The organism is Euzebyales bacterium (assembly GCA_036374135.1).
GTDB lineage: Bacteria > Actinomycetota > Nitriliruptoria > Euzebyales > JAHELV01 > JAHELV01.
Window position 1 is genome coordinate 55,828 of sequence record DASUUK010000112.1, and the last position, 41,452, is coordinate 97,279.

Here is a 41,452-nt window from a genome sequence, read left to right on the forward strand (position 1 = left end):
CGTGGCGCGCACGGGCGACGACGAGGTCACCGGCGAGCTGGTCGAGCTGATCTCCGCCGGGTGACCGGCGACCGCTGACGACCGTCCTGCGACGGCGGCCGCCACGTCGGCGGCCGCCGTCGATCCGCACCCGACCACGACGACGAGCGGGAGCACCCACGACCGACGACACCGTGAAGAAGGTCGACGCGAGCGCCGCACCGTCGACGCGGACGTGCTGCCAGGTGTTGGTGCGCACCCACGGCTGGCTGACGGGCGGAAGGTGGCAACCCTCGCACACCGGTCGTTCGCGCAGATGCGATCGGTGCTCCACCGCCTGGTCGTACAACACGCGCAGCCGGCACGCCATTGCGGTCCGATGCCGTGTGCTGCTGCACGTTGCCTGGTGGCCCGAAGGGTGTGGGTCTCAGACGGATGGTGGGCCAGCTGCGATGCGAGCGCGCAGCTGATCGATCGTGAAGGCGCCGACCTGGAGCCATGTGGCGCCGGCGGCCTGATAATCGCGCGCGAGCTGCTGCGCGCCGGCGGCGTCATCGGCCAGCACGCACGGGACGTTGACCTCGAAGGGTGTGGCTTCGCGTCGGTGTGTCAGGGTGAACGAGACCATTTCGCTCACCTCTGCTGGTGTCAGGAACATGTTCGTCTCGTGCATCGGCACCAGGCCATCCCAGCGCGCCGCGCGATGCAGCGGACGTCGATGTGGATACATGGTCGCCACCCAGACCGGAATGCGGGGCCGCTGGATCGGGGTGGGCAGGAAGCGCACACCAGACACCGAATAGTGCGCGCCGTCGAAGTCCAGCGTCTCGCCGCTCCAAAGGCCGGCGAGAATCTCGAGGCCCTCGTCGAGCTTGTCGGCCCGTCGGCTGCTGTCGGACTCCTCGCCGAACGCAGTGAATTCGAGATCAGGCGGGAAGCCCAGCCCTACGCCGAGGATCAACCGACCCCCACACAGCCGGTCGATGGTGACTGTCTCACGAGCGAGCTTCCACGGTCGCCGACGAGCGACTGGTGTGACCATCGTGCCGATGCGCACGCGACGCGTCGCGAGCGCGACGGCCGTGAGTAGCACCCACGGATCAGCCAGCGGGCTGTCCGGTTCCGAGGTGGCGTTGATGTGGTCCCACACGAAGAACCCGTCCCAGCCTGCCTCCTCGGCAGAGACAGCGAGTTCGACGGTGACCCTTGGATCGGCGTAGTCGCCGAAGTTCGGCACGTTGATCGCGAACCTCATCGACACCCCGCGAGCCACTCGTCCCGGTGCGGCTGGGCACGACGATCAGGGTACGCGGTCCACGGCGCCGTTGGAGGGTCGCGGCACCCGGTCGTCGGCCGCGGCAGCGCCGTCGTCTCCCGTCATTGCGATGATGTCGGGCGCTGACAGCCGTCCGGCGACGACGTCGGTCGCGACCTGGCGAAGGCAATGGCTGTGGTTGCGGCTGTACCGACGCAGGACCTCAAACGCCGCAGACATCTGCAGTCCCATCTGCTCGGCGAGCACGCCCTTGGCCTGCTCGATGACGATCCGGGTGTGCAGCGCCGTCTGCAGCTGGCTGGAAAGCTCGCGAGCTTCGTGGAGCTCCCGTTCCTGCAGGATCCCGATCGTCGCCATGTCCGCGAGCGCCTGCACGGCATCGATGTCGTCCAGCGCCGCGGGCGCGGACTCCCGCCAGAACACGCTCACGGTGCCGATCGTCTCACCACGCAGCCGCATGGGCAACGCCACGACCGAGGCGTATCCGGCCGTCGCTGCGATCGCGGCGAAGCGAGGCCACCGCGTAGATGCCGCGATGTCGTCGACGATCACTTGTCGGGCGCCTACGAGGCTGTCCACGCCCGGGCCCTCATGACGCACCTCGAACAGTTCATGGTCGCCAAGCTGTCTGCTGTACGAGGCGAGCAGCTGCGGTTCCATCGCCTCATCGCCCGTGCAGAGCATGACACTGCCGGCATCGGCGTCCAGCAATCCGAGCGACCGCTCGAGCAGCCTGTCGAGGTAGTCGGTCAGCTCGAAGTCGGACACCAGCGTGTCTGCCAGGTCGATCAACGCCGCCGCCAACGCCAACGCACGCGTACCCATGACGAGTCCACCTCCGCCACGCCTGCGCGTCGATGCCCGCGCTCAGGCCCACGGCGGACACGGGCAGCCCGTCTGAGACGCCTGGACGGCTCGGCATCGCGCTACTCGTAACGGCGGAAAGTATACCCATGAAGACGAGTTGCACGAGCGCGAGCCGGGACACTGGTGCAGTCAGCCGAACTCGGCTCGCGGCGTCCGTGTCGACGCACGGCCGCCGCTCTGTACTCGCCGTTTGTGCGAGGTGATCAGGGGTAGGCGCCGGGCATGTCGGCCCAGTCCCGCACCGGCCCGTCCCGGCCGCCCACGGCCAGCCCCCGGCGCGAACGCCGTGCCCGTGCGCTGATCGGCTGGGCGGCCGTGCTCGCCGTCGCCGGCGTGTTCGTCCTCTGGCATCCAGCGCAAGGTCAGCAGTCGCCCGAGTCCCAGCTGCCCAGTGGCCCGGACCTGTACCAGGCGAACTGCGCGAGCTGCCACGGCAACCAGGGCGAGGGCACCTTCCGCGGACCCACCCTGATCGGGGTGGGAGCGGCGAGCGCGGACTACTGGCTGCGCAGCGGACGGATGCCGCTCGAGGAACCCGACCAGGAGGCCGAGCGGGGTGAGCCCGCGTTCGATGACGCCGAAATCCGCGAGCTCGTGGGCTACGTTGCCCGTCTGGGTGAGGGACCGGAGATCCCCGAGCTGGAGCTCTCGGACGTCGATCTCGCCCGCGGAGGCGAGCTGTACCGGCTGAACTGCGCCTCGTGCCACAACTGGGACGGCAAGGGCGGAGCGCTGGTCAACCGGGGCAACGCCCCGCCGCTGCATCCGGTGCCCGATGTGCAACTGGCTGAGGCGGTGCGCATCGGCCCGGGGGCGATGCCACAGTTCAGCGAGCGTCAACTCGACGAAGAGGAGCTCAACGACGTGGTCGCCTATGCCGAGTATCTGCGCACACCCCAGGACGCCGGCGGCTACGGACTGGCCCACTGGGGCCCGTCGACCGAGACGATCGCCGGGTTCGTCGCGATGCTCGTGCTCGTCGCTGTGACCGCATGGCTGGGAGAGCGTGGCCGTGGCTGAGCGCCCAGGAGGCACGGTGCGAGTCGCGCTGGCGTTCCTCGTCAGCATGCTGGCCAGCGCGGGCTTCATCGCCGCCTACCAGCTCGACGCGGGCACACAGTGGCTGTCGCTCACCTTGGCCGCCGCCCTGGGCAGCCTGGGCGCCGGGCTGGCGTGGTGGTCGCGTCGCCTGATGCCGCACGAGTCCTCGGAGGAGGGGCGACCGATCCTGGTCCCGCCGGCGGAGGAGGGGCGCGAGACCGCCGAGACGTTCCAGGCCGGCCGCCGGGCCATCCGCCGTCGGGGGCTGTTGGGCGGCCTGCTGGCCGCGGCGCTGGGCGCGTTGGGACTGGGGACCGTGTGGCCCGCACGGTCGCTCGGGCCGGCACCGTCGTCCGGCCTGCGGCAGACGGGCTGGCGCGAGGGCGTCTACCTGGTCGACGAGCGCGGCAACCGGATCGCCTCCGACACGCTTGACTTCGGGGGCGTGGTGACCGTGTTCCCCGAGGGGCGCGACCCGCGGGCCGACGACCAGGTCGTCCTGATCCGCATCCCGTTGGAGGACCTCGACCTCCCCGAGGGCCGCGCCAACTGGACGCCGGAGGGCTACGTCGCCTACTCGAAGGTCTGCACCCACGCAGGCTGCCCGGTCGGGCTGTACCAGAACGTCGGCTACCTGCTGCTGTGCCCCTGCCACCAGGCCACCTTCGACGTCGTACGCGGCGCCATCCCGGTCTTCGGTCCGGCACCGCGCGAACTGCCGCAGCTGCCGCTCGCCGTCGACGACGCCGGACTCCTGCTGGCCGCCGGCGACTTCTCGGGACCAGTCGGGCCGGACCGCTGGCGACTGGGCGAGGCTGGTGACGCCGGCGTATGACCGATCACACGACGACGCCGCTCGGCCGGCTCGCCCAGTGGATCGACCAACGGGTGGGCGCCGCCAAGTTCACCCGCTCGACGCTGGACTACGTGTTCCCCAAGCACTTCACGTTCCTGTTCGGCGAGATCGCGCTGTACTCGTTCGTCGTGCTGGTGGGGACGGGCATCTTCCTGGCGCTCTTCTACACGCCCAGCGAGGCCGAGGTCATCTACGCCGGCACCTACGAGCCGTTGCGCGGCGTCGCGATGACCGAGGCCTACGAGTCGGTGGTCGACCTGTCGTTCTCGGTCCGGGCCGGCCTGCTGTTCCGCCAGACCCACCACTGGGCCGCCCTCGTCTTCCTCGGCGCGATCTTCATCCACCTGTGCCGGGTGTTCTTCACCGGCGCGTTCCGTCGCCCCCGCGAGCTGAACTGGATCACGGGCGTCACCCTGATGATCGTCGCGATCGCCGAGGGCTTCGCCGGCTACTCGCTGCTCGACGACCTGCTCAGCGGCACCGGCGTGCGCATCGGCTACTCGATCGCCGAGTCGATCCCCGTCGTCGGCACGTGGCTCGCGTACTGGGTCTGGGGCGGCGAGTATCCGGGCGAGGGGTTCCTGTCCCGGTTGTTCGCCGTGCACATCTTCCTCATGCCGGCGCTCATCGCCGCACTGATCGGCGTGCACCTGTTCCTCGTGGCGCGCCCCCACCACACGCAGTTCCCCGGCGGCGGCAGACGCGAGGACAACGTCGTTGGCCTGCGCCTGTGGCCGTCCTACGCCACCTTGTCGGTCGGGCTGTTCTTCCTCGTCGCGGCCGTGCTGCACCTCATGGGCGGCTTCCTGCAGATCAACCCCGTGTGGCTCTACGGCCCCTACGACGTGTTCGCGGTGTCGAGCGGGTCCCAGGCCGACTGGTACTTCCTGTGGCTGCAGGGCGCGCTGCGGCTGATGCCCGGCGTCAGCCTCGAGCTGGGGCCGTGGACCGTGGCCAACCAGTTCTTCCCCGCGGTGCTGTACCCCGGGGTGGTCTTCGCCGTCCTCTACCTGTGGCCGTTCCTGGAGGCCCGCGTCACGGGTGACCGCGGTGAGCACCACCTGCTGGACCGGCCGCGCGACCGGCCCGTGCGGACAGCACTGGGCGCCGCGGCGATCGCCGGCTTCGTGGTGCTGCTCGTGGCCGGCAGCGACGACGTGTTCGTCACCACCTTCGACTGGTCCATCGTGCCCGTGCGCAACATCGAGCGGGTCGCGTTCTTCGTCCTGCCGGCGCTGGTCGGACTGGCGGTGTGGAAGGCGGCACGCGACCTGTCCCGCGCCGCACCCCTCGACCGGACCGCACCGCCCACGCGCTCGCCCGAGCCCATGCCGGCGAACATCGCGCCCGCTGCGTCCGGCGCGGCAGCTGCCACTGTGCGCACGGCGCCGCGGCGCGACAGTCCGGGTGGGCACGATGTGGGCCGTCCGACGGCGATCGTGGGTGCCGTCGCCACCGTCGGCGCAGTGGTCGCCCTCGGATCCCTGGTGCGCCGGGCGCTACGCAGGCACTCGAGCTGACCAGGGGATCGGACGGCGCGGACGATCACTCCTGCGACAGCAGATACGCGGCGATGTTCGTGGCGTCCTGTTCGGAGACATCCAGGTCAGGCATGGCCGTGCCCGGCTCGACCGCCTGTGGGTCGACGATCCAGCGCACCAGGTTCTGCTGGTTGTTCGTCAAGGCGCCGGCGATGTAGGAGCGCTGTCCCCAGTGCTCGAGCGGTGGGCCCACATAGGCCGGTTCCTCAGCCGCGACGCCCGGCACGACGTGGCAGCTGACGCACCCGTAGTCGCTGATCAGCCGCCGACCGATCTCCGGCTCGCCGGCGCCGACCTGCTGACTGCGGGTCGCCGGCGCCGTGCACGCGGCCACGATGACCACCAGCAGTGCCCAGCCTGCGATCCCGCGTCCCGTCCGACGCGTTGCGTCCTGTCGGCTACGTCCGCCCACTGGGCCCTCCCGACCGCGGTTGGGTCCTACTTCTCCGACGGCCCCGCGCCATATGCATCCCGGGCGATCTGTCGGGAACCGTGGTGAACGAACGTACCGGCCGGATCGTGAGAGACGACGATGTAAACGAACTCGAAGATGACTCGGTCACATCGGCCGCTCCGAGCACATCGATCCCGAGCTGTTCGGGGAATTGGTCACCAACCGGTGAGCCGCGGCGCGCTGCCCGTACCACGTGTGTGCAGACGACGGCCGGGAACGCAGGACTTTCGAACTATGGAGGGCATGCACATGGCCGACAACACGACGACGGTCGTGATCACCGGAGGAACCGCGGGCGTCGGCCGCGCGACGGCACGGCGGTTCGCACAGGACGGCGCGCGCATCGCGCTGCTGGCCCGCGACAGCGGACGGCTCGAGGCCGCCCGAACGGAGCTCGAAGGCATGGGTGCGACCGTGTTGGCCCTGCCGACCGACGTCGCCGACGCCGACCGCGTCGACGCGGCGGCCAGTGCGGTCGAGGAGGGCCTCGGTCCGATCGACATCTGGATCAACGACGCGATGGTCACCATCTACGCCGAGTTCTGCGACATCGAGCCCGACGAGTTCCGGCGGGCGACCGACGTCACCTACCTCGGGACGGTGTGGGGTACGCAGGCCGCGCTGCGGCGCATGCTCCCACGCGACCGCGGCACGATCGTTCAGGTCGGCTCAGCCATGGCCTACCGCAGCATCCCACTGCAGTCGCCCTACTGCGGTGCCAAGCACGCCATCAAAGGGGTGACCGAGTCGGTGTTGACCGAGCTGCGTCATCGCGGCAGCAACGTGCACGTGACGATGGTCCAGCTGCCGGGGCTGAACACGCCCCAGTTCACATGGGGCCGCACCAAGCTCAAGCATCAAACCATGCCGGTGCCGCCGATCTATCAGCCCGAGGTCGCAGCCGACGCGATCCACTGGGCGGCCCACCACCGGCGCCGGCAGGTGTACGTCGGGTTGCCGACGGTCTACACGATCCTGGGAGAGAAGGTCGCACCCTGGCTCGTTGACCGGTATCTGGCGCGCACCGCCTACAGTGGCCAGCAGACCGACCAGCCGCTGGATCCTGATGGGCACGACAACCTGTTCGAGCCCGAGTCGGGTGACCGGGGCGCCCACGGTCCGTTCGATGACAGCGCCCACGCGAAGAGTCCGCAGCTGTGGCTGACGAAGCACCGGGGAGTCGTCGGCGCCGTCGCCGGCACGGTGGCCGCGCTGACGGCCGGCGCCCTCGCCATGCGGCGGTGAACGTCGGGTGAGCCGCCTCGTCGCGGTCGCGCTGATCGCGCTCGCCGTCGCCGCGTGCGGTGACGCATCGCCACCGCTGGCCGAGACGTCGACCGACCGCCTGCGCCTGGAACTGCGCGTCGACCCCGACCCGCTCGTCAGCGGCGCGCCCGCGACGTTCGAGCTGCTGGTCACCAACGTCAGCGACGAGCGCGCGCTGCTCGAGTTCGACACGACCCAGCGCGGCGACGTCCTGTTCGCGACGAACGAGGTCGATGTCTATCGCTGGGCCGAGCGCCGGGCGTTCGCCCAGCAGACCGAGCGCGTCCCGCTGGCCCCCGGCCAGACGGTGCTCTTCGAGCTGGACGAGGCGCCGCTACCGGTCGGGCCCGGGCAGTACGAGGTGCTGGCCTCCGTGACCGGCCTGCCCAAGCTGCAGACCGTGCGGGCATCGCTGTCGGTGACCGGCGACGAAGCCACGCCCTCTGGGCCGGCGTCCGAGGGTCCACAGGCGTCGCGGCCGCCGTCGGAACGCCCGACATCGCCGTCGGAGGGTTGACGGTGGGCGGGCCGACACCCGCGAGCGCCGCGCACCGCGATCAAGGTCGCAGGGATGCCGCCGGGTTCGCACCGATCGGCGCCTACGGCGTCATCGGTGACGGACGGACCGCGGCGCTCGTCGCGGCCGACGGTGCGATCGACTGGATGTGCCTGCCGGAGCTTTCCGGGCCGTCGATCTTCGCGGCGCTGCTCGACCCCGCGTGTGGAGGGGCGTTCGAGCTCGCTCCGCGCGGTCGGTTCACGACCGGCCAGCGCTACCTCCCCGACACCAACGTGCTGGAGACGACCTTCACCACCGCGGACGGCGTCGTGCGCGTCACCGACGCGCTGACGCTGCAGGAGGGCCGACTGCTGCCGTGGGTCGAGCTGGCCCGGCGGATCGAGGGCGTCGCCGGGCGCGTGACGCTCGACGTCCGCGTGCGCCCGACGTTCGACTACGCACGGCGGCCGGCACGTTGGCGCGCGGAGCGCGGCCGCGCGGTCGCGAGTGACAGCGCGGGCACGGTGGCAGTGCTGACCGACGGCGACGATCTGCAGATCGACGGCGACCGCGTGAGCGCGACACTGCCGATCGACGCTGGTGCGTCCCGCCTGCTGTGCCTCGTGGGAGTCGTCGACGAACCGCTCGTGTTCCCCCACCTCGATCAGGTGGTCACGCGGATCGGACGGACCGCCGAGTTCTGGCGGCAGCGCGCGAGCGCTATGCGGTACGACGGGCCGTACCGCGACGCCGTCGTGCGCAGCGGTCTGGCGCTGCAACTGCTGATCGCCCAGAGCTCGGGCGCGATCGCGGCCGCGGTGACCATGGGCCTGCCGGAGCGCCTCGGCGGCACTGCCAACTTCGACTACCGCTACCAGTGGGTGCGCGACGCCTCGTTCATCCTCGACGCGTTCATAGGCCTCGGCTTCCAGGCGCAGGCCCACGCCTCGTTCACCGCATTGCAGCGGGCCACGAACCACACCCACCCTCGGTTGCAGCCGATGTTCCGGCTGGACGGCAGCCCGCGCCTGCCCGACCGCACGCTGGACCTGCGCGGCTACCGCGACTCCCGGCCCGTCCTGGTCGGCAACGGCGCCGCCGGGCAGTTGCAGCTCGGCACCTTCGGTGATCTGCTCGACACGACCTGGCGCTACGTGCGCGACGGCCACCTGCTCGACGGTCGGACAGCTCGGCGTGTGGCCGACGTGGCCGATCTGGTGACGGCCTTGTGGACCTGCCACGACTCCGGCATCTGGGAGCTGCGGGGAGCGCAGCGCGCCTACACCAACTCGAAGATGGCCTGCTGGCTGGCACTGGACCGGGCCGTCACGCTCGCCGGGGAGCACCACGTGCCGCCCGCCCGCGCCGGTGTGTGGCGGGCCGAGCGCGAACGGATCCGCGCGTTCGTCGAGGACCGCTGCTGGTCCAGACGACGCAACAGCTACACCTTCCACGCCGACACCGATGAGCTGGACGCGAGCGTCCTGTTGTCGGCACGGATGGGTTATCCCAGCTCCACCGTCCGCGTGCGGGGTACGATCGACGCGGTGCGAGCCGAGCTGGGCAGTGGCCCGTTCGTGTACCGCTACGGCGGCGCACGCACCAAGGAGGGCGCGTTCCTCGCGTGCTCCTTCTGGCTCGTCGAGGCGCTCGCGCTCGCGGACCGCACCGACGAGGCGGTCGAGTTGATGGACGCGCTGGTCTCCGTCGGCAGCGACGTCGGGCTGCTGTCGGAGGAGATCGACCCGACGGACGGCACGTTGCTGGGCAACTACCCGCAGGGGCTGTCACACCTGGCGCTGATCAACGCCGCGTTGGTGCTCGAGCGCGCACGCGGGGCCGCATGAGCGCCGACCGCTCGTCCTGCCGCGCCATCCTTCTTGGCGACAGCGTGCGTATGGCCGGCACTCCTCGGGTACCGGGGCGAACGCATGACTGTGAGTCAGTCCAACACATGGTGACGCGACACCGTCGCAGCGCTGCACGCGTGGCCACCATGCTGGCCGCCGCGTCGGCGCTCGGTGGCTGCAGCTTCACCGGCACGCTCGCGCCGCGCGGTCCCGACGCGCAGATCGCCGCCAACCTCTGGTGGTACATGTTCTGGCTCGGCACGGCGATCTTCGTCGGGTGGCTGGTGTTGTTCATCGTGGCCATGCGTCGCCGGCAGCCCGCCGACGCCGATCCCGACGCCGAGCGTCGGTTGCACCGGCGCTTCATCATCGGCGGCGGCATCGTGCTGCCCTGCCTGGCGTTCGCCACGCTGTTCGCCCTCGACCTGTGGGGCATCAACGCGCTGCCGCAGGGCGATGACGTGGTCGTCGAGGCGACCGGCTACCAGTTCTGGTGGGAGTTCGCCTACCGTGACCCGCAGTTGGTGACCGCCAACGAGCTGTACATCCCCACGGGCACCGACGTCGAGGTCCGGCTGCACACCGAGGACGTGATCCACAGCTTCTGGGTGCCGCAGCTGTCGGGCAAGCGCGACATGATCCCAGGACGCACGAACACCCTGACGCTGCACGCGACGGAGCCCGGCCGCTACCTCGGCGAGTGCACCGAGTTCTGCGGCATCCAGCACGCCAACATGCGGTTCGAGGTGGTTGCGGTGCCGCCCGCCGAGTACGAGGCGTGGCACGAGCGGATGGCCCGGCCCGCCACCGAGCCGTCGACCGCGGCGCAGCAACGCGGCTACGAGGCGTTCATGAACGCCAGCTGCGCCGGCTGTCACGCCATCCGCGGGACATCCGCCGACGGTGAGATCGGCCCGCCACTGACCCACTTCGCGTCGCGGCGCTGGCTCGGGGCCGGTGCCGCGCCCAACGACCGCGGGCACCTCGCCGGGTGGATCGTCAACGCGCAGACGCTCAAGCCAGGCAACGCGATGCCCCCGATGGAGATCGACGCCGAGGACCTGTCCGCACTGCTCGACTACCTGCAGAGCCTGGAGTAGCGCATGTCGATCCTCGACCCGACGGCCGACTCGCCACAGCAGGTCAGACAGCGCCTGACCGAGACGTGGTCCGATCCGTACGGCACGCCGGGCTTCTTCTCCACCGTCGACCACAAGCGCGTCGGTCACCGCTACCTGGTGACGTCGTTCGTGTTCTTCCTGCTCGGCGGCGTCGAGGCGCTGCTGATGCGCACGCAACTGGCGACGCCCGATGCCGCCGTGCTGAACCCGGACCTGTACAACCGCATGCTGACCATGCACGGCACGACGATGTTCTTCCTGTTCCTCGGCACGATCATCGCCGCGTGGGGCAACTACATCATCCCGCTGGCCATCGGCGCCCGCGACATGGCCTATCCACGCATGAACGCCCTGAGCTACTGGGTGTTCCTGTTCGCCGGCATCTTCCTGTACGCCAGCTTCTTCGTCGGCGCAATCCCGGATGGCGGATGGTTCGCCTACGTGCCGCTGACCACGGACTACTCCGCGGGTCTGGCGATGGACTTCTGGGCGCTCGGAGTGGTGTTCGTGGGCATCTCGAGCACCGTCGGGGCGATCAACTTCATCGTCACGGTGTTCAAGATGCGCGCGCCCGGCATGACCATGAGCCGGCTGCCGCTGGTCGTGTGGTCGACACTGACGACGTCGTTCATGATCCTGCTGTCGTTCCCCGCGATCACCCTTGCGCCACTGCTGATGGCGTTCGACCGGATCGTCGGCACCCACTTCTTCGATGCGGCCCTGGGCGGCGACCCGCTGCTGTGGCAGCACCTGTTCTGGTTCTGGGGCCACCCGATCGTCTACGTCGTCTTCCTGCCACCGATCGGGTGGCTGTACATGATCATCCCGACGTTCACCGGACGCCCGATCGCCGGCTACAACTGGGCGGTCGCGGCCACCGTGGCCACCGGGTTCATCAGCTTCGGCGTGTGGGTGCACCACATGTTCGCCACCGGACTGCCCGACGTGACCGCCAGCTTCTTCTCGGTCGCGTCGCTGGGCGTGTCGTTCCCCACCGCGGTCGCGTTCTTCGTGTTCACCGCGACGCTGTGGACAGCGCGACGCATCCGCTGGACCGCGGCCATGCTGTGGGCGGTCGGCGCGTTGGTCAGCTTCGTCATCGGAGGCATCAGCGGCGTGATGGTCGCGATCATGCCGTTCGACTGGCAGGCACACGACACGTACTTCGTCGTCGCCCACCTGCACTACGTGCTGGTCGCCGGCAACGTGCTGCCGATGTTCGCCGCGTTCCACTACTGGCTGCCGAAGGTCACGGGCTGGATGCTCGACGAGCGGCTCGGCAAGACCAGCTTCTGGGTCACGACGATCGGCCTGCACGTGCTGTTCTTCCCACAGCACTGGCTGGGCCTGGTCGGCATGCCACGACGGGTCTACACCTACCCGGCCGGGCTCGGCTGGGACGTCGCCAACCTCGCATCGACCGTCGGCGGGTACATGTTCGCCGCAGGCGTGCTGATCGCCATGGGCAACTTCTTCGTGTCGTGGCGTCGGCGCGCACCGGCGGGCTCGAACCCGTGGGGCGCGGGAACGCTGGAGTGGGCGACGACGTCACCGGTGGCGCCCTACAACTTCGCCCAGATCCCCGAGGTTCACGACCGCTACCCACTGTGGACCCTCGACGGCGACGTCGTCGACGACCCTGTCGGCATCGCTCCGCAACCCGGTGGCGTCGTGCTGGCCGACGAACACCACGAGACGCTGGAGACAGTGGGGCTCGACGCACGTCTGGGCGGTGTGCTGGCGATGCCCGGCCCGTCCTACTGGCCGTTCTGGACGGCCGCCGCCACATTCCTGTGCTTCTTCGGCTTCCTCATCCAGAACCCAATCACACTGACACTCGGGCTCGTCGCCGTGGCCGCCACGCTGATCGGCTGGCACCACGGCCACCTCACCGGAGGCGAGCACTGATGCGTGCCTCAAGCAGCGACAGCGGTAGGCACACGTCACGTGCCTCAAGCAGCGACAGCGGTAGGCACACGTCATGAGTGCCGGGGCGATCCGGGCGCACGTCGACGTCCCCACGGGCACGGGGCGGACCACCGCGTGGTGGGGGATGGTGATGACCATCCTCACCGAGGGCACGTTGTTCGCGATGCTGCTGTTCGTGTACTTCTACCTGTTCAGCAGAGCACCCGAATGGCCCCTGGGCGACATCGAGCCGCCCGAGTTGCTGGTCGTGTCGGTGCGCACGGCCCTGCTGTTCGCCAGCAGCCTCACCATGAGCGTGACTGATCGCGCGATCCGCCGCGGCCGGACGGGCCTGGCCACCACGTTCCTGGCGGGCACGATCATGCTGGGCGCCGTGTTCCTCGTCGGTCACGTCGAGGAGATGCTGCGCATGCCCGAGGAGTTCACCTGGGCGACCAACGTCTACGGCTCGTTGTTCTACGTCGTCGTCAACTTCCACGGCGCCCACCTGCTGATCGGTCTGGTGATGCTGGCCTTCGCCCTGGTCGCGCTGCGCCGCGGCCGGTACACGCCCGAGCGGCACGAGGGCCTGAAGATCGTCGGCATGTACTGGCACTTCGTCGACGTGGTCTGGGTCTTCGTGTTCCCCACCCTGTACCTGCTGCCGCACGTGACCGCCCCATGACGGCCACCGGCACCTCCACCGACCGCCGGGAGCAACCGGGCGTCAACTACCTGCTGCTGACCTTCGCCGTGTTCGGCGGCGCCGCGGCCTGGCTGCTGCGCCTGATCGTCAACGCATCGCTGGTCGAGTACGCGTGCCTCATCGGGGGCACCTGGCCCGTGTGGCTCGCGACGCTCGTGACCACCGCGATCGCCGCAGCGGCGGCGTGGTACGCGTGGCGCTACCACCGCTTCGACGGTGCACCCGACGCCGAAGGCGCACGGTGGCTCGCCTGGCTCGGCCTGCTGTTCAATGCCCTGGCGATCGCCGGCATCGTGCTGGAAACCTCGCCGATCCTGTTCATCGACGTCTGCCGGTCGGTACCCCTGCCATGATGATGGCGGTCCTGGCGCACGGCGGCGAGCTGACGGGACGCCACGACGTGCTGTCGACGTGGGCCTGGGATCCACTCGTCCTGGCGGCCGTCATCGTGTCGTGCTGGTCGTACGCCGTCGGCGCACGCGCGCTCTGGCGGTCAGCCGGCCGCGGCGAGGTGGTCTCGCGGTCGCAGGTCGCCGCCTACGTGCTCGCGATGACAGCGGTGTTCATCGCGCTGGTGTCACCGCTCGATCCCGCGGCCGAGGCGCTGTTCAGCGCCCACATGACCCAGCACGTCCTCGTCACCCTGGTGGCGGCACCGCTGTTCGTCATCGCCGCGCCGCTCCAGGTGCTGGCGTGGGGCCTGCCACCGCGGCTGCGCCGGACGACCGCCCGCTGGCACGGACGGGTGCGCCGGCTGCTGCGACACCCCGCGCTGCCCGCCGTGGGACTGACGCTGTTCCTCGGCGTGTTCGTCGCATGGCACGTCCCCGCGCTGTACGACGCCGCGTTGGCCAGCGATGTCCTCCACGGCGTCGAACACGCCACCATGCTCGCCGCGGCGCTGGCGCTGTGGGCGCCGGTGGTGCACCCCCGGCGCACGGCGCCGGGGGTCGGCGTGCTGCTGCTGTTCATCTCGATGATCGCCACCGGCATCCTGTCGGCACTGCTGGTGTTCTCACCGGTCCCCTGGTACGCCCACGACCCGGCCGCCGGCTGGGGGGTGACGGCGCTGACCGATCAACAGGCGGCGGGCGCGATCATGTGGGTGCTCGGCGGCGGCATCCACATCGCCGCCGGCGCCGCCGCCGTACTGCGGTGGCTGAGCGCCGACGAACAGAGCGCACACCGCCTGGAGCGCCACGGGCGTGTGCCCGGGGCGGCCGCGGGCTGATCCCTGCGGCACGCGCCCCGACGGTCGGGTTGTGACCTGTCCGCCGATTCAGTCCTCGTCGTCGTCCCTGTCGCCGTGATCGTCAGCCGTCGCGCCAGGCGGGAGCGGCTTGTCCTGCGGCCGGCGCTCCTTGCGTGGCAGCTTCTCCTCCGGCACAGCCCGGACGTCATCGGATGACAGGGCCGTGCGGTGCCGGTCCTGGGGCGTGATCGGGAAGCGGGTCCGTTCCTGGCTCATCGCTGCTCCTGTCGCCTGGGTGGACCATCCTGCCCCTTCGACGATGCCAGACCCGCGGCGATTGCGCCGCGCGCGATGGCACGACGCGCCGGACTCACCGCATCCGCTCTTGACGCGCAAAGGGCCACAGGTCACTACTTGATGTGCACGGCGTGCGGGCCGTCGTCAGGAGCCGTCATGGAGCGACACGGCACGGAGCGGTACCACATCCTCGGCGAAGGCCTGTACGAGGATCCCAGCATCACAGGCGACAGCCCACTCGCGGAGACACTGTCAGAGGACGCGGACGCCACCGAGGACGCGCCCGAGGAGGTCACGATCGCCGACGTCGCAGCGGCGCGCGCGGCGTCGGATTCGGCGCCGTTCCGCTTCTCCCGGATGGGACCCAAGGGCACCGGCCATCAGCTGAGCGAGTCGAACCTGGCCAAGCTGGCCGTGGCGATGACCGCGACCGGCAGAGGGTTCGCGGGCATCCCCTCCGGCTTCACCTACCTCGGGCAGTTCATCGACCACGACCTCACGATGGACGTGACTGACGTCACCTTCGGTCAGAACGTGTCGCCGGCCACGCTCCTCCAGGCCCGCTCCCCCAGCCTCGATCTCGACTCGTTGTACGGCGCGGGGCCACAGGACCCCGTTTCGGCGAAGTTCTACGAGGACGACGGACTGCACCTGAAGGTGGGGCGGACCGTCGGCGACGGCGATCTCAAGGCGATGAACGGGTTCGACCTTCCGCGTCGGGGCGGTGACGGGGGTCCGCGTGCGCGGAGGCGGGCGCTGATCCCCGACCCGCGGAACGACGAGAACCTGGCGGTCGCCCAGACCCACCTGGCCATGATCCGCTTCCACAACCGCGTCGTCGACACGCTGCCCGACTCGATGCCGGCGGCGCAGCGCTTCACCGTCGCACGCGACCTCGTGACCAAGCACTACCAGTGGATGATCCGCACCGACTTCCTGCCTCGGATCTGCGCCGGGTCGACCGTCAACGACGTGTTCAGGAACGGGCGCAAGCTGTTCGAGGTCGACGCCGCACCGACCGACGTCCCGACGATGCCGGTGGAGTTCTCGGTCGCCGCGTACCGCCTCGGCCATTCGATGATCCGTGGCGCGTACAACTGGAACCGGATCTTCGACGGCGGCAGCGGCACGCTGGACCTGCTGTTCGAGTTCTCCGGGACGAGTGGGAACCTGGCCGGCGAGTCACGCCTGCTCAGCAGCTGGATCGCCGACTTCCGCCGGCTGTACGACTTCGGGGAGGCCGGCCGGGACGACCTCGTGGTGCCCAAGCGCAGGTTCAACCGTGCCCAGCGCATCGACACACGCCTCGCCAACCCGCTGCGCAACCTGCCGCCGCGGTCGTTCGGCGGGCCCAACGCGCCACGCCACGATCGCACGCGCAACCTGGCGTTCCGCAACCTGATGCGCGCACGGATGGTGCGCCTGGCCACGGGACAGCAGATGGCGGCGTTCTGCCGGTCGCGTGGCGTCGACGTCAGGACGCTGACCCGACAACAGCTGCGCGACGGACGGGGCGGCGCCGAACTCGATCGCATCCCGAAGGCGCAGCAGCAGGCGCTGCTGCGTGACACGCCGCTGTGGTTCTACGTGCTGCGCGAGTCGGAGGTTCGCCGCGGCGGTGGTCTGGCCGGCGTGGGCGCCCGCATCGTCGCCGAGACCTTCCACCGGGCCCTGGAGGGCAGCGCGTCGTCCATCGTCCGCGACACGGCGTTCCGCCCCACGCTCGGGCCCGACGACCAGACGTTCCGCATGGTCGACCTGCTGCTGTTCGCGTTCCGCGGACGCAAGTCGCTGCTGGCGCCATTGGAGTAGCGGACGCGTCGACGCGATCGAGGCGTCAGCTCACCGGCGGATCGATCTCGACGACGATCGCGCCCACGTGCGCCCGCGACATGAACACCTCCTGCGCCGTGGCGAGATCGGCCAGGTCGAACGTGCGCGCGACGACAGGCCGGATCTCCCCGCGCTCCACATAGCCGACCAGCGCGGCGAACACCTCGGGCGGGAGCACGGTGGCGCCGTGGAACGTCAGGTCGTGCAGGTACAGGATCCGCAGGTCCAGCGGGACGACCGGTCCGGCGACGGCGCCCGCCGTCGTGTAGTGGCCACCCCGGCGGATGGTCGGCAGCAACGACGCGAAGCCGTCCCCGCCGACGACGTCGGCGAACACGTCGACCCCACCGGTGGCGGCGACGACGGCCTCCGCCAGGTCGCCACGCGTGCGGGCGAGCACGACCTCGGCACCGAGCCCGCGCACGGCCTCCTGCTTGCCCTCGCTGGTGACCGCGACGACCTTCGCGCCACGGCGCCGCGCGAGCTGGACGAGGGCTCCGCCGACGCCTCCGGACGCGCCCGTGACCAGCACCCACTGGTCACGCACGACACCGGCGCGGTGCAGCATGTGCTCGGCCGTCGCGTACGAGCACGGGATGCTGGCCAGCTCGACGTCGGACCAGTCGCTGTCGACCCGGTGTGCGTTGCCGGACGGCACCGTGACGTACTGCGCGAACCCGCCGTCGACCTCCGACCCCAGGTAGCGGGCGCGTTCGAGCACGCCGTCGGGATCGCGCAGCCACCCGTCGACCAGCACACGCTCGCCGATCCGCTCCGCGGGCACGTCGGCGCCGACGGCGTCGATCCGGCCGACCGGATCGGCACCCTGGATGCGTGGGAACATCAGCGCTCCACCCCACGAGCCATCGACGTCGGACGCCGTGACCGCTTCCCCGGTGCCCGCGGTGACGCTCCGCGAGTACCAGCCGGTGCGGGTGTTGACGTCGGTGTTGTTGATGCCGCAGGCCGAGACGGCGATGCGCACCTCGTCGGCCGCCGGCACCGGTACGGGGACGTCATCGCGGTACTCGAGCTTGTCCAGGCCGCCGTGACCTGTGAGCACGACGGCCCGCATCGTCCGCGGTGCAGCGCTCATCGCGTGAGCCGGAACGTGTGGTAGGTCACGTCGAGACCGTCCTTGTGCAGGTCGCGCGAGATGAGTGTCGTCGCTGACAGGGGTGACTCGTCCATCAGCTGGTGCAGGTACGACAGGTCACCACTCGATCCGAAGAACAGCAGCACGCGAACGTCCGGCGTGAGCCACCGCTCGATGCCGGTCATGAAGCGCCGCAAGGTCGCGTAGCCCTCGTCGGTGATCGCGACCTCGAGCAGATCCGTGGGGCGGAACCACCGGAACGGCGGGTCGAAGATCACGAGGTCGAACGCCCCGTCGGGGGGGTCGAACAGGTCACCCTCGACGAAGGTGGCGCGGTCCGCCACGTCGTTGCGCCGCGCGTTCGCGGCGGCCGCGGCGACCGCATGGGGGTTGATGTCCACACCGGTGACGTCATGCGCGTGCCGCGCCGCCAGCAACGCGTTGACACCGCAACCGGTCCCCATGTCGAGCACCCTGTCGCCCGCGCGCACCTCATCGAGCACGCAGCGGCCGAGCAGTTCCGACATCGGTGCGGGAGGGAACACGTGCTCGGGCACGACCAGGTCGAGTCCGAGGTACGTCGTCTCGTGCCGGCCGAGCCGGTGCAGCTGCGCCGACGCATCGTCGTGCCACGCGCGCAGGCGCTCGCTGCGCGCGTGGGACATCATCGGTTCGTACGGACCACCGCCCACGCGGGTCGATGCTACCCACGCCGGGACGCGGGTCGCGGATGTCGCCACCTGGCGCCGGATCAGCCCGCGAGACCCACCAGCGCCGACGTCAGGCCGGCGACCATCACCAGCAGGGCCAGCTCGATCAGCCCCAGCCAGCGCAGGTGACCGACGAGCCGGTGCTCGGGGTCGTTGCGCAGAGCCGGCACCACGACGAAGTGGTTGTAGGCGCCCATGACACCGACGACTGCGACCACCGCGACCTTGGCGAGCAGCGCGCGGCCGTAGCCGGTCGTCCACAGTGCCGACACCGCGTCCAGCCGCACAGTCGCCAGCGCCACACCCGCCGCCGCGGCGAACCCGACCCCGACGGCGGCCGCGACTGAGAACCGCGCGCTGATCAGACCCGCGCGCGCCGGCCGGCCCGAGCCATGGCGTGCCCACAGGGTGATGACGAGGCCCAGCAGTCCGCCACCCCACGCGGCGGCCGCCGAGACGTGCGCGACGACGGCCCCGACCGCGATCGCCCGCGGCTGTGCCGTGGCCGCGTGGCCCACGAGCGTGAACGACGCGATGATCAGCAGCGCCCCGGCGACGGCGGCGGGCGCTGCTGCGATCCGTCCGCCGGCCGACAGCGGACGGGGGTGGGCCACGATCGCGCGCGGAGGCCTCAGCACGTCGACCGCCGCACCGGCGATCGGCGGCGCGGATGCACACAGCGCACGGCGCAGCCCGCCCAGACCGACAGCCAGCATGGCCGCGCCCGCCATGCGCAGGCCCTCACCCAGCGCCCAGCTGCCCTGCAACGTCGTCGCCATCGCGTCGACAGCCACGGACCATCCGCCCGCGGCCCGGGCGGCGCGCACGACCACCTGCGCGACGACAAGGGCGGCCGTCAACGCCGCCACCCTGCCCGTCAACCGTGTGAGGCGCCGGGCCTCGCTACGAGGTCCCTCCCAGACGGCGACGAGGAACACGAGCAGGCCGACCGCCGCGAGCGCCGTGCAGTACAGGACCGCCCGCACGGCCCGGTCGATCCCGCCGATCCCGGCGGTCGGATCCGCCTCCAGCGCGCGATCGAGCGCGGGTGCGCGCGCGTCCCCGTTGGTCTGCGCGGCCGCGGGCCCGGCGTCCTGCACCGCGGCGGGCGCACGTTGCGCCGGTGCCGCTGCCGGGACCTCGAACCCGAAGGTGTCGCGAACGGGGTGACCGTCACCGGAGTGCACGGCCCACCGGACGCCGTACCGCCCGCCATCGAGGGGCTCGGCTGGGCGGACGGTGATCACCTCGGCCTCGACGTCGACGTCGGACGCGACGACCGCCCCCGTGGCGTCGAGGATCTCGACGCCGTCGCCGGCCAACTCGATCGGCCGGTTGAAGGTCAGGGTCACGGTGTCGAGCGGCCCGTCGGCGGTCTCACCCTCCGCGGGATCGCTCGATTCGAGGCCGGTGTGGGCCCATGCCGGGGTCGCCAGCACCAGCAGCGCGGCACAGATGGCCACGACCAGACCTGCGAGACGGCTCACGCGACATCCTCCGGTCGACGTGATGGCGTGCCGAGCGATCGGACCGCCGCACACCGATGCGACCGCTCGCAGTAACGTCCGGTCGACCCTAGCGGCGGAGGCACGCTGACGGCTTGCCCGTCCGGCCACCGTCGGGCACCCGACGGGCGACCCGCTCACCCCTGCACGGTGACGAGCCGCTCACCCCTGCACGGTGACGAGCCGCTCGAACAGCCGGGACAGCTCGGCCCCGGGATCCTCGGTCAGGCCGGCATGGATGACGCCGGGCTGCACCACGGTCGACCGCGGTGCCGCCAACCAGCGGAAGCGGGGCCCGATCGCCAGCGCCGCGGCAGGCCCCTCGCCCAGGCAGGTGGCGTCGATGGCCTCCAGCGCAGCCTCGACGGCCGCCACGTCGACGTCCGGGGCGAGCATGCGCAGCCGGTCCGGGTCGACGTGCCAGCGTGCGGCGAGAAAGCCCCTGTGCTGGCTGTACACCATGACGCCGACGTTGATGCACTCGCCGCGGTCGACCCGCGGGACGGCGCGCAGGACCACGTACTCAAACGGCGCGCGCGTCATGCGGGCGGCTCCGGCAGCCACGCGTCGCGGCCGCGCAGACGCGCCGCGAGGAAATCGACGTAGGCGCGACGCGTCTCCGCAACGCTCCCTTGCGCCCCGTCCGTGGCCAGCCAGACGTCGGGCACAAGGCCGACGACCTCCTCGAGCACGTCGGTGGTCACACGGGTCGCGAGGTCCGCGTCGGCCTCGGCGATCCCCCCGGCGTAGATCGCGAGGACGTGGTCGGCCGTGTCGTAGGGCTGCGCGGCGAAGCGTTCGGGCGTCGTCCACGCATGGTGGAAGTACAGGGCGGCGCCGTGGTCGATCGCCCACACGCGACCGTGCCAGACCAGCAGATTCGTGTTGCGCCAGCTGCGATCGACGTTCGCGACGAAGGCGTCGAGCCAGAGGATGCGCGCGGCGACCGCGCGGCCGGGGGCGAACGACACGCCGTCATAGCCCAGGGCGCCCGGCAGGAAATCGATCGCGAGGTTCAGGCCGGCGCTGGCGACCAACAGGTCGCGCACCTCGGGGTCGGCCTCCCGCCGACCGATCGCGTCGTCGAACGCGATGGTCTTGAGCTCCGGTACGGCGATGCCGAGGCGGCGCGCCAACTCGCCGACGATCACCTCCGCGACGAGCACCTTCGGGCCCTGTCCGGCGCCCCGGAACTTGACCACGTACGTGCCCCGGTCCTCGGCCTCCACGATGCCGGGCAGTGATCCGCCCTCACGCAGCGGTGTGACGTAGCGCAGGGCGACGGTCGACTCGAGCACCCGTGCAGCCTATACATCCGCGCTACGCGACCGGCCGCCGCCCGCTCGGGAGCCGTGTCGCCACGACGTGGTGGCCCGGTGGCGCTAGGCCTGCAGCGCCGCCGCCACCTCGGCGAGCCGGTCGCGGCGCAACCGGAACCACGCCCACTTGCCACGCCGCTCGCGATCGAGGATGCCCGCGGCCACCAGCTGGGACAGGTGGTGACTCGTGGTCGACTGCGACCGGCCGAGCAACTCCGGGAAGTCACACGCGCACACCTCGCCGTCCGCGGCCGTGGCGATGATCGACAGCAGCTGCAGACGCGTGGGGTCGGCGAGCGCCTTGAGGGTGTCCGCCAGCTCGGCGGCGCGATCGCGATCCATCGCAGCGGTCAGCGGCGGGCAGCAGGTGGCGGACACGATGTCCATGCCTTCATATTGACACCTGTCGATACGGCGCGCTATCATTTCGACAGTCATCGATCTGAAAGGTACCACACCATGCGACTCCAGCTCGCGCTGAACGTCGAGGACCTCGACGGTGCCGTCGACTTCTACAGCAGGATGTTCGACACCACGCCGACCCGCCGCCCCGGCTACGCCAACTTTGCGATCGACGAGCCGCCGCTCAAGCTCGTGCTGTTCTCCGACGCCGGCCCCGCCGGATCCATCAACCACCTGGGCGTCGAGACCGAGACCCCGGCCGAGGTCGTCGACGCCGAACAGCGGCTGTCGGGCGCCGGCCTCACGACGACCGGCGTCGACGACACCGAGTGCTGCTACGCCCAGAAGACCGAGACGTGGCTGAACGGCCCGGACGGCACGCGCTGGGAGTGGTACGTCCGCAAGGGCGACAGCGACCAGTTCACCAACGTGGTCGTCAACGCGGACGCGTCAGTGGCCGAGGGCTGCGCGTCGGGGTCGTGCACGTGCTGCTGATCGCAGGCGGCGACATCCCTGACCGGTCCACGGCGTCGCGTCCCGTCGCCGTGGACCGTCGTCGCCTGCATCGCCCGCCCGGTCACGGGCGGTCGGCGATGGGATAGATGCGCCGGGGTTGCCCGCTGCGATGCCCACGTAGATGCGGTCGGCGTCGGTCGCCGTCGCCACCGCGCATGAGGTTGCGCTCGTCCCGCCACGCGCTGAGGTGCACGTGGCTGCCGTTGCCCACCGTGCCCTCGATCGTCACCGGCGCGAACGACACGTCATAGCCATGACGGCGCGCCACACGTACGACCGTGGCGCGCAGCAGGCTGTGGCGGTCGGCGGCCTGCACCGGTGACGCGGGGGCGATCGAGATCTCGTACTGACTCGGCGTGTACTCAGGATGGATCTGCTGCACCGCGATGCCCTGCGCCCGGAGCACGGAGACCAGGTCGACCGTGAAGTCGCCTGCGTCGAACAGCGCGCGGGCGCCGTATCCGGGACCGCGGTGCGCGGGCCGACCGTCGGCGTCCAGCAGGTTGAACTCGACCTCGAACGCCGTGCGGAAGGACAGCCCGTCAGCGGCGGCCCGGTCGACGGCAGCCGACAGCGCCGCGCGGGGACAGCCCGACATCGGCTGCAGATCCTGCAAGTCCTGGTTGACGGGCGCCCACGCCCACCCGAGCGCGTCATCGAGCACCACCACGACGTTCGGATCGGGACGCAGCCGCATGTCGCCTGTTGGCGAGTCGAAGCCCGGACTGGAGGCGATCTGATCGTCGACCGTGAAGACGGTCGACACATAGGACATCCCGACGCCGTGGCGGACCGCATCGGCGAACCGTTCGACGGGGACGCCCTTGATCCGGGTCACGCCCGCCAGATCCACGAACGTGCAGGCCACGAGACGCACGCCAGCCTCGGTCAGCGCCGCCTGCGCCTTCCGCCGCAGCCGGGTCCGCCTCCGTGGTCCCCACCATGGCGCCGCAGGCCAGGCACGGCGCGCGAACCCTGTCAATCGGCATCGGACCGGCGGGCCGCGAATGAAAATGCGATCCGACCATTGCTGCTCCGACATGTTGGCAACGACCCGTCCATGCGGCACGCTCAGGACGGAACTGAAACGGCCCGGCCCAGGAGCCTCAGACGATGCGGATCGCACTGTTCGCCACGTGCCTGGCCGATACGATGTTCCCCGACGTCGCCAAGGCGACGGTGCGGCTGCTCGAACGCCTTGGCCACGAGGTCGTGTTCCCCCTCGAACAGACGTGCTGCGGTCAGATGCACGTCAACACGGGCTACCAGCGCGAGGCGCTGCCCCTGGTCCGCCGCTACGTCGACGTGTTCGAGCCCTTCGATGCGATCGTCGCACCATCCGGGTCGTGCGTGGGATCGATCCGTCACCAGCACGCCACGGTCGCGCGCAACTTCGGTGACGACGCGGTCGCCGAGCGCGCCGAGGCGTTGGCCGCACGCAGCTTCGAGCTGTCGGAGCTGCTGGTCGACGTGCTGGGTGTGGTCGATGTCGACGCACACTTCCCACACCGCGTGACGTACCACCCGACCTGCCACTCGTTACGGATGCTCCGGGTCGGCGACCGGCCCCTGCAACTGCTGCGCGCGGTCGCCGGCATCGACCTGGTCGAGCTCCCGGCTGCAGACGAGTGCTGCGGGTTCGGCGGCACGTTCGCGATGAAGAACGCCGACACCTCGACCGCGATGCTGGCCGACAAGATGCACAACGTGCTGGCCACCCACGCGGAGTTCTGCAGCGCCAGCGACAGCTCCTGCCTCATGCACATCGGCGGCGGCCTGTCACGCCTGCGCACGGGTGTGCGCACCGTCCATCTGGCGCAGATCCTGGCAGGGACCGAGAACCAGCCGTGGGAGGTGCCGGCGTGAACGAGAGTGGTCCGTTCCACCTTGGCGAGGACCCAATGACGCCGCCGGCACCCCGTGGTGTCGGGCACCTGCGCGGTGACGAGTCCTTCCAGACGGCAGCGCGCCTGGCTCTGGCCAACAGCCAGCTGCGGCGCAACATCGGCAAGGCCACCGGCACGATCCGCGCCAAGCGCGCCGACGTCGTCGGTGAGGTCGACGACTGGGAGGAGCTGCGCGAGGCCGGTCGTGCGCTGAAGGCATCGACCATGGCGCGCCTGCCGGAGCTGCTGACCCAACTGGAGGATCAGGTCACAGCGGCCGGCGGCACCGTTCACTGGGCTCGCGACGCGGTCGAGGCCAACACGATCGTCGCCGACGTCGTCCGGGCGACCGGCAGCGACGAGGTCGTCAAGGTCAAGTCGATGGCCACCCAGGAGATCGGGCTGAACGAGGCGCTGGCCGACGCGGGCATCACCGCGATCGAGACCGATCTCGCAGAGCTGATCGTCCAGCTCGGCGACGACGCACCGAGCCACATCCTCGTGCCGGCGATCCACCGCAACCGCGCGGAGATCCGCGAGATCTTCCTGCGCAAGATGCCGGGCGTCGATGCCGACCTGACCGACGAGCCGCGTCGGCTGGCGATGGCCGCCCGCGCGCACCTGCGTCGCAAGTTCCTGTCGGCCCGGGTCGGGGTGTCCGGCGCGAACTTCGCGGTCGCCGAGACCGGCACGTTGTCGGTCGTGGAGTCCGAGGGCAACGGGCGGATGTGCCTGACGCTGCCCGAGACGCTGATCACGGTCATGGGCATCGAGAAGCTGGTGCCCACCTGGCAGGACCTGGAGGTGTTCCTCCAGTTGCTGCCGCGGTCGTCGACCGGCGAGCGGATGAACCCCTACACGTCGATGTGGACCGGCGTGCACCCCGGCGACGGCCCCCAGGAGGTGCACCTGGTGCTCCTCGACAACGGCCGCACCGCGGCCCTCGCCGACGAGGTCGGACGCCAGGCACTGCACTGCATCCGCTGCTCGGCATGCCTGAACGTGTGCCCTGTCTACGAGCGCACCGGCGGACACGCCTACGGCTCGGTGTATCCGGGGCCGATCGGCGCGATCCTGTCGCCGCTGCTGACCGGAGTGGAGGACAACGCGTCACTGCCGTTCGCGTCATCGCTGTGCGGCGCCTGTTACGACGTGTGCCCGGTCAAGATCAACATCCCCGAGGTGCTCGTCCACCTGCGGGCCCGGCACGTCGAGGAACGGCGCGCCACCCGCATCGTCCCCAATGCTGAGGAACTGGCCATGGCCGCGGCAGGCTGGGTCATGGCCGACCCGCGCCGCTACGCCGCCGCGCAGCGCGCCGCCAGGCCGGGTCGCATACTCGCCGGGGGCCGCGACCGCATCCGCGCGTTACCGCCGCCGCTGTCGGCCTGGACGGCGAGCCGCGACGCGCCGAAACCCCCGACCGAGACGTTCCGCGACTGGTGGGTCCGCACCCGCGGCGGTGCCGGGGGCACGGCATGAGCTCCCGCGAGGAGGTGCTGGCGCGGATCCGTGCGGCGCTCGGTGACGACGCCGGCGCGCACGTCGATGTGGCCCGTGACTACGCGCGGGAGCGAGCCGATGCACCGACGGGCGACGCCCTGCTCGACCTGCTCGACGAGCGGCTGGTTGACTACCGCGCCCACGTTCGCCGGGCGACGACGGACGACCTCGCCGACGCGGTCGCTCAGGCGGTCCGCGACGGACTCGAAGGGTCCGATGCGGAGTCCGAACCGCGGATCGTGGTGCCGTCGGGCCTGCCCGCGGACTGGACGTCCGCGATCGATGGCGACGTGGTCATCGATGACGGCCTGTCGGTCGACGTCCTCGATCGCTGCGACGGGGTCGTCACCGCCGCTGCTGTCGCGGTCGCCGAGACCGGCACCATCGTGCTCGACGGATCGCCGGATCAAGGCCGGCGCGCGATCACCCTGGTCCCCGACCTGCATGTCTGCGTCGTCGCTGCGGACCAGATCGTCACAAGCGTCCCCGAGGGCGTTGCCCGGCTCGACCCGACCCGCCCGCTGACCTGGATCAGCGGCCCTTCAGCCACCAGCGACATCGAGCTCAACCGCGTCGAGGGCGTTCACGGCCCCCGCACGCTCCAGGTGGTGCTCGTGGCTGACTGAGGCGAGGGCGACGCCACGACGTGCCTTCCCTGGGAGCAGGTTCTGCCTACCCTGCCACCGGGTGATTGAGATGCGGCGTCCCCGACGTTCGATCCTGGACCGTCGACCCACCGGTAGGTTGATCCTGTGACCGACGACGACGCGCTGCAGGAGTACCTCGCGAAGCGGGACCTCGACGTGTCGGGCGAGCCGGGCGGTGGCGAGCCTGGCGACCATCCGCGATTTGTCACCCAGCGGCACGATGCGTCGAGCCTGCACTTCGACTTCCGGCTCGAGGTCGACGGCGTGCTCAAGTCATGGGCGGTGCCCAAGGGCCCGTCGACCGATCCGCGCGACAAGCGGTTGGCGACACCGACCGAGGACCGGCTGAATCGGGCGGGTCCGCGGTGGACCCTCCGGGTCTGTTGACATCGGCCCTACGCTGTGGCCGGGGTGCGGAGCCGACGAACGTTGCGGAGGCGGCGGGATGGCCCAGTCACCGGATCACGTGCACTCCGAGGAGTGGGCGCGGATCCTCGAGCACGGCGATCACTTCCGCCACCACCGGCGGTGGTTCCGGCTCCTGCCGTCGGACCCACGCTGCGAGCTGTGCCTCGCGCCGTTCTCCGGCGCCGGGGGCATGATGCTCCGCCTGGCCAGGGGCATCCGACCCTCGCGGCTCAATCCGCGGTTCTGCAACGACTGCGAGTTGCTGGGCGACGAGTTCCCTGGCGGCGCCGAGACCCAGGTCGCCATGCTCTTCGTCGACATCCGCGGGTCGACGACGCTCGCCGAGGACATGACCCCCGGAGCGTTCTCGGTCGTGATCGACCGCTTCTACCGTGGGGCGACCGACGTGCTCATCGATGCCGGAGCCTTGATCGAGAAGCTGATCGGCGACGGTGTGACGGCGATCTTCGCTCCGGGGTTCTGTGGCGACGCGTACGTGCGGCACGCGGTCGACGCCGGGCGGCGGCTGCTCGCGATCGGAGCCGACGCGTCGGACCGCCACGTCGCCGTGCAGGTCGGGGTCGGGGTGCATGCCGGTCGCGCCTTCGTTGGCGCCGTCGGGACGTCGGGAGGCATGACGACGATCTCCGCGCTGGGCGACACCGTCAACGTCGCGGCCCGGCTCGGATCGCTCGCCGGGCCCGGCGAGATGCTCGTCAGTGACGCCGCATACGCCGCCGCCGGCTTCGACGACGGACATCCCGCGCGACAGCTGCAGCTGAAGGGGCGCGTGGCACCGATCGGCGTACGGCTGATGACCGCGTCCCACGTCGGCTGACGGCCGTGGAGCCCATCCCGCCCCGGTCACGCAGGTCGGTCGTCACGTGAGTCGCACGGCCCGGCTGCTGGGCGTCAGGTCCGGCGATGTCGCCGTCACGCAGTGGCTCGTGGCCCTTTTCGCCGCGACCCAGGCGGGGCACGGGCTCGGCTCGAACACCGGTGACGCCCTGCTGTTCGTGCGCTACGGCGTCGCGTCGCTGCCACCGATGATCGCGCTGTCGGGCGTCACGGTCATGGTCGTCACCGTCGCCTACGCCGCCGCGATGAGTCGCGTGGGCCTTCCACGGCTGCTGCCGCCGGTCGCCTGGGGTCTGGCGTGCGCGCTGCTGGTCGAGCGGGCCGCCGTCGCGACGGATCGCCCGGTCGTCTACGCGGCGATCTGGCTGACCGAGCAGGTGGTCGTCCTGTTGACGTTCACGATGATGTGGGGCGCGGCCGGCGAGGCGTGCGACACACGTCAGGCGAAGCGGCTGTTCCCGCTGCTGGCCAGCGCCGGCATCGCCGGAGGCTTCCTCGGCAACCTGCTCACCGGCCCGCTGGCGGCGTTGCTCGGCACGGCCAACGTGTTGATCGTGCACGCGTTGCTCCTCGTCGCGGTCGGCCTGTTGCTCCGTGCGGTCGCCCGGCGCTTCTTCACATCGCCGCGCACGTCGTCCTCCGGTGCGCTGGACGAGCTCCGCGCCGGGCTGCGGGCGACCCGCGGCTCGCGCCTGTTCCGATTGACATCCGTCGCCGCGTTCGCGCTGTCGGTGCTGTTCTTCCTGGTGGTCGTTCCCTTCGCCGAGGTCGTCACCGACAGCTTCGGCAGCGACGCGCAGGTTGCGGGGTTCCTGGGCTACTTCTCGGCGCTCGCCACCGCGGCGTCCCTGCTGGTATCGCTGCTGCTGACCAACCGGTTGCTGCGCGTTGTGGGCGTCGTCGGCGCCGTGCTCGTCGTGCCGGTGCTGTACGGCATCGGGTTCGCGTTGTGGGCCGTCTCGTTCACGCTGGTGACCGCAGCGCTGGTGCGCGCCATGCAGTGGGTGGCGGTGAACGCCATCGGCGGCACAGCGTGGCAGGGGTTGTTCAACGTCGTGCGGCCACCAGTCCGCGGGCAGGTGATGGCCTTCGTGACGGCGGTGCCCACCCAGCTCGGCGTCACCGCGTCGGGGGTGGCGTTGACGCTGGGCATCGCCGACCTGCCGATCCAATGGCTGTCGCTCATCGGCGCGCTGACGGCCATCGCTACGACCGTCGTGGCCGTCCGCATGCGGCCCGCCTACGTCACTGACCTGCTCGCGGCGCTCCGCAGAGGCATCGTTGACGTGTTCGACGTCGCCGCACGTAGTCCCGCTCCGCCCGTGCCGGGTCGGGACGCCCGGCTCGCGCTGCGCGCGGCTGTGTCCGACGACCAGGTCGCCCGTCGGCGCAGAGCGGTGCAGCTGGTCGGGATCCTCGACGACCCACCCGTTGAGCTGCTGCTGCACGCGGCGACCGATGAAGACCCACAGGTGCGGGCGACCGCGGTGGCGCTGCTCGGCGACATCGACGATCCGCAGGCGGTTGAGGCCACGACCGCGGCGTTCACCGACGACGACGCCCGGGTGCGGCGCGCCGCGGTGGGGGCGGTCCGCCATGGGCCGCACGGCGGCGGGGTGATCTCGGCTGCGCTGTGCGACCCGGACCCGCTCGTGCGCGCGGCGGCCGCCGCGGCCGAGCGTGGCGACGCCGGTCTGCAGGTGATCGCCGAGCTGCTCGGATCCCCGGACGAGCAGCACCTCGTCGCGGCCCTGGACGTTGCGACCGCGTGGCCGGACGCGGCGGCGCTGCCCGCGATCGACGACCTGACGGCCGACAGTCGGCCATCGGTCCGGTTGCCGGCGGCGACGGCGCTGGCCGCGCGCGGCGTCGGAGCGCTCGCCACGATCCTGCCGCTGCTCGGCGACGACGACCCGCGTGTCCGCGAGGGCGTGGCCGACCTGCTGCGTGGACACCGCTCATGCACCGCCGAGCTGCTCACGATCCTGCGGGACGGATCAGCTGCGGCGCAGGCCGCAGCGGTCCGCGCGTTGCGGGGCGAGCCGGCCGCTCACGGGGCCATCGTCCAGTGGGCGATCCAGCGTGCGGAGCGGGCGGAGGCGATCCGCGGCTACCGGGCGGAGCTGCCATCGATCATCACCACGCCGGCGCCGAGCCGTGACTATCTCGACCGCGTGCTGGAGCTGCGCGCATGGCAGGCACTGCGCGGCGTGCTGCTCGCCCTGGAGAGCCTGGCGGGCGGCACCACGGCGCACCTGCTCACGCGTGGCGTGCGCGCCGGGGATCCGCAGGTACGGGCGCAGGCGATCGAAGCGATCGACAGCCTGGGCGACCGACCGCTCACACGGCATGTCCTCCCGCTCCTCGAGGACGACCCCGATCCCGTGTCGCCCGCCGGAAACGTGCTGACCTGGGACATCCTCGACGATCCCGACGTCTGGCTGCGCGCGCTCGCGGTGCGTGCCGCCGTCGACCACGTCGACGCGTTACGGTCCCTGGTGTCCGAACACGCGCGGCGCGACGGCGCTGCTCTGGTCGCCGATGCGCTGCGCGGTGACGAGGAGGTTGTCGTGACGCAGCACGACCGCTCCCGCGGCCTGATCGACACGATCCTGGCGCTGCAGCAGGTGCCGATGTTCTCAGACCTGCCTCCCGAGGACCTGCAGCACGTCGCCGGGCACTGCGCCGAACGTGTCTACGGGCCGGACGAGACCATCTACCACCAGGGCGACACCGGTGACGAGATGTTCATCCTCACCGACGGCCGGGTGCGCATCAGCCGCCAAGACGATGGCACCCGCACCCTCGTGCGCACCTACGGTCCGGGCGACCACGTGGGTGAGTTGTCACTGCTCCGCGGACGTCCGCGCGTCGCCGACGTGATCGCCGACAGCGACGGCGCGGAGGGTCTGGCCCTGGATGCGGACGCGTTCCGCGCGATCATCGAGGGTCGTCCGGAAGTGGCGATCGCCATGCTGGCGACATTGGCCGAGCGGCTCGGAACCGCTTGATCCGCCCGGCCACGTCCGCAACTCAGGTCGCGTCGCCTGCCGCGGCCTCGGCGTGACGTCGGACACCGGCGTCGAAGACGGCGAGGACATCGCTGTGCGCATCGCTCTCGAAGGCCGCATCGCCGCTGTCAGTGGGCAACGCGGCACGGATCGCCTGGACGGTTGGCTCGACCAGATCGGCCGCCGCGGTCCACTCGGGGATGGCCAGCCGGCGTCGTGCCCCGCGGGCGGCACCGATCAGCCGTGCGGCCTCCTCGAGATCACCGCGTGCTTCCGCCATCACGGCCATGACCTCGAGGCAGTAGGTCGCGGCGGTCACCGACCGGTCGACCAGCACGATGCCGGCGGCCTCGTCGAGCCGGTCGCGCGCCGCGTCCAGCCGGCCGTCGAGGGCGTCGACCAGCGCAAGGCCGTGCAGCGCCTGCGCGATCAACGGCCGGTTGTCGATGCGGCGTGCGCGGTCGAGCGACCGCTCCAGGTGCGCCGATCCTGCATCGCACTGCCCTGTCCCGGCCCGGACGACGCCCAGCACGGCCTCGACGATCGCCACGCCCCAGTCGTGGTCGATCGCGGCGTACCGCGCTGACGAGGTCTTCAGCGCCTGCACGGCCCCCACGACGTCACCGGCCTGCCAGCAGTGCAGGCCGAGGTAGAGGCAGCTGACCGCCGCTTCGAGGTCGAGCCCGTCGTCGTCGAAGACCTGCGCCGCCCGACCGAGCACATCCGCGAGATCCTCGCCTGCGGGCGGTTCGCCCACGACCACCAGGGCGACGTCGAGCAGCGCCCGCCCCGTGGGATCGAGGTCGGCGCGATGCCCGGCAATGGTCCGCATCCACTGCCGCGGTTCGTCGATCGCGTCACGGATGTAGTAGTAGACGAGGGTGTCCCAGACGAGCCGCAGGACGACCGTGATCTGCCCCAGTTCGAGGCCCGTCGCGATGGCCGCGCGCATGTTGGCACGCTCTGCGTCGAACCGCGCCGCCCACCGGCGTTGGCCGGGTCCGCACAGGTACGGCTGTGCTTCACGCCCCAGCCGGCTGATGTGGTCGAGGTGGCGGCGGCGCATGCGCGCGCCCTCGCCGCTCGCGTCGAGCCGTTCGCACGCGTAGGCGCGCACGGGTTCGAGCATGAGGAACCGCGGATCGTCGCCGACCGTCTGATCGCCCTGGATGACCAGGCTCTTGTCCAGCAGGCCCGCGAGCGCGTCGAGCACGTGGCCGTCCTCCGTCGCGCAGACGCGCTCGATGGCGTCCAGCGTAGCCCCGCCCTGGAAGACACTGATGCGCGCGAACAACGCCTGCTCGCGCTGATCGAGCAGGTCATGGCTCCAGTCCAACGTTGCGCGGATCGTCCGCTGGCGGTTGGGCAGGTCACCACCGGGGGTCGACAGGTCCAGGGCCGTGCCGAGGCGATCGAGCACGGACTGCGGCGACAGGAGGCGCAGTCGCGCGGCGATCAGCTCGATCGCCAGTGGGAGGCCCCCCACCCGACGGCACAGCTCGGCGATCACCTCGGCGTTGTCCGGGCCGAGCGCGAAGGGGCGGCTCAGGGCGCGCGCCCGGTCGACGAACAGCCGTACCGCCGCCGATCGGCCGACCGCGTCGACGGCGTCCCCGGGGTCGGGCACGTCGAGCGGCGCGATCGTGATCTCCCGCTCGCCCCGGATCCGTAGAGCCTGCCGGCTCGTCAGCAGCATCTGGACGCGCGGCGCGCGCTGCAGGAGCTGCGCCAGATCGTCGCCCACGTCGATGACCTGCTCGAGGTTGTCGAGCACGAGCAACACCGGCGCGTCGCCGAAGTGGGCGACGAGCGCGTCGACCGGACCGCGCGTGGTCGTACCGCGGACACCCAACTGGTCGGCGATCGTGGACATCACCAGCGACGACGCTGCGACCTGCGCCAGTCCGACGAAGTGCACGGGCTGACCGTCACCGCGCGCCGCCAGGCCGTGTGCCGCTTCGAGCGCGACGCGTGTCTTCCCGACGCCGCCGGGACCCGTGATGGTGAGCAGTCGTGCACCGCCATCGAGCAGCCTGGTGACCTCGGCGACGACCTCGTCCCGCCCGATCGTCGGCGTCAGCGGGATGGGCACCGGCGCGCGCGGTAGCGCCTCGGTGACCCGGTCGGTCGCGAACCGTTCGCTGAGCAGCACGGCGAGATCGCGGGAGACCAGCTCCTCCAACTCGTCAGGACCACTGAAGTGACGGTACGAGGTCCGGTCGCTGTCCCGGATGTCGTCGAGCAGCGCGATCAGCCGCTCCTCGCGGTCGGACGCAGGCTCCTTGAGGTAGACGAGCTGCGGCAATCCGCCTGCGAGCCGGTACTCGTCCTCGAGACCTGAGAGCGTCTCGCCCGGCGCCACCCAGCCATAGCGCTGCCAGTAGACGCCGACGAAGATGTCGCTCTGGGCCAGGTACGCGCGGTACAGCTCGCGCGGTGGGTGCGGCCGGGCACCCAGCTCGAACATCACCGGCGACAGCCGGAGCCGTTCGACCGCGCGGCGCACCGCGGCCCGTTCCGCTGCGAGTTCACCGAGCGTCGACGAGACGAAGACCCGCAGACGCTGATCAGGCGTTCGAATCATCGCCACACCTCACCCGTCCGGACGCCTAGGGTCGACGCCCAGGCGTCGGGATGCAAGTGCGCGGTGCGATGCGATGACCGCAGCGGGGTTGCAGCGGGGTCGCGGCGGGTGGCCTCACCGCCGCCAGGCGGTGGACGGCCCGCGACACCGTCTGCCACACTCCGGTCGGGACGCGGTGTCCGGTGTGCCGACCCACGGTCTGAAGGTGTGCCGATCGCCGAGGTGGCGCCGCGCCCGCGACGACCCGCTGCCGAGCGGTCCCGGAGGTGCCGATGAGTGACAGCGCGAACGGGATCGGCGGCCACGTGGTCCTCGAGATGGCCGACAGCACGCCGTACGCGTCGGTCCGCGGCCGCCCGATCCCACGGGAGCAGCGGCGGGCACTGGGAAAGGCCCTGCGCCGGGAGGCGCCACGCTCGTCGCTCGCGGACTGGTCGGCGCCGCCCGACCGTAGGGATCCCGTCGACCTGATCGACGAGAACCACAAGGGCCGCATCGACTGGCTGGTCCCCGTGCGGGTCGGGCGCATGACCGCGTCGCCGTACGGGTTCCTGCGCGGCACAGCGATCGTGATGGCCCACGACTTCGCGCACCTGCCGGCGACGGGCATCACGCCGGTCATCGGCGGGGACGCCCACTTCGGCAACTTCGGTTTCTACGCCTCGCCCGAGCAGCAGCTCGTGCTCGACATGAACGACTTCGACGAGGCCCACCCCGGGAGCTGGGAGTGGGATCTGCGCCGACTGGTCGCCAGCATCTGGGTCGCCGGGCGTGGGAACGGTGACGACGAGGACCAGTGCGCCGAGGCGGTCACCGCGTGCAGCGCCGCGTACCGCGAGCACATGTGGCAGCTGTACGAGCAGCCGTTGCTGACCCGTTCGTTCCAACGGCTCGACCGTGACCAGCTCACCGAGCTCGCCGACACCAAGGCGTTGCGCAAGCGCATCACCAAGGCTGCCAAGCGGGCGCGCAGCCGCACCAGCGACCGCGCGCTGCCGCGGTTCACCGAGGATCAAGGTCACCGTCGCCGGATCGTCGAGGAGCCACCGCTGATCACGCGGCTGTCGGACCTCGAGCGTGAGGACCTGGGTGAGGCGCTCGACCGCTACCTGCTGACCCTCGCGCCGCACTGGCGACGACTGGTCGGCGGCTACACGCTGGTCGACGTGGCGCACAAGGTCGTGGGCGTGGGCAGCGTCGGGCTGCGCGCCTACGTCGCGCTGCTGGAGGGCTCCAGCCCCGACGACGTCATCTTCCTTCAGCTCAAGCAGGCGCGCCGGTCGGTCATCGCGCGGTTCGTCCACGGCGACCGTGCCTGGCACGACCACCAGGGGCAGCGGGTCGTCGAGTACCAGCAGGCGTTGCAGACGGTCAGCGATCCGCTGCTCGGATGGACGACGGTCGACGGGCGGCAGTTCTACGTGCGGCAGTTCCGCAACATGAAGGGCCGGATCCGCATCGACGAGATCAAGCCGCAGGCGATGGCCGACTACGCCGCGATCTGCGGGCGCCTGCTCGCCAAGGGTCACGCGCGCACCAGCGGCGCGTCGATGATCGTCGGCTACCTCGGCAGGTCCCACAAGGTCGACGCGGCGCTGTGCACCTTCGCCTGCGCCTACGCCGACCAGACCGAGCGCGACCACGAAGCGCTGGTCAAAGCGGTGGCCGCGGGGCGGCTGGTGGCCGAGCGCGGCATGTGACGGTCCCTGCCCGTCGAGGAGCCCGACCCGCGCGCCGGAGATCGACGCCCGGGTCGGACGTCGGCATCCGGTCCGATGCGTGGCGGTCCGACGTCGGGTCGGTCACGCCCCGCGGTGCAGGCGGTCCGCCGCGCGCAGCAACGGCAGCGTGAACGTGACGAGCACGGTGGTGACGACCGGCACGACGACGCCGGCCCCGATGCCGTCAACGAGCACCCCGGTCAGCGCGGTGAGACCGACCGCGCCGACGTTGAACGCCAACAGCTGCCAACCGGCGATGCGCTCCGCACCGGCGGCACCGACGCGGGCGGAGGTCTTCGCGAACAGCGTCGGCACGACCGGCGCCAACGCCACACCCATGATCCCGAACGCCAGGACGGCGACCGGGTCCGGCAGGGCCGGAAGCACCGCGAGCGTGCTCAGGACGGCCGCGGCAACGACGCCGGACGACGCCAGTCCCCACCGCTCGATGAGCGCCGCGATGCGCGGTCGCGACATGACCAGTCGCACCGCCGTGCTGCCGCCCCAGAAGGCCGAAACCGCCAGTGCTGCGGCAGCGGCCGTCACGCCGCGGGCCTCGGTCAGCCAGGCGTACGACCACTGGCCGAGGGTGACCTCGACGGCGACGGCGGCCACGAAGACGCCCACCGACACCGCCACGCGCCGGCGCGGCGGCGACGCCTGTCGGGGCACGACGCGCGACTGCCCACCCGCCGGAGCCGGCCACGATGTACGCGCCTGAACCGCGACGGCCATCGCGGCGATCGTAGCGACCACCGCCGCACCCAGCGCCGACCGCCATCCGGGCAGCGTGGCGACGACCAGCGGTCCGACGGATGCGCCGACGCCGAACATGCCGTGCACCAGCCCGGCGTCGGCGACGTCACCCCGCGTGCTGAGGTACAGGGCGACCAGCGAGTCGACGACGCCGCCCGTGAACGCGAGCGCAACCGTCGCGGCGAGGAACAGCGACCATGTCGGCGCCAGTGCCAGCGCCGCGCCGGAGGCGGCGAGACCCACCAGTCCAGCGACGAAGGCTCGTCCCATGCCCACCCGCCGCGCGATGGGGCGACCGCTCGTCGCTGTGAGCAGGCGCACCAGTCCATAGGTCGACGTGACGACCCCGAGCGAGCCGAGCGACCGGCCGAGCTCGAGCCGCGCGTCGGGCCACACCACGCCCAGCATCCCGAGCGGCAACGCGATGGCCAGGAACGTCGCCGCCGCCGCGAGCGTCGCAGGCCGCGCGACGTGGGGGACGCGACGCGGACGCCGGAGCGACGGCTCGACGAGAGGGGTGGCGACAGGGGCGGCGGTCGTGGACATGGCGGCGCTCCGACAGGGGCTACGGTACGCCGGACGGGTGGCCGGCTGCTCCGCAGTGTCGTGCGCCGCAGATGGCGGCCCATCCGTGGCGGCTGCCCATGTCGGGGCGAGCGGATCACCCAGATCTCAGTAGCGGTCGAGCTGCACCCACGCGCGGAGACCTCCGTGCACGCCCCTGCGGTCGGCCCCGGGTTGGCTGTGACCGCCGACGTCAATCGATGCGCCCGGGCGTCTCGGGGACCGGCAGTGGCAGACGCAGCCGGAACCGGGAACCGTGCCCGGGCGACGACTCGACCTCTGCCGTGCCGCCGTGCGCCTCCGCGATGCCGGCCACGATCGCCAGGCCCAGTCCGGACCCGCCGCTCGTGCGCGCACGAGCCGGATCCGCACGGTAGAACCGCTCAAAGACGCGTCCCGCGACCTCGGCGGACATGCCGGGGCCGTCGTCGACGACCTCGGCCACCGCCGAGGATCCATCGCGCCGTACGGCGACGTCGATCGTCGCGTCCGGTGGCGTGTGCGTGCACGCATTCGTCAGCAGGTTCGCCAGCGCCTGCTGTAGTCGGGCCTCGTCACCGACGACCTGGACCGGGTCAGCGGTGCAGCTGATCGACCGCGACGGATGCGCGGCCGAGGCGTCGCGGACCGCGTCCAGGGCCAACCGGTCGAGCCGCACCGTGCGGTGCCGCAGGGGACGGCCCTCGTCGAGCTTGGCCAGCAGCAGCAGGTCGTCGACCAGGTCGCTCATGCGCGCCGCCTCCTGTTCGACGCGGCGCATGGCGTCGTCGATCGCGTCGTCCTCCGCGAGGGCGCCCGCGCGGTACAGCTCCGCATACCCACGCACCGAGGTCAACGGCGTCCGCAGCTCGTGTGATGCGTCGGCGACGAACCGCCGCAGACGATCTTCGGATGCGGCCCGCTCGGCGAACGCGTGCTCGATCCGGCCGAGCATCGTGTTGAGCGCGTCGCCGAGTCGCCCAGCCTCGGTCCGCGGATCCATGGCGGGCACCCGCTCGGACAACGCGCCGTCGGCGATCGCCTCGGCCGTGGTCGTCATCGTCGCCAACGGCCGCACGCCGTGGCGCAGCAACCACCACGCCACCACCACGAGCGTCACCAGCACCGCGACCGTCGCCACCGCCAGCACCACGACCATCCGTGCGTACGTCGAGTCGACCTCGCGCAGCGGGCCGCCAATGACGACGATCGGCTCCCCCCGGCCGGTGGCGTCAACCGCCACCAGGCGCCAGCCGTCCCCGTCGGCGGACTCGGCGTCGAACGGCACGACGTCGTCGCCGGGTGACGCCGCCTCCGCCACCGCGTCGGGCGCCGGCTCGGGCAGTGCCTGCGCCGACAGCGGATCGCCGAGCACCTCGACGATGGTGCCGTCGGCGGCCGCGAGCCCGATGTAGTACTCGCTCAAGGCCGGGTTGCCCGACCGCGGCGGAGCGATGCGGCGCGGGCCGCGTCGCCCGTCGGCGCCGGGCCGCCCGGGTGACGGGTCCGCGATGCGTTCCGCGGCCACGGTCAACTGCCGGTCGAGCCGGTCCAGCAGGAACGAACGGAACGTGGACGCGAGCGCGACGTCGGCGACGAACAGCACGACCGCGACCGCGGCGCACGCCAGCAGCAGCCGCCGCCGCAGCGACACCTACGTCACCCGCAGCGTGTAGCCGACGCCGCGGACCGTGTGGATCAACGGCGGGTCGAACCTGTCGATCTTCTTGCGCAGGTAGCTGATGTAGGTCTCCACGACCGTGTCGTTGCCGCCGAAGTCGTACTCCCACACGTGATCGAGGATCTGCGCGCGCGACATCACGCGACCGGTGTTGCTGAGCAGGAACCGCAACAGGTTGTACTCGGTCGGCGACAGATCGATCACCTCGCGCGCACGACGCACAACATGGGCATCGTCGTCCATCTCGAGGTCGGCTAGCGTCAGCTTGGACGCCCTGGTCCGGCCGCCGCTCCGGCGCAGCAACGCCTGGACCCGCGCGACGACCTCCTCGAGGCTGAACGGCTTGGTCACATAGTCGTCCGCGCCGAGCGTCAGGCCGCGGACCGCCTCGTCGCTGCCATCGCGCGCGGTCAGGAACAGCACGGGCGTGTCGATGCCCTCGTCGCGCATCCGACGGCAGATCTCGAAACCGTCGACGTCGGGCAACATGACGTCGAGCACGACAAGGTCCGGCGGCTGCGCGCGCACGGTCCGCAGTGCGCTCCGGCCGTCGGACGCGACGTCGACATCGAAGCCGAAGTGGCGCAGGGCCGACCGGAGCAGGAACGTGATGTTCTCCTCGTCGTCAACGACCAGGATGCGGGACGCGGGCGTGGTGGTCATGGTCCAGATGATGCATCGTCTGCCTGGGAGTTGGCTGTGAACCGGCTGAGCAGCCGCTGACTGCGGGGAGTCAGGTGCGGGCCGCCTGTTCGCTGGCCGTGGCGTCCTGTGCCAGCGCCGGCACGGCCACGCCCAGCAGCAGTACTGCCGAGGCGCCGGCGCCGGCGCCGGCGAGCCATCTGGTGGTCGATCTCATGGTTGTCACCGCCTTGTCGTTGCTCGACCGGAGCCACGATCAGGGCGGCACCTGGTAGGAGGCTGGCAACGGATCGTGGGTTCGGTGGGAGCCATGGCACGGCACCCCGGCATCCGAGCACGCCGACGGGCCACCCGTCGGTGGTCGCCCGATGAGGGTCGTGGACCTCAGATGCCGACGAGTTCCAGCTCCAGCCAGGCGGCCAACCGCTCGATCTCTGCACGGACCGCGTCGGTGGTCGCCGCATCGAACGGCACGTCCTTGTGGACGGCGTGCACCTCGAAGACCCCACGCCTGCGGTCGGCGCGGGCGTCGAGCTTGCCGACCAGCCGGTCGGCGTGCAGCACCGGCATCGCGAAGTAGCCCCATCGGCGCTTCGCCTTCGGCTTGTACATCTCCAGCACGTACTCGAAGTCGAACAGCTCGAGCGCCCGCGTGCGGTCATGGACGAGGCGGTCGAACGGCGACAGCAGTGCGGTCCGCCCCTCGAACGACCGGTCCAGCAGCTCCGGGTCGACCCGCCACGTCCCGGACACGCCGTCGATGGTCGCCGGCTCACCGGCCTCACCAACCGCGTACGGCTCGCCCGGCACCGTCCGGGTCGCCTCCCGCGCGACGCCGAGTGCACGCAGACGTCGCGCGTCACGCTGTCGGCGCGCCTCATCGGACGGCACCGCGGTGACATCGTCGGGGTACACGCGCTCGGCGAGATCCCACACCCGCTGCCGACCGCGGCGGCCGGAGATCGCGACCTCACCGCGCATCATGAGGAACTCCAGCATCTGGGTCACGTTGCGGTCGTGGGTCCAACCCGTCGAGGACCACGGCTGCACGCAGCTGTCGGGGATGTCCCGCGACAGCAGCGGGCCCGAGGACCCGAGCAGATCGAGCACGTCGCGGCGGAACCGGTCGTTGGCCTCCAGCCACGTTCGTGCCCGCTCGTACCGCGGCCATTCCGCCATGTCGGCGAGGTACAATCCGAGGTCGCACATCGGCCGCACCATCGCGTCGAGCTCGTACAGGGTGCGGTGCTGCTCCAGCGCGGCCCGCAACTGCTCGGGTTGGTAGGACGAACCCAGCCTGCTCCACGCGACGAGGTCCGCGCTCGGCGCGACCGCCGCCGTCGGATCGATCTGCAGCAGCGTCAGATGCTCGACGGTGGCCACGAGATCGGTCGGACGGTCTGCGCTCAGCAGCTGGGCGTGCACAGCAAGGCGCCGGGCCTGCGCGCGGTCGAGGACGTGAACGGTCACGACGACGAGCGTACGTGGCGAGCCGATGCACCGGACCGTCACCGGCCCGCCGCGGCGGTGGCACCATCGGTGCATGCAGCGCATCTCGACGACCGTGGTCGCGCTCGTCGGCGCGGATGCCGCCCGCCGCGCCCACGAGGTCGGCGCGTACGCCAACGTGCTGTCCGTGGTGCCGGAAGACGAGGGTGCGCTCCAGCGGGCGACAACCGCGTGGGCCGGCGCGACGAGGTCGTCGCGAACCTACGTCGTGCACGACGCGGACCCGCTCGCGGCGGTCGCACATCACTGGGTCGCCCTGTTCGACGGCACCGGCCTGCGGGGCGACCTCGAGACCGCGGTCGTCGACGTCACCGCCCGCTGGCGCAGCCGTTCCGTCGAGCTTCCCGACTACTACCTCGACTAACGCTCGGACCGGTCTAGCGGTGTGACCAGCGGTTTCGCCGGTCGCACGCCACATACTTGCATAGCATGCCGTACTAGGTCAAGATATCGGCGATGCTCGACGCTAACGACCTCCGCGCCCTCCTCGACTCGTGGCTGCTGCGGATGGCCGCCGAACGCAAGAGCGAGAAGACCCGCGCCGTGTACCGCGCCGGCGTCGAACAGTTCCTCGACTGGTGCCACGACCAGGACATCGCACCCGCGCTCGACCCGGACACCGTCGCCGCGTTCACGAACCACCTGCTCGACAACGGACGCGCACCCGCCACCGCCCGGCTGCGGCAACTCGCCGTCCGCCGGTTCACCGCGTGGCTCGCTGACGAGGACGAGATCGACCACGACCGGCTCGTCAAGGTCAAACCGCCCCAGCTGGACACGACCGTTGTCGACGAGCTCGACGACGACCAGCTCCGCGCGCTGATCAAGGTGTGCGCCGGGAAGACGCTGGCGTGCAAACGCGACGAGGCGATCATCCGGTTTATGTGCGAGACCGGCGCCCGCGCCGGTGAGGTCATCAACATGACCGTCCACGACGTCGACCTCGCCCGCGGGCTCGCGGTCGTCCGACGCGGCAAGGGCGGCAAAGGCCGACACGTCCCGTTCGGACCGGCGACCGGCGCGGCGATCGACCGGTACATGCGCGCCAGACGCCGTCATGTCCGCGCTGACGGGCCGACGTTGTGGCTGGGCGAACGCGGCTACGGGTTCGCGTACGACGCGCTGTGGCGCAGCCTGAAGAAACGCGCGAGGGTCGCGGGCATCACACCGTTCCACCCGCACATGCTGCGGCACACGTTCGCCGGCCGCTGGCTCGACGCAGGCGGATCCGAACAAGGGCTCATGGTCACCGCCGGCTGGTCACGCCGCGACATGATCGACCGGTACAGCCGCGCAACGTCCGAACGCAGGGTGGCCGAGAAGCCCGCCGGCTCGGGTTAGGCGACCTGTGACCCACGAGTACCGCGACATGATGGCGCGCCGTGGGATCTTCTCGTTCGACCAGCAGCGTGTGGAGCTTGAGGCGATCCACGCCGGCAAACGACGTCTGATGGTCGACCTTCGATGCG

At 71.0% G+C, this 41,452-nt stretch carries 40 protein-coding genes (1 of these 40 cut by a window edge); 23 read left to right on the forward strand and 17 right to left on the reverse strand.

What is annotated here, in order from left to right; translation table 11 throughout:
* Positions 1 to 64, forward strand: partial view of a CBS domain-containing protein gene (locus VFZ70_17775; GenBank protein ID HEX6257664.1) — the 3' end only. The gene continues 1,061 nt to the left of window position 1, outside the view; 64 of the gene's 1,125 nt are visible here — the last part of the coding sequence; the start codon falls outside the window, past its left edge; the stop codon is at positions 62 to 64.
* 342 nt (positions 65 to 406) lie between these two features.
* Here the strand turns inward: VFZ70_17775 and VFZ70_17780 are convergent, their stop codons facing one another.
* Together VFZ70_17780 and VFZ70_17785 are read right to left on the reverse strand one after the other, a co-directional pair.
* On the reverse strand, positions 407 to 1,234 hold the full coding sequence (locus tag VFZ70_17780; protein ID HEX6257665.1) for an LLM class flavin-dependent oxidoreductase: 828 nt from the start codon (positions 1,232 to 1,234) through the stop codon (positions 407 to 409).
* 45 nt (positions 1,235 to 1,279) lie between these two features.
* Positions 1,280 to 2,080, reverse strand: a complete 801-nt coding sequence (locus tag VFZ70_17785) for a GAF and ANTAR domain-containing protein (GenBank protein ID HEX6257666.1) — start codon at positions 2,078 to 2,080, stop codon at positions 1,280 to 1,282.
* A gap of 264 nt (positions 2,081 to 2,344) precedes the next feature.
* On the opposite strand from VFZ70_17785, the gene VFZ70_17790 reads away from it, so the two are divergent.
* Genes VFZ70_17790 through VFZ70_17800 form a run of 3 tightly spaced genes read left to right on the forward strand, consistent with a single transcriptional unit; the run spans position 2,345 to position 5,539 of the window.
* Positions 2,345 to 3,142: a c-type cytochrome gene (locus VFZ70_17790; GenBank protein HEX6257667.1), complete on the forward strand. Its 798-nt coding sequence runs from the start codon at positions 2,345 to 2,347 to the stop codon at positions 3,140 to 3,142.
* A 16-nt stretch (positions 3,143 to 3,158) separates the two neighbouring features.
* Entirely contained in the window at positions 3,159 to 3,998 is an 840-nt protein-coding gene (locus tag VFZ70_17795; GenBank protein HEX6257668.1) for a ubiquinol-cytochrome c reductase iron-sulfur subunit, read from the forward strand.
* The gene (locus VFZ70_17800) at positions 3,995 to 5,539 is read left to right on the forward strand and encodes a cytochrome bc complex cytochrome b subunit (GenBank protein ID HEX6257669.1); all 1,545 of its coding nucleotides are present in this window, start codon (positions 3,995 to 3,997) and stop codon (positions 5,537 to 5,539) included. Before VFZ70_17795 ends, VFZ70_17800 begins: the two co-directional genes overlap by 4 nt.
* Before the next feature lie 25 nt (positions 5,540 to 5,564).
* On the opposite strand, the gene VFZ70_17805 is transcribed toward VFZ70_17800, so the two are convergent.
* The gene (locus VFZ70_17805; protein HEX6257670.1) at positions 5,565 to 5,972 is read right to left on the reverse strand and encodes a c-type cytochrome; all 408 of its coding nucleotides are present in this window, start codon (positions 5,970 to 5,972) and stop codon (positions 5,565 to 5,567) included.
* Between the two features lie 291 nt (positions 5,973 to 6,263).
* On the opposite strand from VFZ70_17805, the gene VFZ70_17810 reads away from it, so the two are divergent.
* The 8 genes from VFZ70_17810 to VFZ70_17845 all read left to right on the forward strand — a co-directional run bounded on the left by VFZ70_17810 (position 6,264) and on the right by VFZ70_17845 (position 14,595).
* The gene (locus tag VFZ70_17810; GenBank protein ID HEX6257671.1) at positions 6,264 to 7,259 is read left to right on the forward strand and encodes an SDR family oxidoreductase; all 996 of its coding nucleotides are present in this window, start codon (positions 6,264 to 6,266) and stop codon (positions 7,257 to 7,259) included.
* Between the two features lie 7 nt (positions 7,260 to 7,266).
* Positions 7,267 to 7,797, forward strand: a complete 531-nt coding sequence (locus VFZ70_17815) for a BsuPI-related putative proteinase inhibitor (GenBank protein ID HEX6257672.1) — start codon at positions 7,267 to 7,269, stop codon at positions 7,795 to 7,797.
* 2 nt (positions 7,798 to 7,799) lie between these two features.
* Positions 7,800 to 9,626, forward strand: a complete 1,827-nt coding sequence (locus tag VFZ70_17820) for a glycoside hydrolase family 15 protein (GenBank protein HEX6257673.1) — start codon at positions 7,800 to 7,802, stop codon at positions 9,624 to 9,626.
* A gap of 149 nt (positions 9,627 to 9,775) precedes the next feature.
* Positions 9,776 to 10,729 carry a cytochrome c oxidase subunit II gene (gene coxB, locus VFZ70_17825; GenBank protein HEX6257674.1) on the forward strand — a complete coding sequence of 318 codons (954 nt, stop codon included), beginning with the start codon at positions 9,776 to 9,778 and terminating at the stop codon, positions 10,727 to 10,729.
* Positions 10,730 to 10,732: 3 nt separating this feature from the next.
* Positions 10,733 to 12,658, forward strand: a complete 1,926-nt coding sequence (locus VFZ70_17830; protein HEX6257675.1) for a cbb3-type cytochrome c oxidase subunit I — start codon at positions 10,733 to 10,735, stop codon at positions 12,656 to 12,658.
* A gap of 73 nt (positions 12,659 to 12,731) precedes the next feature.
* On the forward strand, positions 12,732 to 13,343 hold the full coding sequence (locus tag VFZ70_17835) for a cytochrome c oxidase subunit 3 (GenBank protein HEX6257676.1): 612 nt from the start codon (positions 12,732 to 12,734) through the stop codon (positions 13,341 to 13,343).
* Positions 13,340 to 13,717 carry a hypothetical protein gene (locus VFZ70_17840; GenBank protein ID HEX6257677.1) on the forward strand — a complete coding sequence of 126 codons (378 nt, stop codon included), beginning with the start codon at positions 13,340 to 13,342 and terminating at the stop codon, positions 13,715 to 13,717. Before VFZ70_17835 ends, VFZ70_17840 begins: the two co-directional genes overlap by 4 nt.
* Entirely contained in the window at positions 13,714 to 14,595 is an 882-nt protein-coding gene (locus VFZ70_17845; protein HEX6257678.1) for a cytochrome c oxidase assembly protein, read from the forward strand. The genes VFZ70_17840 and VFZ70_17845 overlap by 4 nt, the downstream gene beginning before the upstream one ends.
* Positions 14,596 to 14,643: 48 nt before the next feature.
* Here the strand turns inward: VFZ70_17845 and VFZ70_17850 are convergent, their stop codons facing one another.
* Positions 14,644 to 14,832, reverse strand: a complete 189-nt coding sequence (locus VFZ70_17850; protein HEX6257679.1) for a hypothetical protein — start codon at positions 14,830 to 14,832, stop codon at positions 14,644 to 14,646.
* A 177-nt stretch (positions 14,833 to 15,009) separates the two neighbouring features.
* Between VFZ70_17850 and VFZ70_17855 the strand changes: the two genes are divergently transcribed.
* On the forward strand, positions 15,010 to 16,665 hold the full coding sequence (locus VFZ70_17855) for a heme peroxidase family protein (protein ID HEX6257680.1): 1,656 nt from the start codon (positions 15,010 to 15,012) through the stop codon (positions 16,663 to 16,665).
* Between the two features lie 25 nt (positions 16,666 to 16,690).
* Here VFZ70_17855 and VFZ70_17860 read toward each other — a convergent pair whose 3' ends face one another.
* The 6 genes from VFZ70_17860 to VFZ70_17885 all read right to left on the reverse strand — a co-directional run bounded on the left by VFZ70_17860 (position 16,691) and on the right by VFZ70_17885 (position 21,703).
* Positions 16,691 to 17,782, reverse strand: coding sequence for an alcohol dehydrogenase family protein (locus VFZ70_17860; GenBank protein HEX6257681.1), 1,092 nt, complete (start codon positions 17,780 to 17,782; stop codon positions 16,691 to 16,693).
* Positions 17,779 to 18,450: a methyltransferase gene (locus tag VFZ70_17865; protein HEX6257682.1), complete on the reverse strand. Its 672-nt coding sequence runs from the start codon at positions 18,448 to 18,450 to the stop codon at positions 17,779 to 17,781. Before VFZ70_17865 ends, VFZ70_17860 begins: the two co-directional genes overlap by 4 nt.
* 83 nt (positions 18,451 to 18,533) lie before the next feature.
* Positions 18,534 to 19,979, reverse strand: coding sequence for a copper resistance CopC family protein (locus tag VFZ70_17870; GenBank protein ID HEX6257683.1), 1,446 nt, complete (start codon positions 19,977 to 19,979; stop codon positions 18,534 to 18,536).
* Between the two features lie 180 nt (positions 19,980 to 20,159).
* Entirely contained in the window at positions 20,160 to 20,540 is a 381-nt protein-coding gene (locus VFZ70_17875; protein HEX6257684.1) for a DUF3037 domain-containing protein, read from the reverse strand.
* Positions 20,537 to 21,295 carry a HipA family kinase gene (locus VFZ70_17880; protein ID HEX6257685.1) on the reverse strand — a complete coding sequence of 253 codons (759 nt, stop codon included), beginning with the start codon at positions 21,293 to 21,295 and terminating at the stop codon, positions 20,537 to 20,539. Before VFZ70_17880 ends, VFZ70_17875 begins: the two co-directional genes overlap by 4 nt.
* An 84-nt stretch (positions 21,296 to 21,379) precedes the next feature.
* Positions 21,380 to 21,703 (reverse strand): metalloregulator ArsR/SmtB family transcription factor, encoded by a 324-nt coding sequence (locus VFZ70_17885; GenBank protein HEX6257686.1) that lies wholly within the window; start codon positions 21,701 to 21,703, stop codon positions 21,380 to 21,382.
* Between the two features lie 72 nt (positions 21,704 to 21,775).
* Here VFZ70_17885 and VFZ70_17890 point away from each other — a divergent pair, with 72 nt between their 5' ends.
* Complete coding sequence (locus VFZ70_17890; GenBank protein ID HEX6257687.1) at positions 21,776 to 22,213, forward strand: ArsI/CadI family heavy metal resistance metalloenzyme; 438 nt, start codon at positions 21,776 to 21,778, stop codon at positions 22,211 to 22,213.
* Between the two features lie 82 nt (positions 22,214 to 22,295).
* On the opposite strand, the gene VFZ70_17895 is transcribed toward VFZ70_17890, so the two are convergent.
* A complete protein-coding gene (locus VFZ70_17895) occupies positions 22,296 to 23,111 on the reverse strand; it encodes a hypothetical protein (GenBank protein ID HEX6257688.1) in 816 nt (271 codons plus the stop codon).
* 236 nt (positions 23,112 to 23,347) lie between these two features.
* Here VFZ70_17895 and VFZ70_17900 point away from each other — a divergent pair, with 236 nt between their 5' ends.
* The 6 genes from VFZ70_17900 to VFZ70_17925 all read left to right on the forward strand — a co-directional run bounded on the left by VFZ70_17900 (position 23,348) and on the right by VFZ70_17925 (position 30,547).
* Positions 23,348 to 24,100: a (Fe-S)-binding protein gene (locus tag VFZ70_17900; GenBank protein ID HEX6257689.1), complete on the forward strand. Its 753-nt coding sequence runs from the start codon at positions 23,348 to 23,350 to the stop codon at positions 24,098 to 24,100.
* Positions 24,097 to 25,602, forward strand: a complete 1,506-nt coding sequence (locus tag VFZ70_17905) for a LutB/LldF family L-lactate oxidation iron-sulfur protein (protein HEX6257690.1) — start codon at positions 24,097 to 24,099, stop codon at positions 25,600 to 25,602. The genes VFZ70_17900 and VFZ70_17905 overlap by 4 nt, the downstream gene beginning before the upstream one ends.
* Complete coding sequence (locus VFZ70_17910; protein HEX6257691.1) at positions 25,599 to 26,249, forward strand: LUD domain-containing protein; 651 nt, start codon at positions 25,599 to 25,601, stop codon at positions 26,247 to 26,249. Before VFZ70_17905 ends, VFZ70_17910 begins: the two co-directional genes overlap by 4 nt.
* 126 nt (positions 26,250 to 26,375) lie before the next feature.
* Positions 26,376 to 26,657, forward strand: a complete 282-nt coding sequence (locus tag VFZ70_17915; GenBank protein HEX6257692.1) for a DNA polymerase ligase N-terminal domain-containing protein — start codon at positions 26,376 to 26,378, stop codon at positions 26,655 to 26,657.
* 58 nt (positions 26,658 to 26,715) lie between these two features.
* Positions 26,716 to 27,516, forward strand: coding sequence for an adenylate/guanylate cyclase domain-containing protein (locus VFZ70_17920; GenBank protein HEX6257693.1), 801 nt, complete (start codon positions 26,716 to 26,718; stop codon positions 27,514 to 27,516).
* A 46-nt stretch (positions 27,517 to 27,562) separates the two neighbouring features.
* The gene (locus tag VFZ70_17925; GenBank protein HEX6257694.1) at positions 27,563 to 30,547 is read left to right on the forward strand and encodes a cyclic nucleotide-binding domain-containing protein; all 2,985 of its coding nucleotides are present in this window, start codon (positions 27,563 to 27,565) and stop codon (positions 30,545 to 30,547) included.
* A 22-nt stretch (positions 30,548 to 30,569) separates the two neighbouring features.
* On the opposite strand, the gene VFZ70_17930 is transcribed toward VFZ70_17925, so the two are convergent.
* The gene (locus VFZ70_17930) at positions 30,570 to 33,131 is read right to left on the reverse strand and encodes a DUF4062 domain-containing protein (protein HEX6257695.1); all 2,562 of its coding nucleotides are present in this window, start codon (positions 33,129 to 33,131) and stop codon (positions 30,570 to 30,572) included.
* A gap of 272 nt (positions 33,132 to 33,403) precedes the next feature.
* On the opposite strand from VFZ70_17930, the gene VFZ70_17935 reads away from it, so the two are divergent.
* Positions 33,404 to 34,831: a DUF2252 domain-containing protein gene (locus VFZ70_17935; protein ID HEX6257696.1), complete on the forward strand. Its 1,428-nt coding sequence runs from the start codon at positions 33,404 to 33,406 to the stop codon at positions 34,829 to 34,831.
* A 102-nt stretch (positions 34,832 to 34,933) separates the two neighbouring features.
* On the opposite strand, the gene VFZ70_17940 is transcribed toward VFZ70_17935, so the two are convergent.
* The 5 genes from VFZ70_17940 to VFZ70_17960 all read right to left on the reverse strand — a co-directional run bounded on the left by VFZ70_17940 (position 34,934) and on the right by VFZ70_17960 (position 39,944).
* Positions 34,934 to 36,154 carry an MFS transporter gene (locus tag VFZ70_17940; protein HEX6257697.1) on the reverse strand — a complete coding sequence of 407 codons (1,221 nt, stop codon included), beginning with the start codon at positions 36,152 to 36,154 and terminating at the stop codon, positions 34,934 to 34,936.
* Between the two features lie 211 nt (positions 36,155 to 36,365).
* The gene (locus VFZ70_17945; protein ID HEX6257698.1) at positions 36,366 to 37,805 is read right to left on the reverse strand and encodes a HAMP domain-containing sensor histidine kinase; all 1,440 of its coding nucleotides are present in this window, start codon (positions 37,803 to 37,805) and stop codon (positions 36,366 to 36,368) included.
* Positions 37,806 to 38,495 carry a response regulator transcription factor gene (locus VFZ70_17950; GenBank protein HEX6257699.1) on the reverse strand — a complete coding sequence of 230 codons (690 nt, stop codon included), beginning with the start codon at positions 38,493 to 38,495 and terminating at the stop codon, positions 37,806 to 37,808.
* Positions 38,496 to 38,565: 70 nt separating this feature from the next.
* Positions 38,566 to 38,691 (reverse strand): hypothetical protein, encoded by a 126-nt coding sequence (locus tag VFZ70_17955; GenBank protein HEX6257700.1) that lies wholly within the window; start codon positions 38,689 to 38,691, stop codon positions 38,566 to 38,568.
* Positions 38,692 to 38,858: 167 nt separating this feature from the next.
* Positions 38,859 to 39,944 carry a crosslink repair DNA glycosylase YcaQ family protein gene (locus tag VFZ70_17960; protein ID HEX6257701.1) on the reverse strand — a complete coding sequence of 362 codons (1,086 nt, stop codon included), beginning with the start codon at positions 39,942 to 39,944 and terminating at the stop codon, positions 38,859 to 38,861.
* 73 nt (positions 39,945 to 40,017) lie between these two features.
* Between VFZ70_17960 and VFZ70_17965 the strand changes: the two genes are divergently transcribed.
* Positions 40,018 to 40,347, forward strand: a complete 330-nt coding sequence (locus VFZ70_17965; protein HEX6257702.1) for a hypothetical protein — start codon at positions 40,018 to 40,020, stop codon at positions 40,345 to 40,347.
* A gap of 92 nt (positions 40,348 to 40,439) precedes the next feature.
* A complete protein-coding gene (locus tag VFZ70_17970; GenBank protein ID HEX6257703.1) occupies positions 40,440 to 41,324 on the forward strand; it encodes a tyrosine-type recombinase/integrase in 885 nt (294 codons plus the stop codon).
* Positions 41,325 to 41,452 lie beyond the last annotated feature (128 nt).

Coding starts and splice junctions, on each gene's coding strand:
- VFZ70_17900 (HEX6257689.1), top strand. CDS start 23,348: ATGCGGATCGCACTGTTCGCCACGTGCCTGGCCGATACGATGTTCCCC.
- VFZ70_17930 (HEX6257695.1), bottom strand. CDS start 33,131: ATGATTCGAACGCCTGATCAGCGTCTGCGGGTCTTCGTCTCGTCGACG.
- VFZ70_17780 (HEX6257665.1), bottom strand. CDS start 1,234: ATGAGGTTCGCGATCAACGTGCCGAACTTCGGCGACTACGCCGATCCA.
- VFZ70_17790 (HEX6257667.1), top strand. CDS start 2,345: ATGTCGGCCCAGTCCCGCACCGGCCCGTCCCGGCCGCCCACGGCCAGC.
- VFZ70_17955 (HEX6257700.1), bottom strand. CDS start 38,691: ATGAGATCGACCACCAGATGGCTCGCCGGCGCCGGCGCCGGCGCCTCG.
- VFZ70_17855 (HEX6257680.1), top strand. CDS start 15,010: ATGGAGCGACACGGCACGGAGCGGTACCACATCCTCGGCGAAGGCCTG.
- VFZ70_17835 (HEX6257676.1), top strand. CDS start 12,732: ATGAGTGCCGGGGCGATCCGGGCGCACGTCGACGTCCCCACGGGCACG.
- VFZ70_17935 (HEX6257696.1), top strand. CDS start 33,404: ATGAGTGACAGCGCGAACGGGATCGGCGGCCACGTGGTCCTCGAGATG.
- coxB (HEX6257674.1), top strand. CDS start 9,776: ATGCTGGCCGCCGCGTCGGCGCTCGGTGGCTGCAGCTTCACCGGCACG.
- VFZ70_17860 (HEX6257681.1), bottom strand. CDS start 17,782: ATGAGCGCTGCACCGCGGACGATGCGGGCCGTCGTGCTCACAGGTCAC.
- VFZ70_17965 (HEX6257702.1), top strand. CDS start 40,018: ATGCAGCGCATCTCGACGACCGTGGTCGCGCTCGTCGGCGCGGATGCC.
- VFZ70_17865 (HEX6257682.1), bottom strand. CDS start 18,450: ATGATGTCCCACGCGCGCAGCGAGCGCCTGCGCGCGTGGCACGACGAT.
- VFZ70_17970 (HEX6257703.1), top strand. CDS start 40,440: ATGCTCGACGCTAACGACCTCCGCGCCCTCCTCGACTCGTGGCTGCTG.
- VFZ70_17785 (HEX6257666.1), bottom strand. CDS start 2,080: ATGGGTACGCGTGCGTTGGCGTTGGCGGCGGCGTTGATCGACCTGGCA.
- VFZ70_17910 (HEX6257691.1), top strand. CDS start 25,599: ATGAGCTCCCGCGAGGAGGTGCTGGCGCGGATCCGTGCGGCGCTCGGT.
- VFZ70_17875 (HEX6257684.1), bottom strand. CDS start 20,540: ATGACGCGCGCGCCGTTTGAGTACGTGGTCCTGCGCGCCGTCCCGCGG.
- VFZ70_17885 (HEX6257686.1), bottom strand. CDS start 21,703: ATGGACATCGTGTCCGCCACCTGCTGCCCGCCGCTGACCGCTGCGATG.
- VFZ70_17940 (HEX6257697.1), bottom strand. CDS start 36,154: ATGTCCACGACCGCCGCCCCTGTCGCCACCCCTCTCGTCGAGCCGTCG.
- VFZ70_17890 (HEX6257687.1), top strand. CDS start 21,776: ATGCGACTCCAGCTCGCGCTGAACGTCGAGGACCTCGACGGTGCCGTC.
- VFZ70_17920 (HEX6257693.1), top strand. CDS start 26,716: ATGGCCCAGTCACCGGATCACGTGCACTCCGAGGAGTGGGCGCGGATC.
- VFZ70_17850 (HEX6257679.1), bottom strand. CDS start 14,832: ATGAGCCAGGAACGGACCCGCTTCCCGATCACGCCCCAGGACCGGCAC.
- VFZ70_17845 (HEX6257678.1), top strand. CDS start 13,714: ATGATGATGGCGGTCCTGGCGCACGGCGGCGAGCTGACGGGACGCCAC.
- VFZ70_17840 (HEX6257677.1), top strand. CDS start 13,340: ATGACGGCCACCGGCACCTCCACCGACCGCCGGGAGCAACCGGGCGTC.
- VFZ70_17810 (HEX6257671.1), top strand. CDS start 6,264: ATGGCCGACAACACGACGACGGTCGTGATCACCGGAGGAACCGCGGGC.
- VFZ70_17830 (HEX6257675.1), top strand. CDS start 10,733: ATGTCGATCCTCGACCCGACGGCCGACTCGCCACAGCAGGTCAGACAG.
- VFZ70_17800 (HEX6257669.1), top strand. CDS start 3,995: ATGACCGATCACACGACGACGCCGCTCGGCCGGCTCGCCCAGTGGATC.
- VFZ70_17950 (HEX6257699.1), bottom strand. CDS start 38,495: ATGACCACCACGCCCGCGTCCCGCATCCTGGTCGTTGACGACGAGGAG.